At 63.1% G+C, this 57384-nt stretch carries 50 protein-coding genes and 1 pseudogene (1 of these 51 only partly in view); 26 read left to right on the forward strand and 25 right to left on the reverse strand.

The genetic code is table 11. The features are described 5' to 3' along the window. Position 1 precedes the first annotated feature (1 nt). From AMK05_RS30010 to AMK05_RS30020, 3 genes are all read right to left on the reverse strand, one after another. Complete coding sequence (locus AMK05_RS30010) at positions 2–1807, reverse strand: methyl-accepting chemotaxis protein (protein WP_064843855.1); 1806 nt, start codon at positions 1805–1807, stop codon at positions 2–4. 10 nt (positions 1808–1817) lie between these two features. Continuing rightward, positions 1818–2804 carry a cytochrome-c peroxidase gene (locus AMK05_RS30015; RefSeq protein ID WP_064843856.1) on the reverse strand — a complete coding sequence of 329 codons (987 nt, stop codon included), beginning with the start codon at positions 2802–2804 and terminating at the stop codon, positions 1818–1820. A gap of 195 nt (positions 2805–2999) precedes the next feature. Further along, a complete protein-coding gene (locus AMK05_RS30020; RefSeq protein ID WP_064843857.1) occupies positions 3000–3473 on the reverse strand; it encodes a ProQ/FINO family protein in 474 nt (157 codons plus the stop codon). A 276-nt stretch (positions 3474–3749) separates the two neighbouring features. Here AMK05_RS30020 and panC point away from each other — a divergent pair, with 276 nt between their 5' ends. The 3 genes from panC (at position 3750) to AMK05_RS30035 (ending at position 7179) form a co-directional block, all read left to right on the forward strand. After that, positions 3750–4652, forward strand: a complete 903-nt coding sequence (panC, locus tag AMK05_RS30025) for a pantoate--beta-alanine ligase (RefSeq protein WP_064843858.1) — start codon at positions 3750–3752, stop codon at positions 4650–4652. Next, entirely contained in the window at positions 4649–5470 is an 822-nt protein-coding gene (gene panB / locus AMK05_RS30030) for a 3-methyl-2-oxobutanoate hydroxymethyltransferase (protein WP_064843859.1), read from the forward strand. Before panC ends, panB begins: the two co-directional genes overlap by 4 nt. Positions 5471–5775: 305 nt before the next feature. After that, positions 5776–7179, forward strand: a complete 1404-nt coding sequence (locus AMK05_RS30035) for a pilus assembly protein TadG-related protein (protein ID WP_094447699.1) — start codon at positions 5776–5778, stop codon at positions 7177–7179. Between the two features lie 208 nt (positions 7180–7387). Here AMK05_RS30035 and AMK05_RS30040 read toward each other — a convergent pair whose 3' ends face one another. Next, on the reverse strand, positions 7388–8302 hold the full coding sequence (locus AMK05_RS30040) for a hydrogen peroxide-inducible genes activator (RefSeq protein ID WP_064843861.1): 915 nt from the start codon (positions 8300–8302) through the stop codon (positions 7388–7390). A gap of 141 nt (positions 8303–8443) precedes the next feature. On the opposite strand from AMK05_RS30040, the gene katG reads away from it, so the two are divergent. After that, complete coding sequence (gene katG, locus AMK05_RS30045; protein ID WP_064843862.1) at positions 8444–10630, forward strand: catalase/peroxidase HPI; 2187 nt, start codon at positions 8444–8446, stop codon at positions 10628–10630. A 403-nt stretch (positions 10631–11033) separates the two neighbouring features. On the opposite strand, the gene AMK05_RS30050 is transcribed toward katG, so the two are convergent. Next, complete coding sequence (locus AMK05_RS30050; RefSeq protein WP_064843863.1) at positions 11034–11489, reverse strand: SgcJ/EcaC family oxidoreductase; 456 nt, start codon at positions 11487–11489, stop codon at positions 11034–11036. Between the two features lie 186 nt (positions 11490–11675). Here AMK05_RS30050 and AMK05_RS30055 point away from each other — a divergent pair, with 186 nt between their 5' ends. The 4 genes from AMK05_RS30055 to AMK05_RS30070 all read left to right on the forward strand — a co-directional run bounded on the left by AMK05_RS30055 (position 11676) and on the right by AMK05_RS30070 (position 16053). Beyond that, positions 11676–12812: a sensor histidine kinase gene (locus AMK05_RS30055; RefSeq protein WP_237352284.1), complete on the forward strand. Its 1137-nt coding sequence runs from the start codon at positions 11676–11678 to the stop codon at positions 12810–12812. Further along, positions 12809–13468, forward strand: a complete 660-nt coding sequence (locus AMK05_RS30060) for a response regulator (protein WP_064843865.1) — start codon at positions 12809–12811, stop codon at positions 13466–13468. The genes AMK05_RS30055 and AMK05_RS30060 overlap by 4 nt, the downstream gene beginning before the upstream one ends. Continuing rightward, positions 13468–15420 (forward strand): sensor histidine kinase, encoded by a 1953-nt coding sequence (locus AMK05_RS30065; RefSeq protein ID WP_064843866.1) that lies wholly within the window; start codon positions 13468–13470, stop codon positions 15418–15420. Before AMK05_RS30060 ends, AMK05_RS30065 begins: the two co-directional genes overlap by 1 nt. A 165-nt stretch (positions 15421–15585) precedes the next feature. Beyond that, the gene (locus AMK05_RS30070; RefSeq protein ID WP_064843867.1) at positions 15586–16053 is read left to right on the forward strand and encodes a response regulator; all 468 of its coding nucleotides are present in this window, start codon (positions 15586–15588) and stop codon (positions 16051–16053) included. A 52-nt stretch (positions 16054–16105) separates the two neighbouring features. On the opposite strand, the gene AMK05_RS30075 is transcribed toward AMK05_RS30070, so the two are convergent. Beyond that, positions 16106–16567, reverse strand: coding sequence for a nuclear transport factor 2 family protein (locus AMK05_RS30075; protein ID WP_064843868.1), 462 nt, complete (start codon positions 16565–16567; stop codon positions 16106–16108). Between the two features lie 141 nt (positions 16568–16708). On the opposite strand from AMK05_RS30075, the gene AMK05_RS30080 reads away from it, so the two are divergent. Continuing rightward, on the forward strand, positions 16709–17068 hold the full coding sequence (locus tag AMK05_RS30080; RefSeq protein ID WP_064843869.1) for a winged helix-turn-helix transcriptional regulator: 360 nt from the start codon (positions 16709–16711) through the stop codon (positions 17066–17068). A gap of 204 nt (positions 17069–17272) precedes the next feature. On the opposite strand, the gene AMK05_RS30085 is transcribed toward AMK05_RS30080, so the two are convergent. Then, positions 17273–18241 (reverse strand): zinc-dependent alcohol dehydrogenase family protein, encoded by a 969-nt coding sequence (locus tag AMK05_RS30085; RefSeq protein WP_064843870.1) that lies wholly within the window; start codon positions 18239–18241, stop codon positions 17273–17275. A 53-nt stretch (positions 18242–18294) separates the two neighbouring features. Between AMK05_RS30085 and AMK05_RS30090 the strand changes: the two genes are divergently transcribed. The 5 genes from AMK05_RS30090 (at position 18295) to AMK05_RS30110 (ending at position 23242) form a co-directional block, all read left to right on the forward strand. Further along, on the forward strand, positions 18295–18705 hold the full coding sequence (locus tag AMK05_RS30090) for an acyl-CoA thioesterase (RefSeq protein ID WP_064843871.1): 411 nt from the start codon (positions 18295–18297) through the stop codon (positions 18703–18705). Positions 18706–18733: 28 nt separating this feature from the next. Beyond that, complete coding sequence (locus AMK05_RS30095) at positions 18734–20257, forward strand: class I adenylate-forming enzyme family protein (RefSeq protein WP_064843872.1); 1524 nt, start codon at positions 18734–18736, stop codon at positions 20255–20257. Next, positions 20235–21428 (forward strand): thiolase family protein, encoded by a 1194-nt coding sequence (locus AMK05_RS30100; RefSeq protein ID WP_064843873.1) that lies wholly within the window; start codon positions 20235–20237, stop codon positions 21426–21428. The genes AMK05_RS30095 and AMK05_RS30100 overlap by 23 nt, the downstream gene beginning before the upstream one ends. 571 nt (positions 21429–21999) lie before the next feature. After that, positions 22000–22764, forward strand: a complete 765-nt coding sequence (locus AMK05_RS30105) for an SDR family oxidoreductase (protein ID WP_064843874.1) — start codon at positions 22000–22002, stop codon at positions 22762–22764. 64 nt (positions 22765–22828) lie between these two features. Beyond that, the gene (locus AMK05_RS30110) at positions 22829–23242 is read left to right on the forward strand and encodes a cupin domain-containing protein (RefSeq protein ID WP_064843875.1); all 414 of its coding nucleotides are present in this window, start codon (positions 22829–22831) and stop codon (positions 23240–23242) included. A gap of 47 nt (positions 23243–23289) precedes the next feature. Here AMK05_RS30110 and AMK05_RS30115 read toward each other — a convergent pair whose 3' ends face one another. Together AMK05_RS30115 and AMK05_RS30120 are read right to left on the reverse strand one after the other, a co-directional pair. Continuing rightward, positions 23290–24573 (reverse strand): cystathionine gamma-synthase family protein, encoded by a 1284-nt coding sequence (locus AMK05_RS30115; protein WP_064843876.1) that lies wholly within the window; start codon positions 24571–24573, stop codon positions 23290–23292. Between the two features lie 87 nt (positions 24574–24660). Then, positions 24661–25743: a YihY/virulence factor BrkB family protein gene (locus AMK05_RS30120; RefSeq protein WP_064843877.1), complete on the reverse strand. Its 1083-nt coding sequence runs from the start codon at positions 25741–25743 to the stop codon at positions 24661–24663. Between the two features lie 1256 nt (positions 25744–26999). Here AMK05_RS30120 and AMK05_RS35435 point away from each other — a divergent pair. Beyond that, positions 27000–27353: a hypothetical protein gene (locus AMK05_RS35435; RefSeq protein ID WP_190237357.1), complete on the forward strand. Its 354-nt coding sequence runs from the start codon at positions 27000–27002 to the stop codon at positions 27351–27353. Between the two features lie 1237 nt (positions 27354–28590). After that, positions 28591–29922: an IS1182 family transposase gene (locus AMK05_RS30130; protein ID WP_082935607.1), complete on the forward strand. Its 1332-nt coding sequence runs from the start codon at positions 28591–28593 to the stop codon at positions 29920–29922. Positions 29923–30632: 710 nt separating this feature from the next. On the opposite strand, the pseudogene AMK05_RS30135 reads toward AMK05_RS30130, so the two are convergent. Next, positions 30633–31530: pseudogene (locus AMK05_RS30135) on the reverse strand (protein-L-isoaspartate O-methyltransferase family protein). Between the two features lie 362 nt (positions 31531–31892). Here AMK05_RS30135 and AMK05_RS30140 point away from each other — a divergent pair. Then, entirely contained in the window at positions 31893–33335 is a 1443-nt protein-coding gene (locus AMK05_RS30140) for an RtcB family protein (protein ID WP_064843879.1), read from the forward strand. A 54-nt stretch (positions 33336–33389) separates the two neighbouring features. Here AMK05_RS30140 and AMK05_RS30145 read toward each other — a convergent pair whose 3' ends face one another. From AMK05_RS30145 to oiaX, 14 genes are all read right to left on the reverse strand, one after another. Beyond that, positions 33390–33899, reverse strand: a complete 510-nt coding sequence (locus tag AMK05_RS30145; protein WP_064843880.1) for a GNAT family N-acetyltransferase — start codon at positions 33897–33899, stop codon at positions 33390–33392. 63 nt (positions 33900–33962) lie between these two features. Continuing rightward, positions 33963–34610 (reverse strand): dihydroxyacetone kinase subunit DhaL, encoded by a 648-nt coding sequence (gene dhaL, locus AMK05_RS30150; protein WP_064843881.1) that lies wholly within the window; start codon positions 34608–34610, stop codon positions 33963–33965. A gap of 3 nt (positions 34611–34613) precedes the next feature. Then, positions 34614–35618: a dihydroxyacetone kinase subunit DhaK gene (locus AMK05_RS30155; RefSeq protein WP_064844945.1), complete on the reverse strand. Its 1005-nt coding sequence runs from the start codon at positions 35616–35618 to the stop codon at positions 34614–34616. Between the two features lie 56 nt (positions 35619–35674). Beyond that, a complete protein-coding gene (gene apnL / locus AMK05_RS30160; RefSeq protein ID WP_064843882.1) occupies positions 35675–37534 on the reverse strand; it encodes a D-apionate lactonase in 1860 nt (619 codons plus the stop codon). Further along, the gene (locus AMK05_RS30165; protein ID WP_064843883.1) at positions 37531–38565 is read right to left on the reverse strand and encodes a Gfo/Idh/MocA family protein; all 1035 of its coding nucleotides are present in this window, start codon (positions 38563–38565) and stop codon (positions 37531–37533) included. The genes apnL and AMK05_RS30165 overlap by 4 nt, the downstream gene beginning before the upstream one ends. Position 38566: 1 nt before the next feature. Next, positions 38567–39631, reverse strand: a complete 1065-nt coding sequence (locus AMK05_RS30170) for an ABC transporter permease (RefSeq protein ID WP_054185406.1) — start codon at positions 39629–39631, stop codon at positions 38567–38569. Then, positions 39628–41178: a sugar ABC transporter ATP-binding protein gene (locus tag AMK05_RS30175; RefSeq protein WP_064843884.1), complete on the reverse strand. Its 1551-nt coding sequence runs from the start codon at positions 41176–41178 to the stop codon at positions 39628–39630. Before AMK05_RS30175 ends, AMK05_RS30170 begins: the two co-directional genes overlap by 4 nt. After that, positions 41175–41819, reverse strand: a complete 645-nt coding sequence (locus AMK05_RS30180) for a DUF2291 family protein (RefSeq protein WP_064843885.1) — start codon at positions 41817–41819, stop codon at positions 41175–41177. The genes AMK05_RS30175 and AMK05_RS30180 overlap by 4 nt, the downstream gene beginning before the upstream one ends. 73 nt (positions 41820–41892) lie before the next feature. Beyond that, complete coding sequence (locus AMK05_RS30185; protein ID WP_064844947.1) at positions 41893–42834, reverse strand: D-ribose ABC transporter substrate-binding protein; 942 nt, start codon at positions 42832–42834, stop codon at positions 41893–41895. 101 nt (positions 42835–42935) lie between these two features. After that, positions 42936–43763: a phosphogluconate dehydrogenase C-terminal domain-containing protein gene (locus AMK05_RS30190; protein WP_064843886.1), complete on the reverse strand. Its 828-nt coding sequence runs from the start codon at positions 43761–43763 to the stop codon at positions 42936–42938. Positions 43764–43840: 77 nt separating this feature from the next. Beyond that, positions 43841–44287: a D-erythrulose-4-phosphate isomerase gene (derI, locus tag AMK05_RS30195; protein WP_003592019.1), complete on the reverse strand. Its 447-nt coding sequence runs from the start codon at positions 44285–44287 to the stop codon at positions 43841–43843. After that, a complete protein-coding gene (locus AMK05_RS30200; RefSeq protein ID WP_064843887.1) occupies positions 44284–45087 on the reverse strand; it encodes a triose-phosphate isomerase in 804 nt (267 codons plus the stop codon). The genes derI and AMK05_RS30200 overlap by 4 nt, the downstream gene beginning before the upstream one ends. Beyond that, positions 45087–46421 carry a four-carbon acid sugar kinase family protein gene (locus AMK05_RS30205; RefSeq protein WP_064844949.1) on the reverse strand — a complete coding sequence of 445 codons (1335 nt, stop codon included), beginning with the start codon at positions 46419–46421 and terminating at the stop codon, positions 45087–45089. Before AMK05_RS30205 ends, AMK05_RS30200 begins: the two co-directional genes overlap by 1 nt. A gap of 5 nt (positions 46422–46426) precedes the next feature. Beyond that, complete coding sequence (oiaX, locus tag AMK05_RS30210) at positions 46427–47683, reverse strand: 3-oxo-isoapionate-4-phosphate decarboxylase OiaX (protein ID WP_064843888.1); 1257 nt, start codon at positions 47681–47683, stop codon at positions 46427–46429. Positions 47684–47861: 178 nt separating this feature from the next. Between oiaX and AMK05_RS30215 the strand changes: the two genes are divergently transcribed. From AMK05_RS30215 to AMK05_RS30245, 7 genes are all read left to right on the forward strand, one after another. After that, the gene (locus AMK05_RS30215) at positions 47862–48566 is read left to right on the forward strand and encodes a transcriptional regulator NanR (protein ID WP_064843889.1); all 705 of its coding nucleotides are present in this window, start codon (positions 47862–47864) and stop codon (positions 48564–48566) included. 116 nt (positions 48567–48682) lie between these two features. Then, entirely contained in the window at positions 48683–49003 is a 321-nt protein-coding gene (locus AMK05_RS30220) for a hypothetical protein (RefSeq protein ID WP_064843890.1), read from the forward strand. Between the two features lie 127 nt (positions 49004–49130). Continuing rightward, positions 49131–50135, forward strand: a complete 1005-nt coding sequence (locus AMK05_RS30225; RefSeq protein WP_064843891.1) for a LacI family DNA-binding transcriptional regulator — start codon at positions 49131–49133, stop codon at positions 50133–50135. A 36-nt stretch (positions 50136–50171) separates the two neighbouring features. After that, on the forward strand, positions 50172–51464 hold the full coding sequence (locus AMK05_RS30230; protein WP_094447700.1) for an ABC transporter substrate-binding protein: 1293 nt from the start codon (positions 50172–50174) through the stop codon (positions 51462–51464). Positions 51465–51556: 92 nt separating this feature from the next. Further along, positions 51557–52495: a carbohydrate ABC transporter permease gene (locus AMK05_RS30235; RefSeq protein ID WP_064843892.1), complete on the forward strand. Its 939-nt coding sequence runs from the start codon at positions 51557–51559 to the stop codon at positions 52493–52495. Next, the gene (locus tag AMK05_RS30240; RefSeq protein ID WP_064843893.1) at positions 52488–53381 is read left to right on the forward strand and encodes a carbohydrate ABC transporter permease; all 894 of its coding nucleotides are present in this window, start codon (positions 52488–52490) and stop codon (positions 53379–53381) included. The genes AMK05_RS30235 and AMK05_RS30240 overlap by 8 nt, the downstream gene beginning before the upstream one ends. A gap of 4 nt (positions 53382–53385) precedes the next feature. Further along, positions 53386–55104, forward strand: a complete 1719-nt coding sequence (locus tag AMK05_RS30245) for a GH32 C-terminal domain-containing protein (protein ID WP_064844953.1) — start codon at positions 53386–53388, stop codon at positions 55102–55104. A gap of 51 nt (positions 55105–55155) precedes the next feature. On the opposite strand, the gene AMK05_RS30250 is transcribed toward AMK05_RS30245, so the two are convergent. Continuing rightward, positions 55156–56232 carry a saccharopine dehydrogenase family protein gene (locus AMK05_RS30250; protein WP_064843894.1) on the reverse strand — a complete coding sequence of 359 codons (1077 nt, stop codon included), beginning with the start codon at positions 56230–56232 and terminating at the stop codon, positions 55156–55158. A 103-nt stretch (positions 56233–56335) separates the two neighbouring features. On the opposite strand from AMK05_RS30250, the gene AMK05_RS30255 reads away from it, so the two are divergent. Both AMK05_RS30255 and AMK05_RS30260 read left to right on the forward strand, forming a co-directional pair. Next, the gene (locus AMK05_RS30255) at positions 56336–56932 is read left to right on the forward strand and encodes a TetR/AcrR family transcriptional regulator (protein ID WP_064843895.1); all 597 of its coding nucleotides are present in this window, start codon (positions 56336–56338) and stop codon (positions 56930–56932) included. Between the two features lie 299 nt (positions 56933–57231). Next, positions 57232–57384, forward strand: the 5' portion of a protein-coding gene (locus tag AMK05_RS30260; RefSeq protein ID WP_064844955.1) for a FitA-like ribbon-helix-helix domain-containing protein. It continues 102 nt past the right edge of the window; the window shows 153 of its 255 coding nt (coding positions 1–153); its start codon is at positions 57232–57234; the stop codon falls past the right edge of the window.

The following is a 57384-nucleotide window of genomic DNA, read 5'->3' on the forward strand; positions in this document are numbered from 1 at the left end:
CTCACGCTGCGTCGCGATAGCTCCGTGTGCCAGGCGCCGCCCTGCCCAATTCGAACTGGGTGACCAATTCGCGCAGGCGTTCGGCCTCGCTCGCCAACGTCACGCTGGCCGCCGTGGTTTCCTCCACCATTGCGGCATTCTGCTGGGTCACCTGGTCGAGTTGGTGCATGGCCGCATTGACTTCCGACAGGTTGGTCGACTGCTCGCGCGCCGCGCCTGCCAGTGCTTCCATGAACCGGTTGATATCGACGATGAAGCGGCCGATGTCGCCAAGGGCTGCGCCGGTCTGGCTGACCAGTTCGACACCGGTGCTGACCTTGGCGGATGCCCGCCCGATCAGATCCTTGATCTCCTTGGCCGCCTGGGCCGAGCGTTGCGCGAGTTCGCGCACCTCCTGGGCGACGACGGCAAAACCCTTGCCGGCCTCGCCGGCCCGGGCCGCCTCGACGCCGGCATTCAGCGCCAGGAGGTTGGTCTGGAAGGCAATCTGGTCGATGACGGCGATGATATTGTTGATCTGCTTCGACGATTCCTCGATCTGCCCCATGGCCTCGACCGTCTGCGCCACCACCTTGCCCGATGCCATGGCGCTGCGATTGGCGCTGTCGGCGACGCCGCGGGCCTCGTCGGCGATCTTGGAGGCTTCCGTCACTTTGGCAGTCACGGCGCTCAACGCCGCAGCGGTCTGTTCGAGCGTCGCCGCCTGCCGCTCGGTGCGGCCGGAGAGTTCGTTGGAGCCGTTGCTGATCTCACGGGTGCCGGAGTTGATGATCGATACGCTTTCGGAGACGGAAAGCAGCGTGCCGCCGAGCTGCTCGACGGAGGCGTTGAAATCATGCCGGAGCGGTTCGAATTCCGCCGCGAACCGGTCTGCGAGCTTGAAAGCGAGGTCACCCTCGGCGAGCCGCTTCAGCCCGGCCGCCAGGCCCGACGTGGCGACCGTTAGCCGCTCGGCCGCGCTCGCCTCGGCCTGCTCTTGATCCGCCAGCCGGTTTGCTTCCGCCAGCCGCCGGTTCTGCTCCGCCTCGTTTTCGAGCCGGGTGCGGGCGATGGCGTTCTGACGGAAGACTTCCACCGAACCGGCCATCAGGCCGATCTCGTCGCGGCGCCCCGCATAGGGGATCGCCTTGTCGGTCTCGCCGCCTGCGAGTTCCTGCATGGATTGGGTGATGCGCTGGATCGGGCGCGACACATGCCGGGCAATGGCGATCAGGATGCCGAGGCCGAGGATCGCGGCAAGGCCCGCCAAGGCCAATTCGATTTCGATCTTCGTCTCCAGCGCGCTGCCGGCTTCAGCCACACTCTCGGTCGCGATCTTATCGACGATAGCGTTGACGGCGGCAATCCCGCTCAGGATCGCCTGCTGCGAGCGCGCCAGCTTTTCGGCCGTCGGCACCTCGTCCGCCTGCTCCAGGCCAAGGCTGATCCTGACATCCTTTTCCCAGACCTCATGCGCCTCGCCGAGCGATCGCACGCCTTCGGTCAGCGAAGCTGCCAGGTCGACGCGGCCAAGCTCATCGAGCGATTGCGAGAGCGCGCCGTCGGTCGCGTCGAATTCCGCCTTGACCTCGGTCGCCGGCACGAAATTCGTCATCGACAGCACCCGGTCGACAACTGATGTGGCCTGTCTGAACTGCTGTTCGATATGCGCGGAGGCCAGCTTGGCGTTCACCGCCTCCTGCACCACCGCGGCGACCCGGGTCTGGCCGGTGATTGCCTGGTAGCCGATCAGGAATGCGCTGCCGAAGCCGACGACGATCGTGGCCACCATCGGCACGAGAATCTGCATGCGTATGGAGAGTTTCATTGCCTGCACCTCAGTTCGGCAGCGTCGGCAAGGGGATGTCTTGCTTTTCCGCGGTCAAAGTTCCCAGAAAGGCGACCAGATCCTTGCTCTCCTCTTCCGTCAGCAGGAAGGGCGACATCGCCGGATCGAGCGACGGACGGCTGACGCCGCCACTTTCGTAATGGACGATCACCTCGTCCATGCTCTTCAAGCTGCCATCGTGCATATAAGGACCACGGTAGAGCGTGTTGCGCAGGCCGGGCGTCTTGAAAGCGTATTTATTGCCAGGGCTGCTCGCGTCGATTTTGTAGCGGCCGATATCCTCACTCGGCAGGCCGATGTCATGGAACTTGTTGTCGGTAAAATTCCAGCCCGAATGGCAGGCGGAACAGCCGGCCGTGCCGGTGAACAGCTCGAAGCCGCGCTTGGCGCTGTCGGAGACCGCTTTCTCGTCGCCATCCACCCAGCGGTCGAAGGGCGACCAGTTGGAAACCACCGTCCGCTCATAGGTGGCGATGGCCGTCAGCAGCGTCTCCTTGCTGATGCCCTTATCGGGAAAGACCTCGCCGAACCACTTCTTGTAGTCGGGTATATCCTGCATTTCGCTCACGGCGTCGTCGAGCTTGCCGTTCATTTCGGCGGCTGCGGTGATTGGGCCCGCCGCCTGCTGCTCCAGGTTCGGCGCACGGCCGTCCCAGAAGAAGGGCGACACCCAGGCAACGTTCAAAACCGTTGGCGCCTGGCGCCCGAGCGCGGTATTGGCCGCGCCGATCGGCGTCTTCACAGGCGTCTCGAAGCCGAAGGACGGATTATGACAGCTGGCGCAGGTCATGTTCTTGTTCCCGGAAAGCCGGGGGTCGAAGAACAGCATCTTGCCGAGCGTCGCCAATTGCGGAGAATAGGCCGTCACCCCCTGGAAAGGAACTGTCAGCGGCCGTTTATAGGCGGAAAGATCGGCGGCCGCGCCGGGCTCTGCTGCGGCCAATGCGAAGAGGGAAGCTGCAATCAGAAAACGCATGGCATTAGCAAATCCGAACCGGGTTGTGGTTGGTGCTAAAATTAGCGCAATTGCATTAATGCTGTGTAAAGCAAAACATACCTGAGGAGAACACGAAGGTTTTGACGAATCGACACGGCGATCGTCTATAAGCCGCAGATCATCACCTCATTTGAACAAGCGGCGCTCTATTCTTCGATCCAGCACTACACGGATCTAGCTGACGGCGTTCCCTTTGCCGAGCAGGGCTGCGCGGATCTGTTCGCTTTTGCTCAAGAGGGGAGGGGGAACCGGTGCGGGCTGCTCGGGCGCTTCGGCTTTGCTGGTGCTCTGCTTGAGGCTCAGGAAGCGCTTTTGCGCGACGAGCCGGTCTTCGGGCGACAGCGGTTCGACGGGTTCGCCGGCAAGGTCATGGCGCATGGCATCGGGTTGGGCGCTGGCGAAATAGTAGCGTCGGCAGTGGACGTAGGCGGCGGTGGCCCGCCGCAGCGCCGTGACGCCGGCGTCAGGTTTCAGAAGCGGACGGAGTTCATTGAAAAGACCGACGGCAAAAGGACGGATCGGATCTCCCGCTTTGGCCGGAAGCACGGCGACCGGCCGGATCAACAGCATGTTGATCGCGGTTGCCTTCTCCACGTCGAGTTCGGTTGCCGCAATCGGTCCGCGGCTGATCTTCCAGGGTTTGTCCATGCGTCCTCCATGTAACGTCCATAGCGACCGACTGTGATGGTATCTTGACGGATAGGGCGAGCCATGGAAGTCGCACATCGCCGGTCCGCCTGCAAGCGGCTCGGAAGCGGTGCGGGAACCCCATGGTCAAATGCCGTTTTCCCGGGCTGATATCGCTCGGTGTTCGGCATGCCGTTCCATCTAATCGTTTTTATCGCAGAATATGCATTGACCTCCAGCATCGATTACAGTCCTTATCCGCGCCCAAGATGGAGTGACCGGCAGCAGGGAGGATATATGCGGGTTTTCTCGAGCATTGATGAGCTGCGCCACACGCTCGATGCGCTGAAGCGGCAGGGGCGCACGGTCGGCCTCGTTCCGACGATGGGCTATCTTCATGCCGGTCATATGGAACTCGTCTCGCGCGCCCGCGCCGAGAACGACATCGTCGTCGTTTCGATTTTCGTCAATCCGCTGCAGTTCGGCCCGGCCGAAGACCTGAGCAAATATCCGCGCGATCTGGAACGCGACGCAGCCATGCTGAAGCAGGCCGGGGTCAATTTCCTTTTTTCGCCCGGCGTCGAGGATATGTATCCCCGGCCCATGCTGACCGTGGTCGACGTTCCCGATCTCGGGCATGAACTCGAAGGGGCGGTCCGGCCCGGGCACTTTGCCGGCGTCGCCACGGTCGTCAACAAGCTTTTCAACATCGTGCAGCCGCAGACCGCCTATTTCGGAGAGAAGGACTACCAGCAGGTCGTCATCATCAAACGCATGGTCGATGATCTGGCTGTGCCGGTGCGGGTGATATCGGTGCCGACCGTCAGGGACGGCGACGGCCTCGCATTGTCGTCGCGCAATGTCTATCTCAGTGCTGAGGAGCGACGTGCCGCGGCGATCGTCCCGCAGACCCTCGACGAGGCGGAGCGCCTGGTTGCCGACGGCCTGACGGATGCCAAGGAATTGGAAGCCAAGCTCACCGAATTCCTCGGTCGCGAACCTTTGGCAAAGCCCGAAGTCGTCGCCGTCAGAGACGCTTCGACGCTTGAGCCGGTCAGCTCGATCGAAGAGCCCGTCGTCGTGGCGCTTTTCGTCCGGTTCGGCTCGACGCGGCTCCTCGACAACCGGGTGGTCCGCAACAACCGGATTGCCGGGGTTATCGGCGGGAAGGGCCAGCCGGGAAAGGGAGTGACGAAATGAGCGCGACCGGATCTCAAATGCGCCTGACGCCGACGCGCATCTGCGCTATGAAGGGTGGCAAGCCGATCGTCTGCCTGACCGCCTATACGACGCCGATGGCGCGCCTCCTCGATGAGCATTGCGACCTGCTGCTGGTCGGAGACTCGCTCGGCATGGTGCTCTACGGCATGGAGACCACCATCGGCGTCACGCTCGACATGATGATCGCCCATGGCAAGGCTGTGATGCGCGGTGTTAGCAAGGCTTGCGTCGTCGTCGACATGCCGTTCGGCAGTTATCAGGAATCGAAAGAGGTTGCCTTCCGCAATGCCGTCCGCATCCTGCAGGAAACCGGCTGCGATGCCGTCAAGCTGGAGGGCGGCGAGGAGATGGCCGAGACCATCGCTTTTCTGACGAAGCGAGGCGTCCCGGTCATGGGACATATCGGCCTGATGCCGCAGCAGGTTCATACCGCCGGAGGCTATCGTTCCGTCGGCCATTCGGAGCATGAGACGTCGAAGATCCGGCGCGACGCGCACGCCATCGGCGGCTCGGGCGCCTTTGCGGCCGTCATCGAAGGCACGGTGGAGCCGCTTGCCCGGGAGGTGACTTCAGCCATGCACATACCGACCATCGGTATCGGCGCCTCTTCCGCCTGCGACGGCCAGGTTCTGGTGTCCGACGACATTCTGGGGCTCTTCAACGATTTCACGCCGCGTTTCGTCAAGCGTTACGACGAACTCGGCAAGAGGATCGCGGCTGCGGCTGCGGCCTATGCCGACGAAGTCCGGTCGCGAAAATTTCCGGCAGCCGAGCATACGTTCAAACGGCGCCCGTAAGGCGAGGGGCTGAGCCCGGCTGCATGCAGCCGGCGCGTCGATCGATACGCGCCACAGAGCGGGTTCGATGTTCGTTTGAGAGCCCGGCCGAGTGACGCCGTCCGCTCGAAGCCTTCCCGGCGAAGGCAATGAAGCGCGTCGATCCGCGCCAAGATATCCAGAATTAGAGCGGTCTATACGATTCGCGCCAGAAAATTTCCCCTATCGTTCCCACACGGCCTGGCATTTCCTGGTCGTTAACGGTGCCGCCGTAGCCCTGCCTCGGGAGGACATGAGAAAACTAAAGATATTTTGAGCCGATCGATATGACACGCCGTTTCTTTTCCCTTTCCCGCCTGACCGACAATCGCGACGGAGCCGTCGCAATCATCTTCATTTTGGTCGCGGTGCCTCTGCTTCTCGCAGTCGGCGCCTCCATCGATTTCATCAGAGCTTACAACGATCGAATAGATTTGCAGTCGGCCGCAGATTCCGCGGTGCTCGCGGCTGCATCGAAATATAAGCATGGGATGCCGGAGGCGAACATCTCGAGCACGGTCAGCGCCTTCCTGTCGGCGAATGGGGCGCCCAAGACAGCCATCGCCGGCAAACCGGAAGTGTCGAGCGATGAAGCGGAACTATGCCTCGACGTCGCGGACGCCGTCCCCACTACCTTCATGCAAGTGGCCAATATCCAGTCCGTTCCGATCAGTATCAGGTCCTGCGCAGCCTTGCCGGGGGTGAAGCAATTGGAGATCGCGCTGGTTCTCGACGTGTCGAGTTCGATGATCGAGGAGAACCGTTTCGCACCGATGCAAACCGCGGTCAGCGGCTTTCTGCATGCCTTCTCGTCCAACGCCGCGCTCGTCGACAAAACCAAAATCTCGATCGTGCCTTTTTCCAGCCGCGTCAACATCGGCATGGGGAATACGGCCTGGCTTCAATCGTATAATGGAGCAGCTGCGGTTCCCAAACGCTGGACCGATCCGAAATCCGTCTACACTTCCTCCAGCTATAAGCTCGGTTATTGGATCGACGGCGTTACGCCGGTTATGTCCACGTCCACAAATTACTACTGGATGGGTTGCATCGAGCCCCGCGCCGATGTCGAGGTCAGGGATGCCGGCGCAATCGGCACCTATGGTGTCAGCGATGCGCCGCCGACCACATCCGCCTTCGTCGCGATGGACGCCAATCCCAAATCGGGAACGAGCTTCTGTCCGCCGCCGATCACGCCGCTGACCGGCGACTTCACCTATCTGAAAAACGTCGTGACCCAGCTGACATCCGAAGGCTCCACCCGCCTGGACGCCGGCGTGGTCGCGGGATGGTACACCTTGTCGCCGAAATGGAAGGGCGTGTGGGGCGACAAGTCCTCGCCGGCGGTCGCATCCGATTCCGTGCAGAAAGTCATGGTGTTCATGACCGACGGCGAGATGAACACGAAATATGACCCAAGCGGCAAGTTCGATTGGATCTGCTCTCAATCGCCATCGTCAGCGTGCAACAAGGTGGCCACCTCCGCGATGCAGGCCGCATGCTCAGCGATGAAGAAGAGCGGCATCGAAATCTATACGCTGTCTTATAGCAGCGATGCCGATGTGGTGAACATTCGCAACTGCGCCACCAATACCGCACATTTTTTCACCGCATCGCCGGCCACCATCAAGACCGTCTACGAGACGATCGCCGCTGCCATTCGCGGGGATACGTTGCGGCTGACACAGTAGTCGCCGAGGGCGCCCATTGCGACCCCAAACCCCTCCCCAACCCCTCGCCACAAGGGGGAGGGGCTAGAATGCTGCACCGGTTTTACCTCGATCACACCATTCGTGGCGCTGATTTCGGAGTGAGGCAGTGCCGCAAGTTAAGCCCCTCCCCCTTGTGGGGAGGGGTTTGGGGCGGGGTCTTGGGCACCACTGAACAACCATGGCCCGTTCACCCCCCGGCATGCTGCTCGCGCATCGCCTCCGCCGAGCGGCGAACCGCCTCGGAGACCTGCAGGAGCTGTTTGGCCATGGGGGTGGAATTGCGCCAGACCATGCCGATCGTTCGCGACGGCTGCGGAGACTGGAAGCGGGAGATCGAAACCTGCGCCGAGCGTGTTTCGATCGGAACGGCCATTTCCGGGATCAAGGTAATGCCGATTCCGGCGCTGACCATCTGGACCAGGGTGGAGAGCGAGCTGCCTTCCATGACTTCGCGCGGGCGGGCCGGCCCGATCTTGCAGAACGACAGCGCCTGATCGCGGAAGCAGTGGCCTTCTTCCAACAGCAGCAGCCGCATTTCGCGTAGCGCTTCGCGTTCGGGCACCGGCTTGCCTTCGTCTTCGGGCCGCCGCACCAGCACGAACTCCTCCTTGAAGAGTTCGAACTCGGTCAGCGACGGTTCCGACACCGGCAGCGCGACGATCGCCGTATCCAGCTGGCCTTGCGCCAACTCCTGAACCAGCTTTGCCGTCTGCGTCTCGCGCACTTCGATCTGAATGCCGGCGAAAGTTTTGTTCAGATCGTTTATGATGACCGGCAGCAGATAGGGGGCGATCGTCGGGATGATGCCGATGCGCAGCCGCGTCAGGAAGGAATCGCGTGAGGCGCGCGCCAGTTCCCCCAGCTCGTCCACGGCGCGCAGGATCTCGCGGACCCTCAGAGCGAAGGTCTGGCCGAAGGCCGTCAGTTTCACCTCGCGCGCGCTGCGCTCGAAAAGCTCGCTGCCCAACTCCTGCTCAAGTTCTTTGATCTGCATGGAGAGGGCCGGCTGGGAAATGGCGCAGGCCTCGGCTGCGCGCCGGAAGCGCCCATCCCTTGCAAGGGCTTCGAAATAACGCAGCTGTTTCAGGGTCAGGTTCTTCATAAGTTCAACTTATCGCAGCAATCAGTAAATCCAACTTAAAATTATCATATGCTTCCGATATGAAGACAGCAAGGCAGAGCGGGATGCCCACTCGGCTCGACTTTTGAACGGCAGACAGATCAAGCAATGAAGGAGACAATCATGGACAATCCCACTGACAGCACAGGCAAATGTCCTGTTGCACATCACAAGGCTCCCGCCGGCCGGTCGAACCGCGACTGGTGGCCGAACCAGCTGAACGTGCAGATGCTTCACCACAACTCCGGCCGCGCCGACCCGCTCGGCCAGGCCTTCGACTATGCCGAGGAATTCAAGAAGCTCGATCTCGAGGCGCTGAAGCAGGATCTTACCGCGCTGATGACAGATTCGCAGGACTGGTGGCCGGCCGACTTCGGCCATTACGGCGGCCTCTTCATCCGCATGGCCTGGCACAGCGCCGGCACCTACCGCATCACCGACGGCCGCGGCGGCGCCGGTCAGGGCCAGCAGCGTTTTGCGCCGCTGAACAGCTGGCCTGACAATGCCAACCTCGACAAGGCCCGCCGCCTGCTCTGGCCGATCAAGCAGAAATACGGCAACCGCATTTCCTGGGCCGACCTGCTGATCCTCACCGGCAACGTCGCGCTCGAATCCATGGGCTTCAAGACCTTCGGCTTCGCCGGCGGCCGTGCCGACGTCTGGGAGCCGGAAGAGCTCTACTGGGGTCCTGAAGGCACCTGGCTCGGCGACGAGCGCTACAGCGGCGAACGCCAGCTGGCCGAACCGCTCGGCGCCGTGCAGATGGGTCTCATCTACGTCAACCCGGAAGGCCCGGGCGGCAATTCCGATCCGCTCGCTTCGGCGCGCGACATCCGCGAAACCTTCGCCCGCATGGCGATGAACGACGAAGAGACCGTCGCGCTGATCGCCGGCGGCCACACCTTCGGCAAGACGCATGGCGCGGGCGACCCGTCGCTGATCGGCGCCGAGCCGGAAGGCGGCGCGATCGAGGATCAGGGCCTCGGCTGGAAGAGCTCGTTCGGCACCGGTGTCGGCAAGGATGCGATCACCGCCGGCCTCGAAGTCACCTGGTCGCAGACGCCGACCAAGTGGAGCAACTACTTCTTCGAAAACCTCTTCGCCTTCGAATGGGAGCTGACGACGAGCCCGGCCGGCGCGAAGCAGTGGCAGGCCAAGAACGCCGAAGCCTCCATTCCGGATGCTTACGATGCCGGCAAGAAGCATCTGCCGACCATGCTGACCAGCGACCTGGCACTGCGTTTCGATCCGGTCTACGAGAAGATCTCGCGCCGCTTCCTCGAAAATCCGGCCGAGTTCGCCGATGCTTTCGCCCGCGCCTGGTTCAAGCTGACCCACCGCGACATGGGCCCGAAGGTGCGCTACCTCGGTCCTGAGGTGCCTGCCGAAGACCTGATCTGGCAGGACGTAATCCCGGCCGTCGACCATCCGCTCGTCGACGACAAGGACATTGCCGAGCTGAAGGCCAAGGTTCTCGCCACCGGCCTCAGCGTGCAGGAACTGATCTCCACCGCCTGGGCGTCCGCCTCGACCTTCCGCGGCTCCGACAAGCGCGGCGGCGCCAACGGCGCGCGCATCCGCCTTGCCCCGCAGAAGGACTGGGAAGCCAACCAGCCGGCCCAGCTCGCCAAGGTGCTTGGCGTTCTCGAAAGCCTCCGGAAAGACTTCAACGCCGCCCAGACCGGGGGCAAGAAGATCTCGCTGGCCGACCTGATCGTGCTTGCCGGTGCAGCCGGCGTCGAAAAGGCGGCGGCCGCCGGCGGCAATACCGTCAGCGTGCCGTTCACGCCTGGCCGCACCGACGCCTCCGAGGCACAGACCGACGCGCATTCCTTCGCGGCGCTCGAGCCGCGGATCGACGGTTTCCGCAACTATGTGAACGGCAAGCGCCTGCAGTTCATGAAGCCTGAGGAAGCACTCGTCGACCGCGCTCAGTTGCTGACGCTGACCGGCCCCGAAATGACCGTTCTCGTCGGCGGCCTGCGCGTGCTGAAGGCCGGCCAGCCGGAACACGGCGTCTTCACCGCGCGTCCGGAAACGCTGACGAACGACTTCTTCGTCAACCTGCTCGACATGGGCACCCAGTGGGTTCCGGCCGCCGGCAAGGACGGCGTCTATGAAGGCCGCGACCGCAAGACCGGTGCCGCCAAGTGGACCGGCACCCGCGTCGATCTGATCTTCGGCTCGCACTCGCAGCTGCGCGCCTTCGCCGAAGTCTACGGCCAGGCCGACGCCAAAGAGAAGTTCGTCAAGGACTTCGTCGCCGCCTGGACCAAGGTCATGAATGCAGACCGCTTCGATCTCGTCTGATCGGCAAGCATTTCACCCGGGCGCAGCTTCGGCTGCGCCCGGGCTTTTTCGCCTCAATTGAAATACCGTGCGTTTCCAACGCATTCCTTCTCCTCCCGCGATGCGGCGTGTTTCACAAGAAAGAGAAGGCGTGCCGTGGCCGCCCCCCTCTGCCCTGCCGGGCATCTCCACAACGGGAGAGATCGGATGGGGGCTGGATCATCGCTCCCTCTCTACCGTCTCGGAGTCTGCGGTAGTTGTTTGAGGAAACCATCGCGCCCAGCCAATCTCCCCTGTGGGGGAGATGCCCGGCAGGGCAGAGGGGGCGGCCACGGCACGCCTTCTCTTCCGTCCGTCAACAGCGGAAAACCCCGTGTGGGGTGAACACGGGGTCTTCCTGCCGGACCAACAGGTCGATGAAACCTTACTTCTCCGGCATCATCGAAGAGTGGTGCGAGGTGATCAGCCAGTTCCCGTCCTTGAACTCGTAGGTGTAGGTATAGCGGGCCGGGACCTTGGAGCCGTCCTTCAGCGTGAAGGTGTAGGTGCCGGTATCGACGGCCCAGTTGCAGCCGAGCTTGATGTCACGGCTGTCGATGTGGCCCTTGGGCTCCTTTTCCAGGAAGTGCGTGAAATAATCGATCCGCTCTTCCTGGGTGAGGCGCGGCTTGTTCGCGAGCGTCGCCAGCAGCACCGAGTCTTCGCTGTAGTTCTTGGCGACTTTCTGAGGGCTCAGCGTTGCGAGCGAGGCGTTCCAGCGGTCGAAGAGCTTGGCGACCTGCTCTTCGCTCACCGGCGCGCAAGTCGCCGTTTCGGCCGCTGCAGCCGACTGGACCTGAACGAAACCGAGGACGAGGGCGGCAGCAATGATGGTACGCATATTTGGCTTCCTATCTGGCGGTTCCGGCGGATATCGCTTCGGTCGACCGCATGACCAATATCTAAGAGCCCGCCACTGCTGCTCCCATCTGCCGGGTGGCTCCGATCCGATCTGCCGAACGGCATAGATGACATTCGCACTGGAATGACTATCGTGCCCGCGTCATTCATTTCAGGAGCAGTCCCCTTGGGCCTGGAGCATAACATAGATACGGCGCGTTCGCCTGATGTCGCGGAGATGAGAGCGCTTTACAGGGCGGCGGAGGCACGGGCGGCGCGGCTGCGTTTCATCATCGAAGTGCGAAACCTGCTCGATGCGCAAACATTCGAAACGGCCGCCCCGGAGGTTCTGTCCCGGCTTGCCGATTTCGCCGGGGCCTCGCTTGCCAGGCTCGTCTTCCCGTCCTTGCGGGCAGAGGCGCCCATGCAGCTGACCGTCGGGCAATCGAGGAGCCCGGAAAGCGATGGCATCCTGTTTGCCTCGCAGGATGGTTCCGATCTCCATCTGACACTCATCGGCCCGTCGAGAGGACGGCCCGTCGATGCCGACGACCGGCAAACCTTGGAGGTGGTGGCGGGCCAGCTCGCCGACGCCTGCAATCTCGAACGGCAGGCGGCGGAAAAGCAGGCGCTGCTCGGCGATCTCGAACGGCAGCGCAGCGAGCTTGCGGCCCTCGTCGCGCAGTTGATCCAGGCACAGGAGCAGGAGCGGCAGCGGGTGGCGCTCGATCTGCACGACGGCTCGGCGCAGCTTGCCGCCGGCCTCAGCTACCGCCTGCAGGACCTCGCCGCCCGCATCGGCCAAGCGCATGCGTTGAAGCCGGAGATCGACCAGCTCGCAGCCCTCGCGCGCCGCTCCGTCGCCGATCTTCGCGCCGCCATCGCCGATCTTCGCCCACCCGAACTCGACGATCTCGGCGTCGCGGCCGCACTGCGCACCCGCCTCGATGCGATCGAAGGCATGGAGGTGATCGCCGATCTCGACGCCGACGCCGACCGCTGGCCGGCATCGACCGGGATCATCTTCTACCGCGTCGCGCAGGAAGCGATCACCAATGTGATCAAGCATGCAAAGGCGCGCCGGCTCATCGTGCGCCTCTTCGAGGACAGCGCGGGTGACGCCCATCTCGAAGTGATCGATGATGGAAAGGGCATCGGACCCACCCAGCCCCAAATTCAGGAGCGGGGTGCGCGACTCGGCATCGTCGGCATGCGCGAGCGGCTGGCGCTGCTCGGCGGCCGCATCGAGATCGGCGCTGGAACTTCGGGCGGCACTTATGTTCGCGCCTTCGCACCCCTTCAGCAGGAGACGATATCGGAATGACAGCCTCCATTCTCGTTGCCGACGATCATGACATCGCCCGCGCCGGGCTGATCGCCATGATCGGCGGCCAGGACGATTTCCATGTCGCCCTTGATGTGCGCGACGGCGTGGAAGCCGTGGACGCTTGTGCTGCCCGCAAGCCGGACCTGGCACTGCTCGACATCCGCATGCCGCGCATGGACGGCCTCGCCGCCACCCGCGAGATCCGCCGCGTGTCGCCGGGGACGCGGGTGATGATCATCACCATGCATGACAGTCTCGATTATCTGGAAGCGGCGATCGAGGCCGGGGCCACCGGCTATCTGCTGAAAGACGCCAGTCGCGACGACATTCTGCGCACGATCCGCCGCGTGCTGGCAGGCGACGCCTTCTTCGACGGCCCGCTGGTCGCAAGGCTCTTGAAGCGCGCCGCGACCAAGCCGCAGACCAACAATAGCGGCCTGGAAACACTGACGGTGCGCGAGCGCGAGGTGCTGACGAAAGTGGCCGGGGGCCTGACCAACAAGGAGATCGGCCGGGCGCTGAAGATTTCGCCCGGTACCGTCAAAATCCATGTCGAACGCATCATCGGCAAGCTCGGCGCCGGCGACCGGACGCAGGCCGCCGTCATGGCCGTGCGCGGCGGGCTCGTCGCAACCGCCGGAGAAGAGCAGTGATGACCCGGACAATGACGGCAACAGCGGGCCGGCGGGCGCTGCGCTTCGCCGACCTTCCGCTGCGGGCGAAAGGCATCGTCATCATCATGGTGCCGCTGGCGCTGCTCTTGGCGGCTCTCGCCTCGGTCTTCGTCGCCGACCGGCAAAGCCGGATCGCCGAGGATCAGGTGCGGGTGACGCTGGAGATACAGTCGGGCATTCAGGAGCTTCACGCCCTGATCGCCGAAGCCGCGACGGCGATGCGGGGATACCTCCTGACCGGCAGGCCCGATTTTCTCGACCCCTTCAACCGGGCCGAGGACAGGCTGCCCGTGGTGCTCGACGAAGTCGGCCGCCGGCTGCGGGATGAAGAGCAGAAGGCCCGCCTCGACCGCATCCGCGCCCTGGTCGACGCCAAAGTCGACCGTCTCCAGCTGTTGAAACAGGCCGACATCCTGCGCACCGGCGGCCGCGAGGATCTTGCCGCCAAGCTCATCGAGGGCAAACAGGTGCTCGATGTGCTGAGGCAGGAGATCGACGCGATGAACCGGCGGGAGGCCGATCTCCTTCACGCCAGGACAGAGACCGCCGACCAGGTCCGCACCCTGTCGCGCAGCCTGATGATATCAGCCGGCTTCCTCGGTTTTGCCGGTGCGCTCGCCGCCGTCTTCCTGTTTTCGGCAAGCATCGTGCGCCGCGTGCACGCATTGAAGGCCCAGGCGCATCTCCTGTCGCAAGGCGAGGTCGTCACGGTGGCCGATCCCTTCCGCGATGAACTCGGCAGCCTCGAGCAGGCGCTGGAAGATGCGAGCATCCTTCTGAAAAGGCGCGAGGCCGATCTGACCGAGAGCGAGGAACGATTCCGGCAACTGGTCGAGGGCGTCAGCGATTACGGCATCTTCGGGCTCGATCCCCATGGGCAGGTGGTGAGCTGGAATGCGGGCGCCGAGCGGATCACCGGCTACGGCACCGAGGAGATCGTCGGCCAGCATTTTTCCCGCTTTTATCCCGAAGACAGCAGGGACAGCTTTCCCGCGGAAGAGCTTTCCAAGGCAGCCGGCAATGGGCGCACGGAAGCGGAAGGCTGGCGCCTGCGCAAGGACGGATCGCGGTTCTGGTCGCATGTCGTCGTTACCGCGCTCCATGACGAGACGGGCCGCCTGCGCGGCTTTTCCAAGATCACCCGCGACATTACCGAGCGCAAGAAATTCGAGGAGGCCCTGCTTGCCGCCCGCGAGGATGCGATCCGCGCCAGCAACGCCAAAAGCGAATTCCTGTCGCGCATGAGCCACGAACTGCGCACGCCGCTGAACGCCGTTCTCGGTTTCGCCCAGCTTCTGGAAATGGATCTGACCGATGCCGATTCCAGGGAGAGCGTCGCGCAGATCCTGAGAGCCGGCCGGCATCTGCTCAGCCTGATCGACGAGGTTCTCGATATGGCCAGAATCGAGGCCGGCCGCATGGATCTCGCTGTCGAGCCGCAGCCCGTCGCCGAAGTGATCGATGAAGCGGTATCGCTGGCAAGGCCGCTCTGCGGCAAGCAGCAGATCCGGATCCAAGTCACCGCGCCGGCCGAACCGGATCTGCTCGTGCTCGCCGACCGGCGGCGGCTGCTGCAGGTGTTCCTGAACCTCCTCTCCAATGCGGTGAAATACAATCGTCATCAGGGAAGCGTTACCGTCAGCCCCCGCGCAATCGGGGATCGCATTCGGATCGAAGTCAGCGATACCGGTCCCGGCATCCCCGCCGACCGCGTCATCAGGCTGTTCACGCCGTTCGACCGGCTGGGGGCCGAGCGGATCAACCAGGAGGGGACGGGCCTCGGGCTTGCGCTGTCGAAACATCTGATAGAGGCCATGGGCGGGACGCTCGGCTTCAGCAACGACCAAGGCGGCGCCACCTTCCATATCGATCTGCCGCGCGCACCGGTGGCGATGCGGGACGCCGCGGCACAAGATGTCGCGGTGCCGTAAGGCGCCGGCAGTTTGTTGAAATGCTCTCCTCCGTCATGCTCGGCCTTGTGCCGAGCGTCTGACCACGGTAATTGCTTGACGGGAAAGCATTTATTTTTAGAAACTTAATTGGGCCGGCGTAGAGCCTCGGCACAAAGCCGAGGATGACGTCGCGGGTTTTGGTCCATGGCAGATTCCACCGATATTGTGCGAGCCTCAACGATCCTGATCGTCGACGACGAGCCCGCCAATGTGTCGCTGCTGGAGCGCATCCTCAAGCGCGAAGGCTTCAAAGCGCTGATCAGCACCACCGAGCCGCGCGAAGCCTTGCGGCTTTTCCGCGAGCATCCGGTCGATCTCGTTCTTCTCGACCTGATGATGCCCGATCTCAACGGCTTCGCGCTGCTGGAGACCTTCGCAAGGCTCATTCCCGAAAACAGCTACCTGCCGATCCTGGTCCTGACCGCCGATGCGACCCTGCCGACGCGCAGGCGGGCGCTCTCCCTCGGCGCGAAGGATTTCCTGACGAAGCCCTTCGACGCGATCGAGGCCGTCCTGCGGATCTTCAACCTGCTCGAAACCCGGATCCTGACGCTGGAGCTTGCCAAATACGGGCTGGCGACGCCGAAATCGGAACGTCCGCGAATCGATTGATCGCGGCCCCCGCCGAAATTGGAGCCGGCTGGAAGCCGGCCCAGAATTCCGATCAGAACATGGTGTTCTTGTTGGCGGCGTCTTTCGGAACCGCCTGGATCACATCCCAGTGTTCGACGATCTTGCCGTCCTTGACGCGGAAAATATCGACGATCGCCTGGCCGCGGTCCTCGGTGCCGTTCGTCGCATGCACATGCAGCCAGACGAGATCGCCGTCTGCCGAACTGCGGACGATTTCGGCCTTCGACTGGGCATTGTCCTTGAAGAAGCCGGTGAAGAAGGAGACGAAGGGCTTCTTGCCATCGGGCACCTCCGGATTGTGCTGCCGATATTCGTCCGCGACGACCGAGGCGGCGGCGATATCGTGTTTGTTGAAGAACCGGTCGTAGAATTCCACCACCAGCTTGCGATTGGCTTCCTCGACCTTCACATCCCGCGCGGCGGCAAAAGCGCCGGAAGGCATGGCCATGCCCGCCACAATGGCGAGTGCGAAAAGCGATTTCCCGAATGTCATGCATCAAGCTCCTTGGTATGGATCCACGATCTAGTCTAAGAAACAGACTATGAAACTGGTCTAGGACACCCCGATATGCCCGACAAGAAGGCAGTTTTGGGTGCCAAGGTCAGCGGGCGATGACCCAAAGAGGAGGACGCGGTGCCTGAAGAAACCGGTCGGCCGGGAGCCGGATGCCCGATCAGAGGCGTGCTCGATCGCATCGGCGATCAATGGAGCCTGCTGACGCTCGAGGCGCTGGAAACCGACAAGAAGCGCTTCAACGAGCTGCTGCGCGAGATCGGCGACATCTCGAAACAAATGCTCTCCAAGACACTGCGGCACTTGGAGCAGGACGGCTATATCAGCCGCACCGTCTATCCCGAGGTTCCGCCGCGGGTGGAATATGAGCTGACGGAGCTGGGGCGATCCTTCCTCATCCCGATGAAAGCCCTGGTCGGATGGGCCGATCAGAACCACCCGGCGATCATCCGATCGCGGCAGCGACACGAAACTTTGTAGAGTTTGAACCGAGGCAGGTGCAAGAAGCAGCGCTGGCGCGTGTCCTTCGAGGCTCCGGCCTACGGCCTCCACGCCTCAGGATGAGGGAGGTTGCGGATTCCGCGCCGATAATGACGGGCGGATGAGGATGCGCCAACGCCCACGAGAGCCTCATCCTGAGGTGCCCTGCAGGGGCCTCGAAGAACGAGGTAGGCGCTGGTTTTGTCAGGCCAGCAGCACCTTGCCGCCCGCGCGGAAGGGAAGGGCGGAGCGCAGCGCCTGGCCGATCCTCTCCAGGGGAAAGACCTCGCGCACCTCGGTCGCGATGACCTTCTGGGCGATCTGTGCCGCCACTTCGCAATAGGCGCGCTGGACATCCCCCATGGCTTCGGAATGAACCCATTCGCGCAGGTGGAAATAGGAAAAGACGATGTCGGGATGGGAGGCCCAGAAGGAAGGCTGGATGCTTTGGCCCGAGAGCAGACCGTAATGCACGAAATGCCCGCCGGGTTTGAGCGCAGCGGCGAGGTGGCCGGCGTGCGCGCCGCCGACGCAGTCGAGCACCGCGTCCAGCCCATGGCGGCCGGCGAGCCCCGCCGCCAGATCGCCGTCCGCCCTGTCGACGATGACGGCCTCGAGCCGCCCGCGCAGGCGCGCGACCGATTCCTCGCTGCGGACGATCGCCACCGGCTCGACGCCGACGGCATTGGCCAGACCGATCAGGATCGATCCGATCGAAGAGGCGGCGGCATTGACGGCGATGCGCATGCCCGGCTTCAGCCCGATTTTCTTGTGCAGCATCAGCCAGGCCGTCATCGGATTGACGTAGCTCGTCGCCGCCTCGAAGTCGGACAGCGCGTCCGGAACACGAAGACACCAGCTGGGATCGGTATCCTTGAATTCCTGCCATCCGCCGGCGCTGCGCACCGGCAGCACGCGGCTGCCAGGCGTAAGCCAGTGGACCTCTTCGCCGCAGGCTTCGACCACGCCGAAGCCTTCGAAGCCGGGGATGAAGGGCAGGGTCGTGCGGCCGGCATAGGCGCCTGATATGGTGATGATATCGGAGGGATTGATCGATCGCGCGAGCAGGCGCACGCGCACCTGGTCGCGCCGCAGCGCCGGCAGTTCGGCCCGCTCGATCCCGACGACCTCCGGGGCCGGCCCGAATTTTCGCACGATCGCCTGATATTGCATTGCATCCCCCAGACAACAGCGGTTAGAACAGCGCACCAATTTTCGGTGATCGCATGAGTGTTGACGACAGGCCTTTAGCATCCTTCCGGGTCTCGATGCGAGACATCGACGTCTATGGCCATGTCCACAATTCGGTTTATCTCGATTATTGCGAGGATGCGGTCGTCGAGTTCCTGCGGCACCGGGAAATTCTGAGCCACTTCCGCCACACTTTCTCGGGTGTTGCCTATCACGTGAAGAAGGCGGAGATCACCTTTCACAGCCCGATCGACATCGACGACATCGTCGAAGCCAAGGTGAGCGTCGAGAAAATCGGGCGCACGAGCCTCTCCTTCGCGATCGAGCTCCAGCGCCAGCGCGACGGCGCCCATTGCGCCTCGGCGGGGCTCGTCTGGGTCTGCGTCGGCCTCTCCGACAGCCGCCCGACGCCGATCCCCGAGACCACCAGAGCCGCTTTGGGCTGACGGCCGATCTTCAAACCAGCGAGTGTCCATGCCGATCCATGCGCAGCTTCTTCGACATGCCGCGGAAAGGCCTGACAAGCCGGCCCTGGTGATCGACGGCCGCTCCTTGCGCTACGGCGAGCTCCATTCGCGCGCCAAAGCGATTTGCCGCTATCTCCGGGAATTGCCGCGCTCGAGCCGCCGCACGCTCGATCTGCCCGGCGTCGAAAAACTTGTCGCCCTCAGCCTCGGCAACCATATCGGCTTCGCCGAATATTTTATCGCCGTCACCGCCTTGCCCAACGCCTGCGCGGTGATCGACCCGATGATGCCGCCGGAGAGAATCGGGCGCATCGTCGAACGGCTGGCGCCTGATGTGCTCATTGTCGACGACGATGCCGGACCCAGCGCCGAAATTGCTCGCAGACTCGGCATATCGGTCGTCGTGGCCGGCGCCGAGCCCTTCGATCTCGCCGCGGCGGAAAGCGACCTGCCTGATGAGGCAGAAGGGATTTTCCTGATCGGCTTTACCTCAGGCACCACCGCCGAGCCGAAAGCCTATTATCGCTCTCGCGAGCAGTGGCGCCGGAGCCTCGATCGCGGACACACCGTCTTCGAACTCGCGGATGCGCCGTCCACCCTATGCCCCGGCGCCCTGGCGCATGGGCTGGCGCTTTACGCCTTGGTCGAAGCCCTGGATGCCGGCGGCACCTTCCATTCGGTCAGGAAATGGGATCCCGCCGCCGTCGCGCGCATTCTCTCCGCCGAACAGATAGAACGGCTGGTCGCCGTGCCGACCCATATTGCCGGCATTGCCAGGGCCTGGACAGGCGAACCGGCCCTGACCTCCCTGCGCGACGTCCTGACCGCCGGCGCCAAGCTCGACGTCAGCGGGGTTGAAGCCATGCGCCGCCTTTTCCCGAGGGCGCGCATCCGCGAATATTACGGCGCATCCGAAATTGGTTTCATGACCGTCTCCACCCTTGTCGGCGGCGCGGTCGATTTTCCGATCGACCGGGTGGGGCAGGCCTATCCCGGCGTCGAGATCTCCATTCGCGATCCAGAGGAAAACGACGTCGGGACCGACGTACCGGGCACCATCTTCGTCAGGAGCGACCTCATCGCCGACGGCTATCTCTGGGGCGACGACGGCCAGGCGTTCCGGGTCACACCGGCTGGCGCCACCGTCGGTGATCTCGGCGAAATCGACGCCAACGGCATGCTGCGGGTGATCGGCCGGGCAGGCGGCATGATGATTTCAGGCGGCAACAACGTCTATCCCGCCGAAGTTGAGAGCGCGCTGAAAACCTGCCCTGGCGTCGAGGAAGCCGTCGTCTTCGGCCTGCCGGATGACTATTACGGCCAGAGGATCGTCGCCGTCGTTTCCGGTGAGGCGATCGATGCGAAAATGCTGGCCGAGGATTGCGCAAGCAAGCTTGCCAGGTTCAAGATCCCCAGGCAATTCTACCATATCGCCTCCTGGCCGATGACGAGCAGCGGCAAGATTTCCAGAGGCCAGGTGGAGGCAGCGGTGATTTCGGGAGACGGTCTTGTCCTACGCCTATCAGCCTGACGAGGATTGGCAGCCGGTCGTGGTTGCCGCCTACCGCACGCCGATCGGCCGGGCCTTCGGCTCGCTTGCGACGGTCGCCGCCGAAGACCTGCTCGTGCCGATCATCCGCCGGATCGTCGCCGAGACAGGCGTTGCGCCCGAAGCCATAGACGATGTGCTGGTCGGCAATGCCGCCGGCGGCGGCGGCAATATCGGCCGGCTGGCGGCCCTCGCCGCCGGCCTGCCCGTCGCCGTTCCCGGTGTGGCCATCGACCGGCAATGCGGCTCGGGCCTGGAAGCGATCATCATGGCTGCCCGGCTGATCCAGGCGAAGGCAGGCTCCTGCTTCCTCGCCGGCGGCGTCGAGAGCGTCAGCACCGCGCCGTGGCGTGTTGAACGGCCGAAAGCCAATGGGGCGCTGCCGCGTTTCTATGGGCGCGCCCGGTTTTCCCCCGAAACGGTCGGCGATCCCGATATGGGCATTGCCGCCGAAAACGTCGCCCGGCAATTTTCCATCACGCGCCGGAGGCAGGACGAATTCGCGCTCCGCAGCCACCGGCTCGCCGTCGCCGCCGCCGAGGCGGGCCTCTTTCGGCCCGAGATCGTCGACATCTCCACCGGCCACGGACTGGTTGAACGGGACGAATGCCCGCGCCCCACGACATCGATCGAAGCACTGGCAAATCTCCGGCCGGTCTTCCTCCGCGACGGGTCAGTGACCGCAGGCAATGCCTGCCCGCTGAATGACGGCGCCTGTCTGGTGCTGGTCATCAGCCGCGGCATGGCAAAGAGCCTCGGCATCGACAAGGGCCTCGCCTTCATCGACAGCGCTGCCGCCGGCGTCGATCCCAACCTGCTCGGCATCGGCCCGGTCGCCTCGACCAGGAAGCTGCTGCACCGTCAGCCCGGGCTTTTGCTCTCCGGCATCGATGCCATCGAATTCAACGAGGCTTTCGCCGCCCAGGTTCTGGCATCGCTGGATCAGCTCGATATCTCCACCGACGCGGTCAACAGGGAGGGCGGCGCCATTGCCCTGGGCCATCCCTTCGGCGCATCCGGCGCAATCCTGGTTACAAGACTGTACAGTCAGCTGGTCCGCGCCGGTGTTCCCGGCGCCACCGGCCTCGCCATGATCGGCATCGGCGGCGGCATCGGACTGACGGCGCTGTTCGAGGCTGTCGCGCTTTCCTGATGAGACGAAGTCCGGCTCCGACTTCGGACAAATTCGGCCTATTCCACTTTCGCCGTGGTCAGGCGAGGAGATCGGCGAGACCGGCCCCTCATCTGCCTGCCGGCACCTTCTCCCCGCACGCGGGGCGAAGGGGGCATGCCGCAAGCTCTCCCTTCCTCTCCAGCGTCTCGCAGGGCACGTCCCCTCTCCCCGTTTTACGGGGAGAGGGTTAGGGTGAGGGGCCGTCGCCGCGCGAACCGGACAACCTCGCCGCGAAAAGCCCCCCAGCTTGCGCGACCATGACTACCCCAGCCCTCACGCTCGCCCCCGGTGGTAGGTCCAGCCGATCCCTGTTGCCGTCAAATTCCGCCATTTCGGCGAGCCGCCCTACTGCCTTGGCATAGGGCGACAACGACCGAGGGAGAATGGATCGGGCTCGCGATCCGGCGCATTCTCCTGCCCATCGGTTCCGGCCGCCGTACCTAAGTGACAAATCCATACCGATGAAGTCGCCGGCCTCGCCGCGGCGGCGAGTTCGGCAGCCAGCTCACGTCAACAGAGGAAATCCTCGTAAAGGACAAGGAGACCACCCATGAAGATCGTCATTATCGGCGGCACCGGGCTGATCGGCTCGAAGACCGTGGAAAGATTGCGCAGCAAGGGGCACGAGGTGCTGGCGGCGTCACCGAATTCGGGCGTCGACACGATCACCGGCAAGGGGCTCGCCGAAGCGCTGGCGGGCGCCGAGGTGGTGCTCGACCTCGCCAACTCGCCTTCCTTCGAGGACAAGGCGGTCCTGGAATTCTTCCAGACATCGGGCCGCAATCTGCTCAAGGCGGCGTCCGCCGCCGGCGTAAAACATCACATCGCGCTATCGATCGTCGGCATGGAGCGGCTGCAGGGCAGCGGCTATATGCGCGCCAAGATGGCCCAGGAAGAGCTGATCAAGGGCTCCGGCATTCCCTACACCATCGTCCATTCCACCCAGTTCCATGAATTCATGGCCGGCATCGCCCAGTCGGGCACATCAGGCCAGACCGTGCATCTGTCACCGGCTTATGTGCAGCCGATCGCATCGGACGATGTCGCCGACGTCATGGCCGAGGTGGCGCTGGCCGCGCCCGTCAACGGCACGATCGAGATCGGCGGACCGGAGAAAATTCGTCTCACCGACATCGTGACGCGCCTGCTGAAAGCGACGAACGATCCGCGCCAGGTGGTGGCCGATCCGCACGCCCGTTACTTCGGCGTCGAGCTCGAGGATAATTCGCTGGTCACTGGCGCCCAGGCGCGGCTCGGCCGCATTCGCTTCGACGATTGGCTCAGCCGGCAGCCACCGCAGAAAAAGAGCGCCTGACGGCCGGGGCCGCCCTTCGCGGCCCTCGCTGCAACCGTTTCCATCAAACGTAAGGAGACCAGATATGTTAGGAAAAACGATCTCGGCAGCGGCATTCGCCGTTGCCATCGTCGCCGGCACCGTAGCGCATGCCGCGGGCGACAAGGCGAAGGTAACCCTCGTCTACGACCATGCGCTTCCCAACGTTCCCGGCAAGAGCATCAAGGCCGTGCTCGTCGAATATAAGCCCGGCGGCACATCGCCGGGCCACACCCACCCGAAATCCGCCTTCATCTATGCCACCGTTCTGGAGGGCTCGATCAAAAGCCAGGTCAATGACGGCCCGGTGAAGATCTACAAGGCCGGCGAAAGCTTTCCCGAATTCCCCGGCGATCACCACAGTGTCAGCGCCAACGGCAGCAAGACCGCGCCGGCGAAACTGCTTGCGGTCTTCGTGGTGAACTCGGACGAGACGGAGCTGACGACCGACGACAAGTAAGCCGCCCTCGATGCCCGGCGCCGCCGGGCATCGTTCCTTGCTCTCAGTCAAGCAGATTGCAGCGCCATCTCCAGGTCGGCGATCAGATCGTCCGGATGTTCGATGCCGATCGACAGGCGGATGGTCGATTCCAGCACGCCGATGCGCTGGCGGACATCGGCCGGCACGCCGGAATGCGTCATGGTCGCCGGGTGGCTCGCCAGCGATTCCGTTCCCCCGAGACTGACCGCAAGCTTGAACACCTGCAGCGCATTCAGAAATTTGAAGGAGGCCGGCTGGCCGCCGCGAATGTCGAAGGAAAAGGTGGAACCGGCGCCGGTGCATTGCGCGGCGAAGGTCCGGCCGGCCGGCGAATCCGGATCGTGGTAAGGCAGGTAGTGGACCTTCTCGACCTTCGGGTGATCGCGCAGAAAATCGGCGACGGCGCGCGCATTGCTGTTTGCCCGCTCCATACGCAGCTGCAGCGTTTCCAGCGAGCGACCGAGCATCCAGCAGGAATGCGGATCGAGCTGGGTGCCTATCGCGCCGCGCAACGCCTTGACCTGCTTGACGACGGCCTTGCGGCCGAGAACGGCGCCGGCGATCAGGTCGGAATGGCCGCCGACATATTTGGTCAGCGAATAGAGCGAGATATCGGCGCCGTGTTCGATCGGCCGCTGGAACACCGGCCCGAGCAGGGTGTTGTCGCAGACGATGATCGGCACATGTCCCTGCTTTGCGCCGATCGCGTCGGCGACGCGCCGGATCATCGCGACATCGACCAGGCTGTTGGTCGGGTTGGCGGGTGTTTCGATCAGGATAACGGAGACGCGGCCTTTGGCCATCGCCTCCTCGGCCGCCTTCTGCACCGAGCCCTCGCTGACGCCGTCGGCAAAGCCGATGGCGGCGACGCCGAGGTTCAGGAAGGTTTTGGCCAGCAATGTTTCCGTGCCGCCATAAAGCGGCTGCGAATGGAGCACCGCATCGCCCGGCCGGACGAAGGCAAGCAGCGTGGTGGCGATCGCCGACATGCCGGAGGAAAACAGCGCGCCGCTTTCCGTCCGCTCATAGACGGCGAGCCTGTCCTCGACGATCTCGCTGTTGGGATGATTGAAGCGCGAATAGACGAGGCCGGCGCCTTTGCCCGCCGGCGGCTCGCGCCGGCCCGAGACGTAGTCGAAGAAATCGCGGCCGTCCTCGGCGGAGTTGAAGACGAAGGTGGAAGTGAGGAATACCGGCGGCTTGACCGCCCCTTCCGAAAGTTCGGGATCGTAGCCGTAATTCAGCATCTGCGTTTCGGGATGCAGTGCATGATTGCCGATATGGGTTTTGGAAGGATGCGGGGCCGTCATGATCGTCTCCTCTGTCGGGATTGCCCAGGGACAAATTACATCAGAACTGCATGGGAGGAGCAAATGATCGATGCCGCTCCTTAATGGTTAGCTCACGGTCTCGCCCAAAGTGTCTGCAACATAGGCCCCGCGCGCACCCATCGGCAGCGGCGTGCCCGTCGTCGTATCCCTCGCCGTCTGATGTTCCAGCTCGGCGTTGAGTTCCGCGCCGATGACGAGAATGACGACGGAAAGCCAGATCCAGATAAGGAAGCCGATCAGCGCGCCGAGCGTGCCATAGGTCGCGTTGTAATTGGCGAAATGATCGAGGTAGAAGGAGAAGACCAGCGACATGGCGGCCCAGGCGAGGGTCGTCAGACCTGCGCCCCAGGTCATCCACCGCACCCTGGCGGGCTCCCGGCTGGGGCCGAACCGGTAGACCGAGGTGACCGCCAGCGCGACGACCAGCAGCAGCAGCGGCCACCGCAGCAGAAGCGCCATGTGCTCCTTGAACTGATCGAGCCAGAGATAGGAGAGCACCACTGGCATAACCCCGACGAGCACGACCATCACCACCATCAGCAGCATCGCGCTCAAGGTGAAGCAGAGGCCGACGAGGTTCAATCGGATAAGACCGCGCTTTTCATTCTCCTCATAGGCGACGTTCATCGCATCGAAAATCGCCAGCGTGCCGCTATGCGTGCTCCACAGCGCAATGCCGAGACCGACGAAGAAAGTGATGCCAAGCGCGCTGTCGCGCTTGCTGACGAGTTCCTTGATCTGATCGGCCAGAAGGTCGAAGGCGCCCGGCGGCAACAGACCGGCCAATTCGCGAAGATGTTCGGATATGGTGACCGGATCGGCAACCAGCCCATAGAGAGACACCAAAGCCGCCATGGCGGGAAACAGCGCCAGCAGCAGATAAAAAGTCACCCCCGCGGCAATGAGTGTCACCCGGTCGTTCAGGACCTCATGGTAAACCCGCCAGAACACATCGCGAAGGCCGCTGAGCGGAATAGCCTCGGGTGTGGCGGCGCTGCGGCCATGATCGTCAACCGCGCGGCCCGGCGCCGCGGACGGCACCAGCGCACCGCCCTGCTTCGCCTGCATCAACACAAATGCCCCGATCGCCGCCGCCGCCATCATCGCGGCGGCGATGGACAACCTCTTGAGCGGGAGCGCATCTGCCATTACCCTATCCTCCGATTTGCTGCGTGGATAACGCCGGGTGCCGCAAAAGGATGCAAGCCGTTGCTTTCCTGCGTAGATTCGGAGCGCAGGGGAGGGGAGGCCGCAGCCAAGAGGGCTGCGGAGAAAGGAACCCGTCCCAAATTGCCGGATCATAATCCGCTGATTTTATTGGATACTTTTCCTAATACGGAAACGAAACCGAGCTTTGGTTTCATCACTGCAGTCTAGCCCTATATCTGGAGGCGACCGCCGGCTTGGTAAATTCGCTGCCCCAGCCGGCAAATTCTGGCTTTTACGCGGCTTGGAAAGCGCGATCTGGACCTGAATTACGCCTGCCACCATCGACCCGAACGCGGGACATCCAGCACACCACCCATGCCGACCTCATCAAGAGCGCCGTCGAACACCACCGGCAATAGTCGCCCACGTTGTACACGGCAAACATCGCCCGCCGCGCGTCGAAGATGCCGCGCCACAGCCCCCCCCCCGAGAAGCCTCATTCTGAGGTGCCCTGCAGGAGGGCGTCGGGCATGGGTGCAAGGCCTAATCCAAACTCCCTCATCCCTGTGCTCGTCACAGGGATCCAGTGCGCGCAAGTCCTTGGGCGCGAAAGACCTCTTTCCTGACGAAAGTCATTCACCGCGCGGACGCGCCGTGGCTGGGTTCCTGCGACGAGCACAGGAATGACGGAGGTGGAGTGGGCACCCCGCAGGGGCCTCAAAGGGCGAGGCGGGTGCGCCGGCGTCGAAGGAATGCAAGAAGCAGCGCCAGAGCGCGTCCTTCGAGGCTCCGGCCTGCGCGCCTCAGGATGAGGAGCGTTGGAGGATGCCGCCTTCAACAAGGGCCGCGGGCAATCTGCGCTGCAACAACAGATACTGGAAAATCCGCCCCCCCCGAGAGCCTCATCTGAGGTGCCCCGCAGGGACCTCGAAGGGCAAGATGGGCGCGCCATCGCCGAAGCCGAATGAACGCAAGAAGCAACATTGAGCATGTCCTTCGAAGCTCCGGCCTACAGCCTGCGCACCTCTGGATGAGGTGCGCAGGAGGATGCCACCCCTTGATAAGAGGCATTCGGCACACCTCAGCGACGGGCGCAGAAAGACCCGCGCCGACATCTACGAGAGCCTCATCCTGAGGCGCCCCGCAGGGGCCTCGAAGGACGAGGCGGGTGCACTCATGCCAAAGGAACGCAAAAAGCAGCGCTGGAGCGTATCCTCGAGACTTCGGCCTGCACAGCATGCACCTAGAAATCACCCATGCCACGCGAGAAGCTCTCCGGATCTCCACAGATAATGACGCCAGCCGCCTCGCTAATCTTCACGGCAGATCCGTTCCAGCTTGCGCATGCAGCCAATGAACTACCCGGCATTGGCGGCCGCGGGCCTCCTGTGCGCCCGGATGATCTGCCCGACATCCTTGTCATACCGATCATCGGGGAAGGTTATATTCCAGATGAGGCGACGCGACGGCTCCGGAGCGATATTCCCATAACCGAGCTCCTCCAGGCGGAGCAGGAGCAGCAAATGGTCGGTCACGACGATCAGCCGCGCGTAAGTGCTAAGCTGATACAGCGCCGGACGCATGGCGGCATAGGAGTTGAAGCCGAATGATGCGGCGATTGCCTCATCGAAATGCGACGATTTGATGTGAGGATATTGGCCCCGCAGAGCTTGCTTTAACGTGACGACGTTCGAAGGCGAGAACCTGATGGATGGGTTCAACATAGGACGATCCTGTGCTCTGTCGAAGCCTGCCGATTACACTTCGACCTTGAGGAACACAGTCGTCGAAAAACTTCACACGCCTTTCAATCCGGCAGCAGGTCCGGATAGGCTTCCAGACTCATACATTAACCGTCAAACACCTCACCCTCAAGGCCCCGGCCCGTGGAACCAACGGGGATCGGTTGCACACGGCGCGCGATATCGCATGCCCAGCCCGTTGCCCACAACATCCGTTGTCCGCGGCACGCAGATGAATGCACCGAGCAGCGTTGGAGCGTTTCCTTCGAGGCTTCAGCGTCAGGCCGAGGCACGCCCGGACAACGCCGCTCCAGCGCTCCCGAGAAGCCCCATCCTGAGGCGCTCCGCAGGGGCCTCGAAGGACGAAGGCGCGCGCTACCGCCAGACGACGGCAAGGAGCAGCGTTGCGGCGCGTGCTTCGAAGCTCCGCCCTACGGGCTATGCGCCTCAGCATGAGGGGCGGTGGAGGATGCCGCGTCCGACGACGTGGGGCATCGGCGAAAGCCTGTTCCAAACTCCCCATCCCTGTGCTCGGGCTTGACCCGGGGGATGCCACACGGATCCAGTGCGCCCAAGTCCTTGGGCGCGAAAGAGCTCTCTTGACGAAAGTCATTCACCGCGCGGACGCGCCGTGGCCGGATTTCTGCGGCATCCCTCGGATCAAGCCCGAGGAAGGAATGACGGAGATGGAGTGGGCGCCCCACCAGGGACCTCGAAGGGCGAGGCGGCTGCCGCCACCGAATGACCGCAAGAAGCAGCGCCAGAGCACCTCCTGCGAGGCTCCGGCCTGCGGCCCGCGCCTCTCAGGACGAGGGCCGCTGGAGGACGCCGCACCCGCAATAGGGGCCTGACAATCGGCGCCCCAAGCACGGGCGCTGAAGAACCCGCGACGATACTCACGAGAGCGTCATCTTGAGGCACCCCGCAAGCCCCCCAACGACCAAGCGGGTGCGCGAACGCTAAATGGGGCATTCGCACACCGCATCTCTACAACGGGCATCGAAGACTCCGCCCCCGTGAGAAGCCTCATCCTGAGAGCCTGTGAATGTTTGGTAGCGGAGGCGATTGGATTGTGATTCTGTTGGGTCGTTGATTTGCTTGGGGGATGATGGTGGGCGACGACCTGTTCGAAGGATTGCCGGTGCATGGAGCGCGGCGAAGTGCTCAGGTGGGACGCGGAGCGGCGCGCATGCGTGAGCCGGTGCGCGATCAGATCGAGTTGCGTGCCGTCGATATCGACAGCTTGATCGGCCAGGATCATGCGGTGCGGGTCATTTGGAACTATGTCGAGGGACTGGATCTGAGCACGCTCGAAGATCGGATCAAGGCGCGTGAGCACCGGCCAGGCCATCCACCGATTTCGCCACGGCTTTTGCTGGCGCTGTGGCTCTATGCCAGCAGCGACGGCGTCGGCAGCGCGCGGGCGCTGGAACGGCAGTGCGGGAGCCACGACGTCTATCGCTGGCTGTGCGGCGGTGTCTCGGTGAACTATCACACACTGTCGGATTTTCGGGTTGGTTGCGCCGATTTGCTCGACCGGCTGCTTGCCGAGCATCTGGCGGCGCTTGCCGGTGCCGGCCTCGTCACTCTCGATTGTCTGGCGCAGGATGGCGTGCGGGTCCGGGCAAGCGCGGGTGCGGCCTCGTTCGGCCGCAAAGCGACGCTTGATCGGCATCTTTCCATTGCCGAGGCGGTTGTGGATCAGCTCAAGCACGAGGTCGATGCGCGTTCGGATGCCAGCACTCGGCGCATCGAGGCGGCCAGGGAGCGGGCGGCGCGCGAGCGCGGCGAGCGGCTCAGAGCAGCCCAGGTCGCTCTTGACGAGATCGAGCGCCATCGCCAGGCGCGCGAAGAAAAGCGCGGCAATGGCAAAAAGCCGAAGGAGCCGCGCGCCTCCAGCACGGATGCACAGGCGCGGGTGATGAAGATGGCCGACGGCGGCTTCCGCCCGGGTTATAATGTGCAGGTTGCGAGCACGGCCGGTGAGCAGTTCGTGGTCGGGCTCGAGGTGACCAATGCCGGCTCCGATCGCGGCCTCATGCGGCCGATGCTGGAGCGGTTGCGCGCGCTAAGCGGCCATCTGCCGCGGCGCTATCTCGCCGATGGCGGCTTTGGCAGCGCTGAAGATATCGAGTGGGCGCACGGCGAAGGGGTTGAGGTCTTTTGTCCGCCCACTCAGTCCAAGCACGGAACCGATCCCTTCTTGCCGCGCCGCGGCGACGGTCCGGGTGTGTCGGCCTGGCGGGCCCGCATGGCAAGCGAGGCGGGCAAGGCTCAGTACAAACCCCGATCGATCTGCGAATGCGTCCATGCCCGCTGGCGCAACTGGAATCTGCGACAATTGACGGTGCGCGGCATCGAAAAGGTCCAGGCCGTCGTGCTCTGCTACGCACTCACCAACAATATCTTGCAAGGCCATCGGCTTGCCAAGGGCTGAGCCACTGTCACCACCCAGACACCAACACGCGACCATCCGAACGCAGCGCGCAATCGCCTGACGCTCGACTGCATCGGCCAGCCAAGATCGGCCAAAAACGCGCCGGATTCAAAAGCTTCACAAGCTCTGAGGCGCCCCGCAGGGGCCTCGAAGGACGAGGCGGGCGCACTCACGCCAAGAAATGCGAGAAGGAGCTTGGAGCGGTCCTCCGAGAGTTTGGCCATCGGCCTGCGCACGTCAGGACGGAACTGGAGGCTCGCACCGGGCGCTGATATTCTGCATCGCCGCGCTGAGGCGAGCGAGGATCGACCCTGCAAAGGACGGGGCGGCGAGAATCCGCTATCAATTGCGAATGCGTTGTCCGCGGACAACAGGCAACCGTTTCAGAGCGGCGGCGCGGCGCAAGTTGTCCGCGGACAACGCCACACAGAATCCGCCCGCCATCATCAGAGCTACGCCCGCTTAACCTTCCTCCACCGCATCATCCGCCATGACCCAACCACCACGCTTGAATTTGCGGCATGGCGGCACTACCTGTTGGTCGACCGAAGCGCTCTCCCCTCCGAGCCGCTTTGGTTCGACGGACAGCATTCCTCCTCCCAGGCTGTCGGTCCCTATCGAAGCCCGGCGCTCTCTCCCGCGCCGGGCTTTCGTTATCTCGGCGAGCCGCCGTCGCCGCCGACCAGCTTTCCACTGCCGGAAAGACTATGTCAGGGCTCATCGTAACAAAGCGCCCATTGGTCGCCGATATACCAGCAGCGCCCTATCCGCGGCTCCGTCTTCCAGATCAGGCTCTTGACGAACTCGATGCCGCCGCGCTTGAACGCGGCCGTCAGCGCCTCGATCTCGTTCTCATCGATGGTCAACCCACCATCGGCGCAGACGAAATAGGCTGTGCCGATCCAACGCGCCGCAAATCCACGCGCGCCGCGCTCGATACGAAGCGCAGCGCCATGGGAGGTATGACGGCCGCTATTCGGCGCCCGGCCCTGGCGCGGTACGCCGAGCGGCATTACCAGGCGCCCTCCCGGCCGCAGACTTTCGATCCAGGGCTCGGCGGGACGCCCGACGGCAAAGTTCACGTAGATCGCGTCCATCTCTAGCTGCGGCCATTGATTGCCGTCGGCGATGATGACGCTGACATTGGCCCGGTCGGCAAGGGCGGATCGAGCGTGGCCGGCCAGATCACGATCCATCTCGATGGCATAGACATGACCAGTGGCGCCGACCAACTCGGAAAGAACCGCGCTATAATAACCCGGTGCCGGCACCGATATGGGCGATGCGATCGCCGATTTGAACGTCGAGCTCCGCCAGCAACCGGGCATGCAACGACGGGCTGCCATTATTGACGCCCTTGTCGGGCTGCAACGCAAACAGCACATCCTGATAGGCAAGAACCAAATCGGCGGAGAGCAGCCGGCGATATCCGCCACCCAGACTGGCGATCTGCCACGGCGGCGCGCCAAGGAATTTTTCGCGGGGTACGACCGCAAAGGCGGCGGCCTCGATCCGCGGGTTCGTCGTTCCGGCGGTGGCCGCCACCTGTCGGGCGTAAGCCCGGCGGACCACCGCAAGTTCGTCGGCCGTGAACGTCGCAGTCGGCATGACTCATCTCCGGCATGTCTTTGAGATCTGTTCCGTTTTACGTCTCGCGGCTTAAGATCTAACACGATCGACGGGCGACAGTCTTCTCAAGACTGCGGCATTCGTGACGGAAGTTAAATGCCATTTTTCTTCCTTTGTAGAAAACTACGCTGTTACGTCAGAGGCTTACTCTAGCCGCGCTACAAAACTCTATCCATCGCAGCACTGAGCCGGGCGCATGGCATGGCCTGGTATGTTGGTCACCCGCGACGTTCCTCTGGTGCCAACTATGAAAAGGATTGAGTTTTTCACTAGGCCATGCCATACGCCCCGACACTCCGTATTGCCGCGGCTGCTGAACCTAGGCACTCACGGAGAACAACATGAACGCGCCATCATTCATCTGCCGCACCAGCAACATTGCTGGGCATGTCATCAGGTCCGTCGTTGCACACGACGAACCGGAGCAGAGTTTTTCACATTCACTTGCGGACCTTGCGAGCGCTCTGCCATCGCCGGAGGCGTTGACTCAAAAGAGGGCCTCGCTTCGTGCCGTCGTCACGACCCCCGACTTTCATCCCGGGAAACCCGTCCCCGTCGGCGTCGTCGCTGATCTAGAAGGCGCGGTTCTCCCGCACATGATCGGCTCTGACATCGGATGCGGGATGCGCATGGTTGTTCTCGAAGACGTTACGGCCGATCAATTATCGACACCACTTCTCGACCATCATCTTCGTCATCTCTTCTTTCAAGGTGGGCGGGATATCGCCCTAACGGGATTGGACCGGCACGCAATTCTGCGCGAGGGTCTACCTGGGCTCCTTGATAACCTACAACGGACGAGTGCTGGCCTGCTGTCCAAACTTGACCTTTCGCGGGCGTGGGTCGATCTCGAACGGCATTCGGACAACGGCGTTTTCTCATGTGAAGACATCGATCCTGACTTCTCAGACTATGCGCAGGTCGATGACGACCACCGCCGCGATGCTATCCTCGGCACGATCGGTGGTGGGAACCACTTCGTGGAACTCGGTTATGTCGATCACGTTGCGGATGGCGCATTTGCCCGAGCCGCCGGACTGAAATCCGGCTCAGTCGTCCTTGTCGTCCACTCCGGCTCTCTCGACTTTGGACAGCGAGTAGGCACGGCAACAAAAGAGAGAGCGAGGATTGCTTCAAGATCTGGCGAGGATTGGCGGGTGCTCTCTATGGAGATGCAGCCGCACCTCTACAGACGATACTTGGATGGCCATGCGAATGCGGTGAATGCCGCCTTCGCCAACCGCTTCTTTATCGAACTGGCGGCGGTGGAGGCCGTAGCGCGCGCTTTGGGACGAGAAATCGACCATCGTCTCGTCTATGACGCCCCACACAACACTGTTTGGCAAAACGGAAATATCGTACGCCATAGAAAGGGTGCGTGCCCAGCTAGGGGCGTCGGTGTCATGGCCTCCAGTCCATATGAATGGCTCGGCGAACCGGTCATCCTTCCCGGCTCCATGGGCGATGGCACATGGCTACTTGCGGGATGCGGTTCGAGCGACTTTCTGGAGTCCGCTGCTCATGGAGCGGGTCGCAAGCTATCGAGGCAGGAAGCACGCTCGAAAACGAATATCAGCAGTGGGCTACGTGTCATCGGTCCCGTCGACCCTCGAAGCCCGACTTTGCGGGGCCGGCAGGATATTGTGGCCGAGATCCACGCTCGACTCAAGGAAGAGGCGCCAGCGGCATACAAGCCAATCGACAGCGTTATGGCGCCGATGGTCGAAGCGAACATGATAACAAAAGTTGCGAGGATCAAGCCACTCATCACGGTGAAGGGATGATACACGGCAATGACCAGAGACGTGCGGCCTTAAGAGCAGGCCGCCCCCGACCAATCAGGCGTGCGCCGTTATGCGGTGCATGCCGTTTACGCTATACCGTTTCTTGATCCTGTCGACCGGCGTCCCGTCCTGAAGCGGGACCTGGACCACCCTGTCATAGGTCTCAAAACCCATCTTGGCGTAATAGCCGAGGCCGCTGACATTGTCGGCGCGGATGGTCGCATTGATGAATTCGAGTCCGAACGCTTCCGCTGCCGCCAGGGTCGCGGGAAAAAGCGCGCTGCCGATGCCTGCGGTCTTCGGGTTCATACGGGCAAAGGTCGCAATGTCGGCGACGCCTTTCGGCGGATCGCCGTATAAGCTCAGCGATTGGAAGCCGACCAGCGACCGATTGTGCTCGGCCACATGGCAGGCAAGCGGAAACTCGCCATCGATGAACCAGTCGGCAAACTCGGCAGCCGAAAGCGGGGTCTCGAGCGCTGTCGTTCCGCCGGCCCGGATGATCTCGTTCAGCAGAGCGCTCAGTTCCTCCGCGTCGGAGGAGACGGCTTTTCGGATATGCATGTCTTGGCTACCTCGTCGCGAGCCAACAACCTATCGGCGAGATTTTGAGATGGCAAGTCTGAGCTAACCATCCAGGCCTCGAACGAATTTGGTCATCGCGGCGATGATGATGACGGCCGAGGCGGCACCCGGATCGATATGCCCGGTCGCACGCGCTCCCAGCCGCGACGCCCGCCCCTTGGCGGCCGTCATCTCCCGGGTCGCTTCGCAGCCTTGGCGCGCTGCCTGTTCCGCTATCTCGAAACATTGGGAGAGGGGCGTTCCCGACTGCCAGGCATCGAGCGCCGCGTCCGCCGCAGGCTTCCACGCATCGACCATCGTCTTCTCGCCGGGCTCCGCCTTGCCGCGTTCCCGAATGCCTTGCGCCATCGCCGCGAAAGCGCGCAGGAAGTCGTCATCGCTGAGTTCAGGCCTGTCCTTGACTGCCGCTCCGGCGCGCATGAAGGCCGTGGCATAGAGCGGGCCGGAAGACGCGCCGACCGCATTCAGGAATGCCTTTGCCGCCGCGTTGAAGACGGCCGTCGGCGCAATCTGCGCGGGGTCGAGCGCGCCGACCGCCTTGGCCGCCGCCTCACAGCCGGCGTCCATGGCAAGACCGTGATCGCCATCACCGATCGCGCCATCCAGCTCACAGAGATGGTCACGCTGCGCCGCGATATCGGCGGCGATCAGGGCAAAGAGGTGCTGCAGGTCTTTGGTCGTGATCGCCATCGATCACCTCCTGAACATGGCGCAATCGCAGGGATGGTCGATCAGCCGCCGAAGCTCGTCATCGAGATGCATGAGCGTGATCGAAGCGCCGGCCATTTCGAGCGAGGTGCAGTAATTGCCGACAACCGAGGTATGGATGACGAGCCCGGCCTCATCGAGCCGCGCCTTGGCACGTCGCATCATGATGTAGAGCTCCATCATCGGCGTGGAACCGAGCGAGTTGACGAGCACCGCGACCCGGTCGCCCCGCTCGGCCTTCATTTCGCGGAGAAGGTTGTCCATCAACTCGTCGGTCACCGCATCGGCCGTTCCCAGCGGTTCGCGGGCAACGCCGGGCTCGCCATGGATGCCCATGCCGATCTCCATCTCCTCCTCGCCGATCAGGAAGTTCGGCTTCAAGGTCTGGGGCAGCGAGCAGGGCGAGAGTGCCACGCCCATCGTATAGGTTCGCGCATTGGCATGGCGGGCGGCGCGCTCGACCTCGTCGAAAGAATAAAGAAGATCGCAGGCAGCACCGGCGGCCTTGAAGATGAAGACGTTGCCGGCAACGCCGCGCCGCCTGTCGCTCTGGTCGGCCGGGGCAGACGCCACGTCGTCGGTGGTCAGCACGGTGCGCACTTCGATATCGTCGAGTGCCAGCATTTCGGCGGCCATGTCGAAATTCATGACGTCGCCGGCATAATTGCCGTACATGAACAGCACACCGGCGCCGCCGTCGACCGCCTTGGCGCAGGCGATGATAGGATCGGGCGGCGGCGAGGCGAAGACATTGCCGATTGCGGCAGCATCCGCCAGCCCCCTGCCGACATAGCCGAGGAATGTCGGCTCGTGCCCGGAGCCGCCGCCGATCACCAGCCCGACCTTGCCCTGGCGCGGCCCATTTCTGGCAATGATGGCGCGCGGCATGTCCTCCACGGCATAGAGATGCTCGGGATGCGCCGCGAGGACGCCTTGCAGCATCTCATCGACGGCATCCGCGCCTGCATTGATAAGCTTCTTCGTCTTCACGCCGATCCTCCCCAGAACGAGCTCCGACTGCATAGATGCGGCTGGCGCCCAGAACGTCAATCCGCCAGCGGCATGACCGCGGTGGCGAATGGTGCGAGCAGCAACTGTTTGTCCAAATCCGCCGGCCGGCATGCGCTGCAATCGACCGTCCGGTTCTCGCCGGTCAGATTGACGATATGAAGCCTGGCGCCTGCGGCATCCCTGGCAACGAAAGACAGCACCTCGGAGGGGGAGGAGGAGACGCATTCCTGCCAGGCGGCGCCCGCCAGCGCCGACAAAGTCCGCACGGTGTTGAACAGTGGCCGCCGCCCGCCTTGCTCGACCGGTTCGTCAGGACCGGCGATCAGCCCGAAAGGACCGGTCAGGGCCGAAAGCGTCAGGCATTCGAGGCCGGCGTCCAGCACCCGGATGGCGTAGCCCAGCGCAAAGGCCTCGGCGAAACATCCGTTATGGCGGGGGTCACGGTTGGCCATCGGAATACGCCCGCCGGACGGATTGTCCATGGTGCGGCTGCCATAGGGGTTCTGCCGCATCGGGATCGTCGATGGGCCGATGCGATAGGGCTTGTCGCCGTAGATCGCGCGGACGGATCGGGTGATGAAGGGCAGCGCCTCCAAGGTCTGCATGACGCTGAGATCGTCGGCCGCATGCACGATCGGGTTGGTGCAATGGCTGACGAAATCGATCTCGCTTGCCGGCACGCGCTTGCGGTTGAGCTCGGTGAAATAGCTGAGCATGCCGCCGCCGATGCGCATGCCGGGGAAGGCGGCGCGGGCCGCGGCATAGATCTCTTCGAGGGGAGGGCAGTCCGGCCATTTGCTGCCCGGTGGTGTCGACTGCCGATCGACCGAAGGTGAGATCAGGATCGCATCCGGCCGGAAATCCGCGCGCTGCATCTGGCGGGCGATCTCGGCCGCTTCGCTCGATGGCGACGACTTGCAGGCAAGCGCGATCTCCAGCGTCGTGCGGCCGATATGAGCAGCAGTGATCGCGGCAAATTTCTGCAGCGCTTCGGCGTCATGTCCGGCATTCGGATCGAAATGGAAGAGCAGTTCCCGAGGCGCGATCTCCAACAGCGGCGACCGGGCCGCGAGCGTTGCATCGGCCTCCTCCGGCGTCACGACCACGCCGATATCGGGCATGGTACCGGTCCTTGTTCCGAATTCGAGCCTGATTGTTCCGCTCGACGCCGCGGCTGCGAGCGGTGCGGAAGGGCCGGTATCCCTGATAATCAGCGACGTCTTCTGCCGAACCGGTTGGCTGGCAGGAAGCCGGTAGGGCCAGGGCAGGGCGAGCGGCCGGACATAGGTCTTGTAGGAGGCATCGGACCAGTTCCGCTGATCCTCCATTTCGAAGGTGTCGCCTTCCATCCGGCATTCCGCCGAAACATTAGCCGCGACCTTATGGGAAATGGCGCGCATATCTTTGAACGGCTGCCAAGGCTCGATGACATCGGGAAAGCGCGTCTCGACGATCCGGCCGTCGACGTGTTCGACCGTTGCCGTTGACCCGGCAACGCCGACGATCGGGTGCAGGATGCAGAAGCCGCAGCGGTTGGTCTCGAAGCCGGTTTCCGAAACGGCTTCGGCCTCGAAATCGAGCCGGTCCTGATCTGCCCTGATGCGAACCTCGATGACAAGGCTCGTTCCGTCGGACGCCTCGCAAGTCGCCCGGTAAGCAACATCGAAACGACCTTCGCCCTGATCGATCCGGAGATCGGCTATGCCGGGGCTATAGGTGCCCCAGTCCCGGTCGCGAACGAGGTAGGAAATCGCCCGCAGCACCTCGATTCCCTGGTAGCGGATGGAGCGAAGGCCGCCATCGGCGAGATCGGCCGTCAGCTTTCCGGCCGTCAGGCGAACCGGCGGTCTTTCCTGAGCGCGGGTGCCGTAGAGCTGGAACGCATCGGCCGTCATCGCAGCATCGCCCGGACATCGATCGTCTGCCCCCTGGAAGCACTGTCATAGGCAGCTTCGACAAGCGCGAATGTCTTCAGATTGTCGGCGCCCGAGGTCGAATGTTCCGCGCCGCGCCTGAGCTGGTCGACCCAATGCTGCTGGATCGCATAGACGCTCTCCTGGATATTGTGCCAGGGTCGCGAGGCCCAGGACAGCAGCTTTGGCGAGACATCCATCCTGGTCGTGCCCCGGCCGTTGGTGATTTCGAGGCCATACCCCTGGCTGAGGCGGATCGTACCCTCGGCGCCGTCGAGTTCGATCAGGGTCTCGGGGAAGGGCTCTTTGGAAAGCTTGGTGGCGTAGCTGACGTCGACGACCGAGGTGGCGCCGTTTTCATGATCGAGCAGGATGGTCGCGACGTCCTCACCCTTGATCTTAGGATTGACCCGCCTGCTGCGGGCGGTCAGCGAATTGACGTCGCCGAGGATATAGCGGGCGATATCCAGCGTATGGATGCCCAGATCTTCGATGATGAACCGGTCGCCCTCGGCCAGATAGGGCTGGCCGGAGAAAACGTCGTAACCCGAGCGGAAGGAGAAGCGGCCCCAGAAGGGCGTGCCGATCGCGCCGGCGTCGAGCGCCTTGCGGACCGCCTGGATCGGCGCCTGCCAGCGAAAATTCTCGTGCACCATCAGCGCCACGCCGGCATTGTGGCAAGCCTCGACCATTGCCTTGGCATCCGACAGCGTCTTGGCGAAGGGCTTCTGGCAGATGGCCGGCACCTTATTCCGGGCGGCCATTTCCACCAGCGCGCGGTGGCTCTGGACGGTCGTGGCGATATCGACGAAATCGAAGCCGCCATCGGCAAACAAGGCCTCGGCATCGCTGTAGCGCCGCTCGATGCCGAACCGATCGCCGACGAGCTTCAGCCGTTCCGGATCGCGGTCGCAGATCGCGACGATCTCAGCACCGTCGACATCCTTCCAGGCATGCATCTGGTTGATCGCAAAGAAGCCGCAGCCGATCAACGCGCCTTTCAATTCGGTCATGTCAACCTGCCTTCGCCATCTGCATCAGCGTGACGCGCTGCTGCAGGCGGCGCTGCGCCTGGTCGACGACCACGGCAATGATGATGACGAGGCCCTTGATGACCATCTGCCAGAAGGAGGAGACGCCCATCATAACAAGCCCGTCAGAGAGAATGCCGATGACGAAGGCGCCGATGATCGTGCCGCCGATCGTGCCGCGCCCGCCCGACATCGAGGTGCCGCCGAGAACGGCTGCCGCGATCGCATTGAGTTCGAAGCTCTCGCCGGTGGCCGGATGGGCGGCCATCAATTCGGATGAAATGACGACGCCGACGATCGCCGCGCAAAGGCCGGAGAACATATAGACGAAGATTTTCACGACATCGACGCGGATGCCGGACATGCGCGCCGCCCGTTCATTGCCGCCGACGGCGAAGATGTGGCGTCCGATCGGCGTCGAGCGGGCGACATAGGCGGCCGCCAGCGCCAGCACGATCAGGATCCAGATCGACACGGGCAGGCCGAGAATACGTCCGGCGCCGAAGAAATCGAAGCCGGTCGTGGCATATTCCGGCCGACCGACGAGGTTGGGAAAGGTCTGGCCATCGGACGATAGCAGCGCCAGGCCGCGGGCGACATACAGCGTTCCGAGCGTGGCGATGAACGGCGCGACGTTGAGCTTGGTGATCAACAGGCCGTTGATGAGGCCGATGATAAGGCCGATCGACAGCGTGATCAGCACGATCTCGAAGAGGTTGAAATAGATGGTGTAGCCGATCGGCAGTTCGATGCCGTAGAGGATCAGGCCGCCGGCAACCATGCCGCACAGGCCGACGATCGAGCCGACGGAGAGGTCGATGCCGCCGGTGATGATGACGAAGGTCATGCCCATGGCCAGGAAGGCGTTCAGCGCCACATGTTTCGACATCAGGATCATGTTCGCCGTCGAGGTGAAGTTCGGCGCGAAGATCGCAAAGAAGATGATGACGGCGAACAGCGCGATGAAGGTCCTGAGCTTCATCAGCGTCAGAAGCGCCGAGCCGTTGGCGCCCTTCGGCGCAAGAGTGGTTGAGGTTGCCGCCATCATGACGCGAGTTTCCCTTGATGTCCGTGTCCCTTGGCCGAGGCCGCGATAATAGCCTCCTCCGTCGCCTCGTCCCTGTCGAAGACGGCGACCAACTGGCCGTTGCTCAAGACCGCGATGCGATCGGATAGCGCCATGACCTCTTCGAGGTCGGAGGTCGAAAACAGGATGGCGAGCCCGTTTGCCGCCAGCCGGCGCATGGTGCGGAAGACGTCGGCCTTGGCGCCGACATCGATGCCGCGGCTCGGCTCATCCATCAGCAGCACCTTCGGGTTGGTCATCAGCGCCTTACCGATGACGACCTTCTGCTGGTTGCCGCCGGACATCGAGGTGACCTCGAAATCCGGGTTCGGCGCCTTGATGGAGAGATCCCGGATCGCCTCCTGAATGGCGTTCTTTTCCGCGCCGCTGTCGATATGGAAGAGACGGGTGAAGCGCGACAGGCTTGCGAGCGTCAGGTTCGAGGCGATCGAGAGCACCTGCACCAGCCCCTCCCGCTGCCGGTCTTCCGGGATCAGCGCAAGGCCGCGGCGGATGCGCCGCGTGGTGTCGCGGGCGCGCACCTCCTTGCCGTCGATGAAGATCCTGCCGGTCGAATGCGTATGGCGCCCGATCACGCATTCGAAGAATTCGCTGCGCCCGGCGCCCATCAGGCCGTAGATGCCAAGGATCTCGCCTGCCTTGACCGAAAGGGAGACGTCATTGACCGCCAGCCCGCCGGTTGGTCTCGGAAGGCTGATATTTTCGGCGCGGAAGACTTCATTGCCGACGGAATGGGTGACGGATTTCGCGAAATCCTTGGCGTCCGAGCCGATCATCGAGCGCACGATCCAGCGCGTGTCGATGTCGCGCACCATGGCATGGCCGGTGATCTGGCCGTCGCGCAGCACCGTTATGTAGTCGCCAATCCGCATCAGCTCTTCCAGCCGGTGCGAGATATAGACGATCGCCACACCCTGAGCCTTCAGCTCGGCGATCACCTTGAACAGGATTTCGACTTCGGCCGCCGACAGCGCCGATGTCGGCTCGTCCATGATCAGGATGCGGGCATTGAGCGACATCGCCTTGGCGATCTCGACCAACTGCTGCTGGCCGATCGGCAAGTCCTCGACCATCGTATCCGCCTCGATGCCGGCATCGAGGCGCCGCAGAAATTCATTGGCCTTCTCGACCTGCGCCTTGTGATCGATGCCGAGCAGGCCGCGGGTGATCTCTCGCCTTGCGAAGATGTTTTCGGCGACCGACATGTTGGCGAAGAGATTAAGCTCCTGGAAGATCATGCCGATGCCGTGCGCCTGCGCGGCGGCCGGGCTGTCGAAGGAGACCGTCTCGCCGTCCAGGATGATACGGCCGAGGGTCGGACGCTCGACGCCGGCGATGATTTTCATCAGCGTCGATTTGCCGGCGCCGTTCTCGCCGACCAGAACGTTCACCGCGCCGCGGCGCAGCTCCAGATTGGCGCGCTTGACAGCGACGATGCCGGAATAGACCTTCGACACGTCGTCGAGGCGCAGGATGATATCGCCCTCTCGTGCCTCTGCCGCCGTCATGAGCCCACCTTCAGTTCCGAAGGGGTGACGAGCGGAAGCTCTCCGCTTTTCGGCAACGGAAAGGCGCCGATCACGGTCACCGTCTTGCCGGTCAGACCATCGCGCGGAACGGCGGCGAGCAAAGCGGTATTGGCCTTCTCGTTGAACGCCTTGCCGAACTGCGCCCATTCGATCTGGTTCTTGAATTCGTTAAAGTTGACGAATTCCAGCGTGTCGCGCAGGGCGGTGCCGCGTAGCGCCGGCCCGATCTGCACCTTGGCATCGGCCTTCCCGTCGCCATCGGCGTCGACATCGAGCGTTGCCGCGCGCGAAGCCGTATCGGCTGCGACGACCTTGCCGGTGATCTTCACCGCATAGGTCCAGGGCGAACTGCTCTGCTTGCGCGGATTGCCGTATTTTTCGCCCGCGGCATCGGGGCTCGTGGCAACGAGCTGCATGACGTCCTTCAATTCTCCGGCGCGCTTTTCGAAATAGGGCACGACGTCAGGCTGCCAGATCGCCTCGACCTTGGCATTCGGATCGAAGGCGGTCTTGGCCACTTCAGCCGCTTTTTCCTCAGCGGTCGGCGTCTTGATGATCTTGCAACCGGGCAGGGCCGCCGCCACGATGGCAGCGACCAGGGCGCCCTTCATTCTCAACATACGGGTGAACCTCGACGTCTTGCAAAATGCATTGCGGAGGACGCAACGCTGCACCCTCCGCAATTGGTGCTGGTCAATTCGTCAGGGCGAAGGTCTCGAGCTTGCCGGAATTGTCGGCATTGATGAGAACGCAATCCATCAGCTGTTTCTCTTCCTTCGGCGTCGTCTTGTTCTTGATGTAGGCGTCGGCCTGTTCCACCGCCAACTGGGCCTGCGCATAGGCGGGCTGCAAGACGGTCGCCTTGATGCCGCCCGCCTTGATGGAATCGCGCACGTCGTTGGAACCGTCGAAGCCGACGACGATCACATCCTTGCGGCCAGCCGCCTGGAGTGCGGCGATCGCGCCCATGGCCATGGTGTCGTTGCCTGAAATGACACCCTTGATATCGGGATTGGCCTGAAGGATGGTTTCCATCTTCGAATAGGCTTCCGTCTGGCTCCAGTTGGCCGACTGCTTGGCGACCGACTTCAACTCCGGATAATCGTCGATGACGTCGTGATAGCCCTGCGAGCGGATGCCGGCATTGGTGTCGGACTCCTTGCCCACCAGTTCGACGTAATTGCCCTTCTCGCCCATCAGCTTGACGAATTCCTGCGCCCCGAGCTGCGCGCCCTGATAGTTGTTCGAGACGATCTGGGCGACGGCAACGCCGGTCGCGTTGATTTCGCGGTCGATCAGGAAGGAGGGGATGCCGGCATCCTTGGCCTTCTTGACGGCGGCGACGGAAGCGTCCGCGCCGGCATTGTCGAGAATGATCGCCTTGGCGCCGCGCCCGATGGCCGTATCGATCATTTCCGACTGCTTGTTGGCGTCGTCGTCGTGGGTCATGACCAGGGTCTCGTAGCCGAGTTCCTTCGCCTTGGCTTCGGCGCCGACGGCTTCGGCCTTGAAGAAGGGGTTGTCATGCGCCGGCGTGATGATGGCGATGAGGTCGGCCGCAAAGGCCGGCATGGCCGTTCCGAGTGCCAGCGCGCTGGCAAAGGCTGCGAGTGTCAGTCTGCGTGTCAGTGTCAGTTTCATTTTTTCCTCCCTGTTGTGAATGAAGCTCCGTCTCCCCGGAGCGGTGCCCCGTCTCCGGAGCGGTTAAGGGGGAGGGCATGCCTCCCCAGGCCGGTTCAGGTGATGCGCCGGATGCTTTCGGCGATCTCCTGCGGTTCGAATACTTTTTTCCAATCGTCACGCATCAGCGCCGGGACGCCGAACTCGATCGCCTTGTTGCAGGCATCCGAGAACACGCCGTCGACCTCCTTGAAGATGACTGCGCCGAGCACGTTCATATGACCGAGCAGAAAGTCGCGGGCCGCCTCTGCAGGCACGCCGCGCGCCACGCATTCGTCCATCGCCTGGCGCATGACGACGAGCAGCGAGGCGCAAACGGTTTCGGACAAGCCCGGCTCAAGCATGGCGAGCTGATCGACCGTAACCCGGTGCGAGCGCATCACCGGCGCCCAGATGATTTTGGCGATTTCCTCGCCGAGCGCATAGGCGCTGTCTGGCCCCTGCATCAGCGCCGAGACGATGTGCTGCTTGGCAAACAGGCCGCCGAAATGGTCCTTCTTGGCCTGCATATCCGTCTCATCGTTGAAGATCGGCGGATGGCAGGGATGGGTGACGAAATAGGTGAGATCATCACGCTTCGGCAGATGGCCGGCAAAGGGCGCGGCAGCATCGAGCGCGACCACCATGGTGCCGGATGCGAGCTTGTCGACGATACCGGCCGCGACCTTGCCGATCGCCGTATCCGGCACGGCGAGGATGACCACATCAGCACCATCGAGGGCGGCCTCGACCGGCACGCAATCGAGACCGAGATCGTTCTTCAAACGTGCTTTGCCGGCGTCGCTCACCTCGACATGGCGCACCTGGAAGCGCGAGACTTTGAGATTTTTGGCAAGCCGGTATCCCATTTTGCCGCCGGCGCCGAAGAGAGCAATCTTGGTCATGTTTTCCTCATCTTTCCGTCTGGATATGATCATGTACTGGTATGATGAGTCAATCACCATATCACTATTTTGGTTGTTCAAGACCCATGTTTTTCGGCGTCGAGCCGGTCAATCGCCTCGACGTTGCCGGCCGACGGGCCGTCCGGGTCGAATTCGGAGGCAAGCCAGACATCGACGATCGACTTTGCCAGTTCCGGCCCGATGACACGCGCGCCCATCGTGATGATCTGGGCATTGTTCGATTTTGCCGCCCGTTCCGCCGAATACGTGTCGTGGGTGAGGGCGGCGCGAATGCCCGGCACCTTGTTGGCGGAAATACACACGCCGATGCCGGTGCCGCAGAACAGGATGCCGCGCTGATGTTCGCCGTCGACGATCGTCTGCGCCAGGCGCTGGGAGAGATCGGCGTAGAAGCCGGACTGGCTGAGGTCATGCACTTCGAGGTCCGCCTTGCCGGCGAGATGGGCGGCAATGACATCCAATAGCGGTTTGCCGGCGCTGTCGGCGCCGATTGCGATCTTCATGGCAGTTTCCTTTCACTCGCCGTCTGGCGTGGGGATGAGCGGTCGATCGCCGCGCCGACGCGGCCGAGGATGTCGAGGTAACCGTCGATGGACCAGGCGGAGCGGCCGATGAACAGGCCGTCGATATGCGGCGCGGTGATCAATTCCTCGCAATTTCCAGGATTGACGCTGCCGCCGTAGAGGACCGGCATCGCCCGGCCGAGAATGGCTCTCGCCACCGCGGCGATCTTGCCGTGCCGCTCCGAGGCGTAATCGGCGGTCGCCGGAATACCCTTGGCGCCGATCGCCCAGACGGGTTCGTAGGCAAGCAGGATCGAAGCCTCGCCGGTCTCGGTATCGACGCCCCGCAGGGCGGCCTCGACCTGCCGCCGCAACACCGCATCGGCCCGCCCCTCCTGGCGTTCCTGCAAGGTCTCGCCGATGCAGATCAACGGCGTCAGACCATGGCGGAGCGCGGCGGAAACCTTGAGGCCGACGGTCTCGTCGGTCTCGCCGAAATGTTCGCGGCGCTCGGAATGGCCGAGCTCGACGATATCGAGTTCGCAGTCCTTCAACATCACCGGAGAAATCTCGCCGGTCCAGGCGCCGGCATCTTCCCAATGCATGTTCTGGGCGCCGACCTTCACCGAGGTCTCGGCGAGCAGGCGCTTGACATCGCGCACCGCGGTAAAGGCGGGAATGACGAAGCGCTGCACGCGGCTATCGCGTTCCCCATCGGTCGCTGCGAGGCGGCGCGCGAAAGCGAGCGCTTCCTCCACCGTCTTGTTCATCTTGAAGCTGGTGCCGACCCAGACGACCATCAGTTCTTCCTTCCCAGACGGATCTGCGCGAAATAGCCATCCGTTCCGACCTGGCCGCCTTTCAGTGCGATCTGCAGGCCGTTGGTCGGCGCATAGTCGCCATGCGCCAGGCACAGCGGCGAACCCGGGGTCTGGGGCAGCGGCAGCAGCGTCGTCAGCGCGTCGATCCTCAATTGCCGGAGCGCATGGCTCGACGTATCGCCGCCGGCGACGACCGCGCGCGACAGCCCTTCGGCTTCGATCAGCCGCCGCAGGATCGTGCCAAGCGCGCTGCCGAGCCGGTGACGCGCGCCCGGCAGCCGGTCGATATCGGCGCCGCGGTTCGCCGAGGGGCCAAGCGCCGTATGGAGGATGACGCTCTTGCCTTCTTTCAGCTTGCCGACACCCGCCTGCACGGCGGCATCCACGGCGCCTTCGCCATTGGAAATCAGCACGAGCGGATCGAGCGCAATGCTCTCGAAACCGTTCTCGGCAGCCGTGCGGATCTGGCGCTCGGTGGTCGGCGAGACGCTGCCGGAGACGACGGCGAGGCGATCGACCGGGCCGATATCAGGGAATTCGGCGCTAATCTCTCCGATCAGGCCGGCCTGCCGCCAGGCGCTGAGCAGGGCATATTCGACCCCCGACGAGCCGGCGACGAAACGTCCCGAGCGACCGGTGACCCGCAGCATCTGCCAGCCGGCGGCCGCCTGCGTTGCGTCGGAGTCGACATCGAGGAGCAGTATCCCTTCGCCATCCGATGTCAGCGCGTCGATCCGTTGGTCGGCGTCCGCCGCAGTGATCGCGACGAGATCGGCGAGCAGGACGGGGAGGGCGGTCTGCTTCGACAGGTGGAGCGCAAGATCCGCCTCGTCCATCGGCGTGACGGGATGGCGGCTCATGACGGGGTGGCGGTCGATGCGGAAGACGCGGCCCTGATAGGCGGCAAAGAGATTGCCGAAGGCCGTATAGCGCCTCAATTGCGGCGCGCCGACGATAACCGGCACGATCGATTGCCGGAAACGCCCGCGGCCGATTTCGATCGCCTTGCCGATATTGCCGACCCCGGGGCTGGAATCGAAGGTCGAGCAGACCTTGTAATGGCAGATCGAAGCGCCGAGCAAATTCAGCCAGTCGAAGGCAGGCGCAAGGTGTTCCTGCATCCATGCCGGCGTTTCGCTGCGGCTCGTCCCCGCGAGACCGATCGCGCGGCAGTGTTTGAAGCGGGCGAGCAATTCCGGCCTGGGGATGTCGAGGAAGAGCACGGTCTCGACACCGTTCGAAGCCAGCGCCTCCATGACGTCGGTCGAGCCGGTAAAATCATCGCCGTAATAGCTGACGAGACGTCCATCCATCTGGTTCACGCGCCCTTGCCGTCGCTGAATTTCGCAATCGAGGCGGCAAGCTCCGGATGGTCCTTGGCGTAGACCTCCAGCGGGATATCCGCGACCGCCGCCTGCCAGGCCTGCTGCACGGCGCGAACGCCGGCGGCCGGTCCGCCGGGATGGCTGACGATGCCGCCGCCGCAGAGATAAAGCAGATCGACGGTGCGGCCGGTGCGCTGGTAGGTTTCCGGCGCCTGTCCGCCCCATTGGCCGGAGCCTGCGACCGGAAGCGGGCAATCGGCGGCGTCGAAGAGCGGCGTGCTGACGGCCTTGAAGGAGGAGACGAAGCTGTCGTCCGGCTCCCAATACTTGACCCGGATGCCGTTGATCTGGAACTGGTCGACGCCGAGCAGCCGCCAGAACTGCTGGTAGACCCTGAAATCCATGCCGGCGCCCGGATCGCGCGTCAGCACGTCCCAGCCGTTGCGATGCGCGTGCAGCACCAGGCTGGAGCGCTTGCGCAGAAAGCTCATGCCGCCGAAACCGATCGAGTTGATGTTGACGACGGCGCAGTTGCCGCCGGCCGCCGCGACAATATCGTGATTGCGCATCATCTCGTCGGGGTCGGCATGCGAGATGCCGAAGGCATACATGACCTTCTTGCCGGTCTTCTGCTGGTGATCGAGAACGCGCGGCATGATCGCCGCGACGCGCTCCTTGAGCGGCGAATAGGCCGGGCTCATCAGCTTTTCGTCGTCCTTGATGAAGTCGACGCCCGATCCAATCAGCTCGCCGACGAGTTCCGCCGTCTCGTGCGGCCTCAGCCCGAGCGCCGGCTTGACGATCGTGCCGATGATCGGCCGGCCTTCGACGCCGGTGAGGCGGCGGCTGCCCGGGATGCCGAACTGCGGCCCGGGATGGGCGCTTTTGAACGCCTCCGGCAGTTTCATGTCGACGATGCGGATGCCGGTCATACCCTTGATCGAATAGACGCCGCCGATCGCGATGGTCATCAGCGCCGAGAGATCGGTGCCGATCGCATCCAGCGGAAAGCCGATGTCGACATCGGCGCGGTGGAGCCGCGTGCCGGGCGCGACCTCGGGCCAGGTCGGATGGCGCCCGTCCTCGAGCGGGCGGATCGCCAGCACCCGGGCGGCGACGCGCGATTTCAACTCCTCGGTCTCACCCGGAACCGGCACGAAGGTTCCGGTCGACTGGTCGCTGGCGATCTTCGCAGCCATCGCCTCGACGCTGCTGGCCGTTTCGATGCGGTAGGTCAGGGTAATCATCATCAACGGACGGCTGCTCCTCTCGGCCAACGCAGATTGTCATGGCGTCAACTTGTGATGTGGTATAATGAGTATTCCAACTAATGAAAAGCGGAATCTTCGGCCGCGCAAATTTTCGCTGCGCGCTTTGTCCTTGGTCCGAAAACTGTTAGGAGGAGACATTTTGAGCCAGCGAGATCTCATGACCCAGCCCCTCGAACAGATCGTCCGCCGCAAACTCTCCGACGAAGTGTTTGATCGATTGGAGCGAATGATCACCTCAGGCGAGCTTCAGCCCGGCGATGAAATGCCCTCCGAACGGGTGCTGATGGAGCGCTTCGGCGTCGGCCGGCCGGCAATCCGCGAAGCCATGCAGTCGCTCGCCAACAAGGGCCTCGTCAGCATCTCGCACGGCGAACGGGCGAAGGTGCTGCGGCTGACGGCAAAGTCGATCTTCCGCCAGGTCGATCTTACCGCCAAGATCATGCTGTCGCAATCGGCGGATTCGCTCGAACATCTAAAGAGCGCCCGCATCTTCTTCGAGCGCGGCATGGCCCGCGAGGCCGCCCAGCGGGCCTCGGCAAATGATATCAGCGACCTCAGGGCTATCATCGAGCGCCAGCGCCTATCGCTCGGCCGGGCCGAAGCGTTCATCGATGCCGATATGGAATTTCACACCCGCATCGCCCAGATCTCCGGCAATCCGATCTACGTCGCCGTCAGCGAAGCCATGCTTGCATGGCTGAAGGAATATCATACCGAGATGCTGATCTGGACCGGCAAGGAAAAGTTCACGCTCGCCGAACACGACGAGATCGTCGACCGCCTCGAAGCCAACGACGTCGACGGCTCGGAGATGGCGCTGCTCAAACACCTCGAACGCTCGCGCGCGCTTTACGCCAAATAATCTGCATTCTGCGCCCACCCTCCTGCCTGACGCCATTTATCGGCGGCAGCGGAACAATGATGTGCTGGCGAGGTTGTGGATAGGCCAAGCACGCAAGATCCCAAGGAGGACACCAGATGCGTATGAAACTCGTAGCAGCTTCGCTTTTCGCCCTCGGCATGGCCACCTCGGCCTTCGCCCAGTCCAACCCGGCGCCGGCCGGCGCCACGATCGACAAGAACCAGGCCGATCAGGGCGGCGGCGCAGCCAGCGACACGAAGACCAAGAAGCCGATGGCAACCGACACCACCACGACCGGGTCCACGACCGGCGGCACGATGAAAATGGATAAGACCAAGTGCCCGAACCCGGTCAACAACTCGGCCAATCTCCAGACGCAGGGCGGCACCAGCAACGCCACACCGATGGACGAAGCCTGCGCCGCCCATAACAATTGAGCGGCCTCATCACAAAAACCCCGCTTCGGCGGGGTTTTTGCGTGCACTGCCATTGCGCCCATCATAACTTGACTTACCGCAAAACGAGCGATATCAAATTGGGTAATCGATAACCCAATGAGTTCCCGTGACCGCCTCACTCAACGACATAGCCGCCCGTGCAGGTGTCTCCGTAAAAACGGTATCAGGAGCTTTGCATGGCGGCTCGGCCCGCATGTCGGAAGACACCCGGCAGCGGATCAAGGAGATCGCCGAAGAGCTGGGTTATGTCACCAACTTCGCCGCACGCAGCATGCGGCAAGGCTGGATGCCGCTTGTCGGCCTCGTTGCAGACGACTTGATCACTTCGCCTTTTGCGACGGAGATCATCCGGGGGCTCGATGGCGCCGCGCGCGCCGCCGACATGGCCGTTTTCGCCATGACGCTCAGCGGCCATCGCAGCGTCGCGTCGATCCTCGACGAGATGCGGCGCTTTCGCCCGCGGGCGATCGCCTATGCCGCCATGTATCACAAGAGCGTCGACCTGCCGCCCGAATTTGCCGGCACGGTCGGCGTCATGATCAACTGCCGCGATGCCAACGACCGGGTGACCTCGCTGGTGCCCGATGAAACGGGGGCGGCGCTCGAGATTACCAACTACCTCATCGATGCCGGCCGGCGCAACATAGCCTTCATCAATCTGCCGGGGCTGCTCGCCGGCGACCTCCGTGAACTCGGCTTCCGGCAGGCGCTCGATCATGCCGGCATCGACGGAGCCGGCGCCATCGTGCTACCCGCCGTCAGCAAAGCGATGTACAGCGACCGGGCGCACAGCCTCGTGGCCGCGCATGTGCATGCGCTGATGAACGGCCCCCGGCGTCCCGATGCAATCCTGTGCGGCAATGACCGCGTGGCCATGGAAGTTTATGCCGCTTTGCGCCGCGAAGGCGCGGCCATTCCCGACGACGTCGCCGTTGCAAGTTTCGACAACCAGGTCGAGATCGCCTCGCGGCTCGACCCGCCGCTGACCACCATGGCGCTTCCCCACCGCGCCATGGGCCGCCAGGCCGCGCAAATCCTGCTTGCCGAAGACCGGGGTCCGGTCGGGGTGCAGAAGCTACCGTTCCAGTTGGTGGAGCGGGCATCCGTATAAATTGAGATAGGCCCATTCAATTGAGGAGGAATTCTAATGGGTAAACGTTTACTTTGGTCGGTGATCCTGTCCTCGGCGCTATCAGCCATAGGGGCGCAGGCAGCCGAGAAAACCGTAATCCAGGTCATGCACCAGGGCGATCCAGGATTTGTCGCTGCCTATGGCAAGGTCGCCGAGCGGTTCGAGGCAGCCAATCCCGATGTCGACGTGCAGTTCATCTATGCGCCGCATGATGCCTATAACGAGAAGTTCAGCGCCGCCGTCATGGCCAAGCAGCTGCCCGATGTGATGGAGCTCGATGCACCGTTCCTCGCCAATTACGTCTGGTCGGGCTATCTTCAGCCGATCAAGCCGCTGATCGATAAGGATGTCCTCGACGACATGACGGAGTCCAACATCGCCCAGGGCACATACCCGATCGATAAGGACCTCTATGCGATCGGCCTGACCGATTCCTCGGTCGTTCTTTACGGCAACAAGAAATATCTCGAAGCGATCGCCGCCCGCATCCCGAAATCCGTCGACGATGCCTGGACCCGGGAAGAGTTCGAAACCTATCTCGAGAAGCTTTCCAAGCTCGACGGCGTCAAGTGGCCAATCGACACCTTCCGCGGCTACGGCATCAAGACCGAATGGATCACCTATGCCTATGGCCCGATCCTCCAATCGGCCGGCTGCGACCTCATCGACCGCAAGGCCTGGAAATCCGAGGGCACGCTGGATAGCGACGCCTGCGTCGATGCGCTGGCGATGATGCAGAAATGGGTCAAGAACGGCTGGGTCGTGCCGCAGTCGGCCGGGACCAATCAGTTCTTCGCCGAAGGCAATCCGGCGGCGCTGGCGCTCGGCGGACACTGGGTCTATGCCGAGGCCGCCGCGACCATGAAGGACAACATCGTCGTGCTGCCGCTTCCGAAATTCGGCGCCAAGGGCGCGAGCCCCGACGGCACCTGGATCTGGGCGGTCACCAAGACCTCGGCGCATCCCGATATATCAGGAAAGTTCATCAGCTTCCTGCTCAAGGACAAGGAGTTCCGCACTTACGTCGCCAGCCAGTCGGGCTATCCCGGCCTGAAGAGCTTCGCCGCCGAATCTCCGCTCTATGCCGCCGGCGGTCCGATGGCGATCGCCTTCGAACAGGCATCGAAGACGGCCGTCGCGCGCCCGCCGCATCCGGCCTATCCGACGATCACCTCCGCCTTCATGCAAGCCGTCGACGAGGCCTTCAATGGCGGCGATCCCAAGGAGGCGCTAGCGTCGGCCGCCAAGAAGATCGATCAGGATATCGAGGACAATGACGGCTATCCGCCATTCGGCGACGAGCAATAGGCGCGATCGCTGCCGACCGGTCGAAGCCCTGCGATGTCTCCAGCAGGCATCGCAGGGTGGACCGGGATCAAGGGTTGGAGAGGAGGAGCTACATGGTCACGCAACAATCGACATCGTCGACATCCGTCCGAAAGGCTCCGGCGCGCCGGCATGACAAGGGACGGCTGATGCAGGAGGCGGCCATGCTGGCGCCGGCCGTCATCCTGTTGACCCTCTTTCTGATCGTACCGTTCCTCCTGTCCTTCTGGACGGCGATGACCAACCAGCCTCTGGTGCCGCGCCCGACGCCGGTCCGGTTCGTCTGGTTCAACAATTTCATCCGCATCTTCCAGGACCACCTTTTCTGGACGGCCCTTTGGAATGTCTCGCGTTTTACCTTCTGGATCATTCCGGCGCAATGCGGCCTCGCCTTCGCAACGGCGCTGCTCTTGCATCAGAAGCTGCCGCTCCGCAATCTGCTGCGCGGCATGTTCTTCCTGCCGGCGATCACCTCGATGGTCGTCGTCTGCGTCATCTGGGGTACCCTGTTCCAGTATCCGACAGGCCCCTTTAACCAGATCCTCGGCTTCCTCTCAGGCGGAGCGATCCAGCCGATCGATTGGCTCGGCGATCCGCAATGGGCGATGTTCTCGCTCGTCCTGCTTTCGGCCTGGCAGGCCTACGGTTTCCAGATGATCGTCTACCTCGCCGGCCTTCAGGGCATTCCTGATGAGCTCTACGATGCCGCCAAGATCGACGGCGCCAATGCTTTCCGGCGCTTCTGGCATGTCACCATGCCCGGCCTGCGGCCGACCCATGTCTTCGTGCTGGTGATCACCACCATCCAGGCGTTCAAACTCTATACCCAGGTCGCCATCCTCACGCAGGGCGGGCCGAAGAGCAGCACCGAAACGGTGGTGCACTACATGGTCCGCGCCGGCTTCGAAGAGCAGAAGATGGGCTATGCCTCCGCCGTCTCGGTCATCCTGTTCGTGATCGTTCTCGTCATCGCGCTGATCCAGCGCCAGCTCCTGAGGCGCTTCGATGTCTGACATCGCACTCTCAATGCCGCAGGCCCGCACAGCGCGGCGCCCTTCCGCCGCAGCGGTTCTTCGCATCATCCAGACGATATGCATTTTCATCATCGCATTGGTGATCGTGTCTCCCTTGCTGCTGCTGGTCGTGGCGAGCCTGAAGGACGACCGGTTTCAGATCCTGGCCGATATGGGCAGCTTCCGGGCCTTCTGGGTGTCGAACCCGACGCTCTCCAATTATGCCGAGGTCGGCCACCTCTCGGGCGAACTCGCCTTCGGGCGCTACCTCATCAACTCGCTGATCATCCTGGTCACAACGGTCTGTTCCGGCCTAATCGTGAATTCGATGGCCGCCTTTGTCCTGGCCTGGGGATCGCTCAGGGGCCGCGCCGTCATCCTGTCGATCGTGATCGCGCTTTATGTGATCCCGCAGGAAAGCATCATCATGCCGCTGGTGATCATGGTTTCAAGGGCGGGTATGTCCGATACCTTCGCGGTGCAGATCGTGCCCTGGGTCGCCAGCCCGCTCTATATCTTCCTGTTCTACCAGTTCTTCGCGCAGCTGCCGAAGGAGTTACTTGAAGCCGCCGAAATCGACGGCGCCTCCTTTTTCCGGGCCTATCGCTCCATCTTCCTGCCGCTCAGCCTGCCGGCACTCGCCACCGTGTCGATCCTCATGGGTATCGAGACCTGGAACCAGTATCTCTGGCCGATCCTGGTGACGCAGACCGATTATGCCCGGCCGATCGCGGTGGCCATCGCCACCTTCTTCGGCCAGGACAGCATCTACTGGGATCGGGCGATGGCCGCCTCCGTTTTGATGATGATCCCGATCCTGGGGCTCTACCTCGCATTCCAGCGCTGGTTCGTGAGTTCCTTTATCGGCTCTGCCGTGAAAGGTTGAATTGATGACAAGCCAAACGATTTCTCGCTCCGATGAAGTGGGGCTGGAGACGATCAGCGCCGTCCTGGCCGCGGGGTCCACAATCCATGCCTGGATCAAGGCCTTGCATAACGGCGCACCGGGCAGGCTGACGGCACATGTCGATGGGGACCCGGCCGGCGCTGTCGAAACATCAAATCCGAATGAGTTCGAGTTCCGGCTGCTGACGCTGCAAAGCGGCGGAGAGACCGCCTTCTCCTATGATCCCGCGACGACCGAGGTCTCGGTCCTCTATGCCTTCCTCCCGCCGCGCGTTCTCGAAGAAGGCGTCCGGCTGCTACATGTCAGCCCCGCCAATGCGGCCCCCGAAGTTTCGGGCGGCTATCATTTCCGCCCGCCTTTCGGCTGGATGAACGATCCCAACGGCTTTGGACGGTTCGGCGGCAAGCTGCATCTCTTCTACCAGCACTATCCCCATAGTCTTCGGTGGAACAACATGCATTGGGGTCATGCGGTCTCGAAGGACTATCTTCGCTGGACGCATCTGCCGATCTTTCTTCCGCCTTCGGATCAACTCGCCGCCCGGGCCGACGGGCGGGGCGGGGCATTTTCCGGCTCCGCGATCGCGCTTCCTGGCGATGAAACCGGCCTTCGCATTTTCTTCACCGAGCATATGAAAGATCGGGAACCGGAGGAACAGGTTCAGTTCACCGCCATCAGCCGCGATCTTGTTAATGTTGAGCCGGCGAGCCTGATCCTGCCGGCGCGTCCCGCGGGGCTCGGCCTGACGACCGACTTCCGCGACCCTTACGTTTTCTCGGGCCCCGACGGCAACTGGAAGATGCTGCTCGGCACGCGAGACCGCGAGGGCGGCGTCATCCTGCTTTATCAAACCGACGATCCGGCCGCGGCGGCGGGATGGACCTTCCTCGGCACGCTTCACCGCGAAAACCGCTTCGGGATGACGGCGGCGGAGTGCCCCTGCATGGTGCCGCTCGACGGTCCCGCCAACGACCCTTCGACGCGCTGGGCGCTGATCTTCGGTCTGCTGACCAGCCGCGACCCGGCAACCGGCCGGCGCAACATGACGCTTGCAACCGTCGGCCGTTTCGATGGCCGCAGCTTCTCGGTCGAATTCGAACAGGAACTGGATTTCGGCACCGATGCCTACGCCTTCCAGGCCTTCGTCGACAATGCCGGCCCGGTCGGCATCGCCTGGCTTGCGAACTGGAGGGATATATCCAGAGAGATCGACATGCCGACGGCAATGACCCTGCCGCGCCGGCTGGCCTTGCAAGGCGGTGCGCTGATCACGCCGCCGGTGTCAGGTGTCGAAAGCCTGCGGCGGCGGCGGCTGGATGCCGGAGGTCTTCTGGATGGCCGGACCGTCGATCTCGCCAACGGCTCCGTCGAAATCCTGCTTACTCTCAGGCAAGCCGGCAGCACTTTCCGCCTCGATCTCGAACATCCCGAGGCAACGGTCGCGGTTCAGTTGAGTGACGAGGGGCTTAGCATCCCCTTCTCGGTGGCGAATGCCAAGGCTTCACCCCGCTACATCGCCGCCGGCGCACGCCCCTCGGCCATCCGGATCTTCCTCGATGCGGGCTCGATCGAGGTTTTCGCCGACGATGGCCGCTGGACGGGAACCAAGCGGCTGCCCGGCTTCAAAGGCGTGAGCGCTGCGCGGCTCATCGCAGCCGAGGGCAATGTGCTCGCCGCCGAGATCTGGCAGCTCGGTCTCTGACCTCTGAGGAAACGACGTGGCATCGGTTGCGATCGACGAAACCCGCAAGCATTATCGTGCCGTTCCGGTGATCCGCGGCGTCTCCGTCGATATCGATGTCTCAACCGACAGATGGGGGCCGAGCGCGCCCAAAAAACTCGCGGCATGGAAAATGGCAGCCGGTGGCTTTGCGCCGGTGTCACGGATGTCGCCCGACAGAATACGCTGGACCGCTTCGCAGATGATCGGCGCCGTGACGGCATAGATGTCCTGTCCCTGGGCGAGAATCCGGCGGTGCAGGTCGCCTTGCGTGACGATCACCTCGACGGCGAAGCGCTGCGCCGAACGCCCGGTTTCATCGATGGCCTGGGGCGAGGGCGTCGAGGGATCGCGAACATCGCGCAGGGCTGTCGTGCTGAGAAAGCTGTGCAGCTCCCTGGTCCTGATGTGGCGGGCGATCAGCGGCACTTCCGAAAATGGAAGCTCGACGAATGTCTGCCGGCCGAACGGGGCCGGCAAGACGGATACCTTCTCGGCCGGCGGCTGATGCACGGGCCCAAGCTGCCCGCCGCTGACGGCCAGGCGCCGTGCGGTGTTTTTCTCGCCGGTCACGCGCGTGCCTTTCGTCGGCAGCCAGCTGTCGAGCGCAACCCGGACTTCGATCGTGTCGGCATGCTGCCATTCATTCATCAGCGCTGCCACCAGCAGATCGGCCAGGCCGCCGTAAAATCCCATAGCCGGGATGACGACGACGCCCGCTTTTGCGGCCGCAGCCTCATGCCGGTCGAACGTAGCCTGTACGCTCGGCTGTTCAGCCGTTACGTCGAGATAGTGGATGTCGGCCCGCAACGCGGCACGCACGACCGCGTCGGCCGTGTCCATGAATGGGCCGGCGCAGTTGATGACCGCTGCCACGCCGCCGAGCGCCCTATCCAGCGCCGCGTCATCCTCTATCGCCGCTTCACGGCATTCGACGCCACGTTCCGGAAAACCCGCTTCCGCCAATCGCCCGAGACTCCGTCCGATCGCAATCGGTTTCATCCCGCGCCGCAATAGTTCGGCGACGACAAACCGGCCGGTATGGCCGTTCGCGCCGAAGACCGCGACGGCCTGGGGTGTTCTGATGATGTCGACTTGATGCATGGTCATTGCTCTCTCCTGCGCTACAGACCTGTCTGTCCTCTATAAAACATACAGGTCTGTAGCGTGTCAACCAACTTTATGCTAGTTTGGTGGAATTGGAGATAAGCGAATGACGAAAAGTACAGCGAACACACCTGCCCCTGCCGTCAACGAGGTCCGGGACAGAATTCTCGAGACCGCATCGGAACTCTTCTACCGGCGCGGCGTCCGCGCCGTTGGCGTCGATCTGGTGGTGGAAAGATCCGGCGTCGCCAAAACCAGTCTTTACCGCCATTTCGGCACAAAGGACGATTTGATCGCGGCCTTTCTCAAGCGCGAGGACATGGACTTCTGGAGCACTTGGGACCGGGTCACCGAACAGCACTCGGATGACGCCGGGGCCGAACTCGACGCCCATTTCGAATGGATCGGCGAACGGGTCGGGCGGGACAATTACCGCGGCTGCCCGCAGATCAATACCGCTGCCGAGTTTCCGGAAGCCGGTCACCCCGCCCGCAAAGTCGCCGAAGCCCATATGCGTGAAATGCGCCGCCGCCTGACGGCCATCGCGGGGCGACTGGCGGTTGCGGCACCCGACCGGCTTGGCGGGCAACTCGCGGTGCTGATCAACGGCGCCTTTGTCAGCATGCAGGTCTTCGAACCCGGCGAGGCGACAGGTTTGCTCCGCGATGCGGCGCACGCGCTGATCGCCGCCAGCCGCAATTGATTCACTGGAAGCAGATTTGCCAGAGTGGGAAATGGGTCAATAGGAACTGGCCACGCATCTGGATTAAGAGTTCCCGACATTCGTCGACCTGCGGCTCAGCCAAAATTTGTACGGCAACATCGCCTGTCGGCACTTTTGCGAGGCACAAGGCTTTCGCAACAACAGGCCGCCGGTTCGGATCCCTTCAAGGCAAGGGAACGATGCAGATACGATTTCGTCCGCGCATCAATTTCCTTGAAACCTGGCGTCAGGGCGCATATGTTGATATCAATGTCATCGTTTTTGCTAGATTGATATCAATGCCGGCGGTCACCATTCGCAATCTCTCTGATGAAACACATCGCGCCCTGCGGGTGCGAGCGGCTCATCATGGCCGAAGCACAGAGGCCGAAATCCGTGACATTATCGAGGCCGCCGTTCGCCCATCTGAACGCGTGAAGCTCGGCTCTTTA

It is taken from the genome of Rhizobium sp. N324, assembly GCF_001664485.1.
In the GTDB taxonomy this organism is placed as follows: Bacteria; Pseudomonadota; Alphaproteobacteria; order Rhizobiales; family Rhizobiaceae; genus Rhizobium.

Bases quoted from the DNA above. Each gene is read 5' to 3' on its own strand.
- AMK05_RS30010 (WP_064843855.1), bottom strand. From the start codon at position 1,807: ATGAAACTCTCCATACGCATGCAGATTCTCGTGCCGATGGTGGCCACG.
- AMK05_RS30015 (WP_064843856.1), bottom strand. From the start codon at position 2,804: ATGCGTTTTCTGATTGCAGCTTCCCTCTTCGCATTGGCCGCAGCAGAG.
- AMK05_RS30020 (WP_064843857.1), bottom strand. From the start codon at position 3,473: ATGGACAAACCCTGGAAGATCAGCCGCGGACCGATTGCGGCAACCGAA.
- panC (WP_064843858.1), top strand. From the start codon at position 3,750: ATGCGGGTTTTCTCGAGCATTGATGAGCTGCGCCACACGCTCGATGCG.
- panB (WP_064843859.1), top strand. From the start codon at position 4,649: ATGAGCGCGACCGGATCTCAAATGCGCCTGACGCCGACGCGCATCTGC.
- AMK05_RS30035 (WP_094447699.1), top strand. From the start codon at position 5,776: ATGACACGCCGTTTCTTTTCCCTTTCCCGCCTGACCGACAATCGCGAC.
- AMK05_RS30040 (WP_064843861.1), bottom strand. From the start codon at position 8,302: ATGAAGAACCTGACCCTGAAACAGCTGCGTTATTTCGAAGCCCTTGCA.
- katG (WP_064843862.1), top strand. From the start codon at position 8,444: ATGGACAATCCCACTGACAGCACAGGCAAATGTCCTGTTGCACATCAC.
- AMK05_RS30050 (WP_064843863.1), bottom strand. From the start codon at position 11,489: ATGCGTACCATCATTGCTGCCGCCCTCGTCCTCGGTTTCGTTCAGGTC.
- AMK05_RS30060 (WP_064843865.1), top strand. From the start codon at position 12,809: ATGACAGCCTCCATTCTCGTTGCCGACGATCATGACATCGCCCGCGCC.
- AMK05_RS30065 (WP_064843866.1), top strand. From the start codon at position 13,468: ATGACCCGGACAATGACGGCAACAGCGGGCCGGCGGGCGCTGCGCTTC.
- AMK05_RS30070 (WP_064843867.1), top strand. From the start codon at position 15,586: ATGGCAGATTCCACCGATATTGTGCGAGCCTCAACGATCCTGATCGTC.
- AMK05_RS30075 (WP_064843868.1), bottom strand. From the start codon at position 16,567: ATGACATTCGGGAAATCGCTTTTCGCACTCGCCATTGTGGCGGGCATG.
- AMK05_RS30085 (WP_064843870.1), bottom strand. From the start codon at position 18,241: ATGCAATATCAGGCGATCGTGCGAAAATTCGGGCCGGCCCCGGAGGTC.
- AMK05_RS30090 (WP_064843871.1), top strand. From the start codon at position 18,295: ATGAGTGTTGACGACAGGCCTTTAGCATCCTTCCGGGTCTCGATGCGA.
- AMK05_RS30095 (WP_064843872.1), top strand. From the start codon at position 18,734: ATGCCGATCCATGCGCAGCTTCTTCGACATGCCGCGGAAAGGCCTGAC.
- AMK05_RS30105 (WP_064843874.1), top strand. From the start codon at position 22,000: ATGAAGATCGTCATTATCGGCGGCACCGGGCTGATCGGCTCGAAGACC.
- AMK05_RS30110 (WP_064843875.1), top strand. From the start codon at position 22,829: ATGTTAGGAAAAACGATCTCGGCAGCGGCATTCGCCGTTGCCATCGTC.
- AMK05_RS30115 (WP_064843876.1), bottom strand. From the start codon at position 24,573: ATGACGGCCCCGCATCCTTCCAAAACCCATATCGGCAATCATGCACTG.
- AMK05_RS30120 (WP_064843877.1), bottom strand. From the start codon at position 25,743: ATGGCAGATGCGCTCCCGCTCAAGAGGTTGTCCATCGCCGCCGCGATG.
- AMK05_RS35435 (WP_190237357.1), top strand. From the start codon at position 27,000: ATGCCACGCGAGAAGCTCTCCGGATCTCCACAGATAATGACGCCAGCC.
- AMK05_RS30130 (WP_082935607.1), top strand. From the start codon at position 28,591: ATGATGGTGGGCGACGACCTGTTCGAAGGATTGCCGGTGCATGGAGCG.
- AMK05_RS30140 (WP_064843879.1), top strand. From the start codon at position 31,893: ATGAACGCGCCATCATTCATCTGCCGCACCAGCAACATTGCTGGGCAT.
- AMK05_RS30145 (WP_064843880.1), bottom strand. From the start codon at position 33,899: ATGCATATCCGAAAAGCCGTCTCCTCCGACGCGGAGGAACTGAGCGCT.
- dhaL (WP_064843881.1), bottom strand. From the start codon at position 34,610: ATGGCGATCACGACCAAAGACCTGCAGCACCTCTTTGCCCTGATCGCC.
- apnL (WP_064843882.1), bottom strand. From the start codon at position 37,534: ATGACGGCCGATGCGTTCCAGCTCTACGGCACCCGCGCTCAGGAAAGA.
- AMK05_RS30165 (WP_064843883.1), bottom strand. From the start codon at position 38,565: ATGACCGAATTGAAAGGCGCGTTGATCGGCTGCGGCTTCTTTGCGATC.
- AMK05_RS30170 (WP_054185406.1), bottom strand. From the start codon at position 39,631: ATGATGGCGGCAACCTCAACCACTCTTGCGCCGAAGGGCGCCAACGGC.
- AMK05_RS30175 (WP_064843884.1), bottom strand. From the start codon at position 41,178: ATGACGGCGGCAGAGGCACGAGAGGGCGATATCATCCTGCGCCTCGAC.
- AMK05_RS30180 (WP_064843885.1), bottom strand. From the start codon at position 41,819: ATGTTGAGAATGAAGGGCGCCCTGGTCGCTGCCATCGTGGCGGCGGCC.
- AMK05_RS30190 (WP_064843886.1), bottom strand. From the start codon at position 43,763: ATGACCAAGATTGCTCTCTTCGGCGCCGGCGGCAAAATGGGATACCGG.
- derI (WP_003592019.1), bottom strand. From the start codon at position 44,287: ATGAAGATCGCAATCGGCGCCGACAGCGCCGGCAAACCGCTATTGGAT.
- AMK05_RS30200 (WP_064843887.1), bottom strand. From the start codon at position 45,087: ATGGTCGTCTGGGTCGGCACCAGCTTCAAGATGAACAAGACGGTGGAG.
- AMK05_RS30205 (WP_064844949.1), bottom strand. From the start codon at position 46,421: ATGGATGGACGTCTCGTCAGCTATTACGGCGATGATTTTACCGGCTCG.
- oiaX (WP_064843888.1), bottom strand. From the start codon at position 47,683: ATGATGATTACCCTGACCTACCGCATCGAAACGGCCAGCAGCGTCGAG.
- AMK05_RS30215 (WP_064843889.1), top strand. From the start codon at position 47,862: ATGACCCAGCCCCTCGAACAGATCGTCCGCCGCAAACTCTCCGACGAA.
- AMK05_RS30220 (WP_064843890.1), top strand. From the start codon at position 48,683: ATGCGTATGAAACTCGTAGCAGCTTCGCTTTTCGCCCTCGGCATGGCC.
- AMK05_RS30230 (WP_094447700.1), top strand. From the start codon at position 50,172: ATGGGTAAACGTTTACTTTGGTCGGTGATCCTGTCCTCGGCGCTATCA.
- AMK05_RS30235 (WP_064843892.1), top strand. From the start codon at position 51,557: ATGGTCACGCAACAATCGACATCGTCGACATCCGTCCGAAAGGCTCCG.
- AMK05_RS30240 (WP_064843893.1), top strand. From the start codon at position 52,488: ATGTCTGACATCGCACTCTCAATGCCGCAGGCCCGCACAGCGCGGCGC.
- AMK05_RS30245 (WP_064844953.1), top strand. From the start codon at position 53,386: ATGACAAGCCAAACGATTTCTCGCTCCGATGAAGTGGGGCTGGAGACG.
- AMK05_RS30250 (WP_064843894.1), bottom strand. From the start codon at position 56,232: ATGACCATGCATCAAGTCGACATCATCAGAACACCCCAGGCCGTCGCG.
- AMK05_RS30255 (WP_064843895.1), top strand. From the start codon at position 56,336: ATGACGAAAAGTACAGCGAACACACCTGCCCCTGCCGTCAACGAGGTC.